The organism is uncultured Thomasclavelia sp., from assembly GCF_944324745.1.
In the GTDB taxonomy this organism is placed as follows: domain Bacteria; phylum Bacillota_I; class Bacilli_A; order Erysipelotrichales; family Coprobacillaceae; genus Thomasclavelia.
Genome location: NZ_CALUXO010000035.1, coordinates 1 through 48136, shown reverse-complemented (window position 1 = coordinate 48136; position 48136 = coordinate 1). Strand labels below are relative to the sequence as shown.

The 48136-nt window shown below is 31.4% G+C and carries 48 protein-coding genes and 1 other annotated feature; of the genes, 10 read left to right on the top strand and 38 right to left on the bottom strand.

The window, feature by feature from the left end; translation table 11 throughout:
- Nucleotides 1-197: 197 nt before the first annotated feature.
- Complete coding sequence (locus tag Q0K54_RS03745; RefSeq protein WP_294578519.1) at nt 198-524, bottom strand: hypothetical protein; 327 nt, start codon at nt 522-524, stop codon at nt 198-200.
- 330 nt (nt 525-854) lie between these two features.
- On the opposite strand from Q0K54_RS03745, the gene Q0K54_RS03740 reads away from it, so the two are divergent.
- Both Q0K54_RS03740 and Q0K54_RS03735 read left to right on the top strand, forming a co-directional pair.
- Nucleotides 855-1262, top strand: a complete 408-nt coding sequence (locus Q0K54_RS03740) for a MarR family winged helix-turn-helix transcriptional regulator (protein ID WP_294578518.1) — start codon at nt 855-857, stop codon at nt 1260-1262.
- Nucleotides 1250-2191 carry an AEC family transporter gene (locus Q0K54_RS03735; protein WP_294578517.1) on the top strand — a complete coding sequence of 314 codons (942 nt, stop codon included), beginning with the start codon at nt 1250-1252 and terminating at the stop codon, nt 2189-2191. Before Q0K54_RS03740 ends, Q0K54_RS03735 begins: the two co-directional genes overlap by 13 nt.
- Before the next feature lie 31 nt (nt 2192-2222).
- Here the strand turns inward: Q0K54_RS03735 and Q0K54_RS03730 are convergent, their stop codons facing one another.
- From Q0K54_RS03730 to gmk, 13 genes are all read right to left on the bottom strand, one after another.
- Nucleotides 2223-2810 carry a thiamine diphosphokinase gene (locus tag Q0K54_RS03730; RefSeq protein ID WP_294578516.1) on the bottom strand — a complete coding sequence of 196 codons (588 nt, stop codon included), beginning with the start codon at nt 2808-2810 and terminating at the stop codon, nt 2223-2225.
- Complete coding sequence (gene rpe / locus Q0K54_RS03725) at nt 2807-3448, bottom strand: ribulose-phosphate 3-epimerase (protein ID WP_294578515.1); 642 nt, start codon at nt 3446-3448, stop codon at nt 2807-2809. The genes Q0K54_RS03730 and rpe overlap by 4 nt, the downstream gene beginning before the upstream one ends.
- Entirely contained in the window at nt 3441-4313 is an 873-nt protein-coding gene (rsgA, locus tag Q0K54_RS03720) for a ribosome small subunit-dependent GTPase A (protein WP_294578514.1), read from the bottom strand. The genes rpe and rsgA overlap by 8 nt, the downstream gene beginning before the upstream one ends.
- 9 nt (nt 4314-4322) lie before the next feature.
- The gene (pknB, locus tag Q0K54_RS03715) at nt 4323-6296 is read right to left on the bottom strand and encodes a Stk1 family PASTA domain-containing Ser/Thr kinase (RefSeq protein WP_294578513.1); all 1974 of its coding nucleotides are present in this window, start codon (nt 6294-6296) and stop codon (nt 4323-4325) included.
- Nucleotide 6297: 1 nt separating this feature from the next.
- Nucleotides 6298-7035 carry a Stp1/IreP family PP2C-type Ser/Thr phosphatase gene (locus tag Q0K54_RS03710; RefSeq protein WP_294578512.1) on the bottom strand — a complete coding sequence of 246 codons (738 nt, stop codon included), beginning with the start codon at nt 7033-7035 and terminating at the stop codon, nt 6298-6300.
- Nucleotides 7035-8066, bottom strand: a complete 1032-nt coding sequence (rlmN, locus tag Q0K54_RS03705; RefSeq protein ID WP_294578511.1) for a 23S rRNA (adenine(2503)-C(2))-methyltransferase RlmN — start codon at nt 8064-8066, stop codon at nt 7035-7037. Before rlmN ends, Q0K54_RS03710 begins: the two co-directional genes overlap by 1 nt.
- A 1-nt stretch (nt 8067) precedes the next feature.
- Nucleotides 8068-9321: a 16S rRNA (cytosine(967)-C(5))-methyltransferase RsmB gene (gene rsmB / locus Q0K54_RS03700; RefSeq protein ID WP_294578510.1), complete on the bottom strand. Its 1254-nt coding sequence runs from the start codon at nt 9319-9321 to the stop codon at nt 8068-8070.
- 11 nt (nt 9322-9332) lie between these two features.
- Nucleotides 9333-11525, bottom strand: coding sequence for a primosomal protein N' (gene priA, locus Q0K54_RS03695; protein WP_294578509.1), 2193 nt, complete (start codon nt 11523-11525; stop codon nt 9333-9335).
- 76 nt (nt 11526-11601) lie between these two features.
- Nucleotides 11602-12117 carry a nitroreductase family protein gene (locus Q0K54_RS03690; RefSeq protein ID WP_294578508.1) on the bottom strand — a complete coding sequence of 172 codons (516 nt, stop codon included), beginning with the start codon at nt 12115-12117 and terminating at the stop codon, nt 11602-11604.
- Between the two features lie 55 nt (nt 12118-12172).
- Nucleotides 12173-12745, bottom strand: a complete 573-nt coding sequence (locus tag Q0K54_RS03685; protein WP_294578507.1) for a YdcF family protein — start codon at nt 12743-12745, stop codon at nt 12173-12175.
- Between the two features lie 126 nt (nt 12746-12871).
- Entirely contained in the window at nt 12872-13180 is a 309-nt protein-coding gene (locus tag Q0K54_RS03680) for a hypothetical protein (protein ID WP_294578506.1), read from the bottom strand.
- Nucleotides 13181-13256: 76 nt separating this feature from the next.
- Nucleotides 13257-14102, bottom strand: a complete 846-nt coding sequence (locus tag Q0K54_RS03675; RefSeq protein WP_294578505.1) for a patatin family protein — start codon at nt 14100-14102, stop codon at nt 13257-13259.
- Nucleotides 14103-14157: 55 nt separating this feature from the next.
- Nucleotides 14158-14730 carry a guanylate kinase gene (gene gmk, locus Q0K54_RS03670; protein ID WP_294578504.1) on the bottom strand — a complete coding sequence of 191 codons (573 nt, stop codon included), beginning with the start codon at nt 14728-14730 and terminating at the stop codon, nt 14158-14160.
- Nucleotides 14731-14847: 117 nt separating this feature from the next.
- On the opposite strand from gmk, the gene Q0K54_RS03665 reads away from it, so the two are divergent.
- Nucleotides 14848-16491 (top strand): NFACT family protein, encoded by a 1644-nt coding sequence (locus Q0K54_RS03665; RefSeq protein WP_294578503.1) that lies wholly within the window; start codon nt 14848-14850, stop codon nt 16489-16491.
- Between the two features lie 22 nt (nt 16492-16513).
- Here Q0K54_RS03665 and Q0K54_RS03660 read toward each other — a convergent pair whose 3' ends face one another.
- Nucleotides 16514-16813, bottom strand: a complete 300-nt coding sequence (locus Q0K54_RS03660; protein ID WP_294578502.1) for a hypothetical protein — start codon at nt 16811-16813, stop codon at nt 16514-16516.
- 76 nt (nt 16814-16889) lie between these two features.
- On the opposite strand from Q0K54_RS03660, the gene pgeF reads away from it, so the two are divergent.
- The 3 genes from pgeF (at nt 16890) to Q0K54_RS03645 (ending at nt 20023) form a co-directional block, all read left to right on the top strand.
- Nucleotides 16890-17648, top strand: a complete 759-nt coding sequence (gene pgeF / locus Q0K54_RS03655; protein WP_294578501.1) for a peptidoglycan editing factor PgeF — start codon at nt 16890-16892, stop codon at nt 17646-17648.
- A 496-nt stretch (nt 17649-18144) separates the two neighbouring features.
- Complete coding sequence (locus Q0K54_RS03650; RefSeq protein WP_294578500.1) at nt 18145-18441, top strand: phasin family protein; 297 nt, start codon at nt 18145-18147, stop codon at nt 18439-18441.
- Nucleotides 18428-20023 (top strand): AarF/ABC1/UbiB kinase family protein, encoded by a 1596-nt coding sequence (locus tag Q0K54_RS03645; protein WP_294578499.1) that lies wholly within the window; start codon nt 18428-18430, stop codon nt 20021-20023. Before Q0K54_RS03650 ends, Q0K54_RS03645 begins: the two co-directional genes overlap by 14 nt.
- 23 nt (nt 20024-20046) lie before the next feature.
- On the opposite strand, the gene Q0K54_RS03640 is transcribed toward Q0K54_RS03645, so the two are convergent.
- The 4 genes from Q0K54_RS03640 to Q0K54_RS03625 form a co-directional block, all read right to left on the bottom strand.
- On the bottom strand, nt 20047-21534 hold the full coding sequence (locus Q0K54_RS03640) for an NAD(P)H-hydrate dehydratase (RefSeq protein ID WP_294578498.1): 1488 nt from the start codon (nt 21532-21534) through the stop codon (nt 20047-20049).
- Between the two features lie 246 nt (nt 21535-21780).
- Nucleotides 21781-23247 carry a C40 family peptidase gene (locus tag Q0K54_RS03635; RefSeq protein ID WP_294578497.1) on the bottom strand — a complete coding sequence of 489 codons (1467 nt, stop codon included), beginning with the start codon at nt 23245-23247 and terminating at the stop codon, nt 21781-21783.
- A gap of 236 nt (nt 23248-23483) precedes the next feature.
- Nucleotides 23484-26714, bottom strand: a complete 3231-nt coding sequence (locus Q0K54_RS03630) for an FtsX-like permease family protein (RefSeq protein WP_294578496.1) — start codon at nt 26712-26714, stop codon at nt 23484-23486.
- A 1-nt stretch (nt 26715) separates the two neighbouring features.
- Nucleotides 26716-27420 carry an ABC transporter ATP-binding protein gene (locus Q0K54_RS03625; protein ID WP_294578495.1) on the bottom strand — a complete coding sequence of 235 codons (705 nt, stop codon included), beginning with the start codon at nt 27418-27420 and terminating at the stop codon, nt 26716-26718.
- 267 nt (nt 27421-27687) lie between these two features.
- On the opposite strand from Q0K54_RS03625, the gene Q0K54_RS03620 reads away from it, so the two are divergent.
- Nucleotides 27688-28242 (top strand): metallophosphoesterase, encoded by a 555-nt coding sequence (locus Q0K54_RS03620; RefSeq protein ID WP_294578494.1) that lies wholly within the window; start codon nt 27688-27690, stop codon nt 28240-28242.
- Here the strand turns inward: Q0K54_RS03620 and Q0K54_RS03615 are convergent.
- The 10 genes from Q0K54_RS03615 to Q0K54_RS03570 form a co-directional block, all read right to left on the bottom strand.
- Nucleotides 28235-29494, bottom strand: a complete 1260-nt coding sequence (locus Q0K54_RS03615) for an FtsX-like permease family protein (protein WP_294578493.1) — start codon at nt 29492-29494, stop codon at nt 28235-28237. The two genes, Q0K54_RS03620 and Q0K54_RS03615, sit on opposite strands and share 8 nt — an antisense overlap.
- Nucleotides 29494-30264: an ABC transporter ATP-binding protein gene (locus Q0K54_RS03610; protein ID WP_294578492.1), complete on the bottom strand. Its 771-nt coding sequence runs from the start codon at nt 30262-30264 to the stop codon at nt 29494-29496. Before Q0K54_RS03610 ends, Q0K54_RS03615 begins: the two co-directional genes overlap by 1 nt.
- Nucleotide 30265: 1 nt before the next feature.
- The gene (locus Q0K54_RS03605) at nt 30266-31564 is read right to left on the bottom strand and encodes an FtsX-like permease family protein (RefSeq protein WP_294578491.1); all 1299 of its coding nucleotides are present in this window, start codon (nt 31562-31564) and stop codon (nt 30266-30268) included.
- Nucleotides 31565-31656: 92 nt separating this feature from the next.
- Nucleotides 31657-32046, bottom strand: coding sequence for a hypothetical protein (locus tag Q0K54_RS03600; RefSeq protein WP_294578490.1), 390 nt, complete (start codon nt 32044-32046; stop codon nt 31657-31659).
- An 88-nt stretch (nt 32047-32134) separates the two neighbouring features.
- On the bottom strand, nt 32135-32494 hold the full coding sequence (gene rplT / locus Q0K54_RS03595) for a 50S ribosomal protein L20 (RefSeq protein ID WP_294578489.1): 360 nt from the start codon (nt 32492-32494) through the stop codon (nt 32135-32137).
- A gap of 21 nt (nt 32495-32515) precedes the next feature.
- Nucleotides 32516-32710, bottom strand: coding sequence for a 50S ribosomal protein L35 (rpmI, locus tag Q0K54_RS03590; protein WP_294578488.1), 195 nt, complete (start codon nt 32708-32710; stop codon nt 32516-32518).
- A gap of 18 nt (nt 32711-32728) precedes the next feature.
- Complete coding sequence (gene infC, locus Q0K54_RS03585; RefSeq protein ID WP_294578521.1) at nt 32729-33283, bottom strand: translation initiation factor IF-3; 555 nt, start codon at nt 33281-33283, stop codon at nt 32729-32731.
- 14 nt (nt 33284-33297) lie between these two features.
- Nucleotides 33298-33420, bottom strand: a sequence feature (ribosomal protein L20 leader region).
- Between the two features lie 362 nt (nt 33421-33782).
- Nucleotides 33783-35642: an ABC transporter ATP-binding protein gene (locus Q0K54_RS03580; RefSeq protein ID WP_294578487.1), complete on the bottom strand. Its 1860-nt coding sequence runs from the start codon at nt 35640-35642 to the stop codon at nt 33783-33785.
- On the bottom strand, nt 35642-37372 hold the full coding sequence (locus Q0K54_RS03575) for an ABC transporter ATP-binding protein (protein ID WP_294578486.1): 1731 nt from the start codon (nt 37370-37372) through the stop codon (nt 35642-35644). Before Q0K54_RS03575 ends, Q0K54_RS03580 begins: the two co-directional genes overlap by 1 nt.
- A gap of 36 nt (nt 37373-37408) precedes the next feature.
- Nucleotides 37409-37852: a MarR family winged helix-turn-helix transcriptional regulator gene (locus Q0K54_RS03570; protein WP_294578485.1), complete on the bottom strand. Its 444-nt coding sequence runs from the start codon at nt 37850-37852 to the stop codon at nt 37409-37411.
- 225 nt (nt 37853-38077) lie between these two features.
- On the opposite strand from Q0K54_RS03570, the gene Q0K54_RS03565 reads away from it, so the two are divergent.
- Nucleotides 38078-39241, top strand: coding sequence for an MFS transporter (locus Q0K54_RS03565; RefSeq protein ID WP_294578484.1), 1164 nt, complete (start codon nt 38078-38080; stop codon nt 39239-39241).
- Nucleotides 39242-39254: 13 nt separating this feature from the next.
- On the opposite strand, the gene Q0K54_RS03560 is transcribed toward Q0K54_RS03565, so the two are convergent.
- The 7 genes from Q0K54_RS03560 to Q0K54_RS03530 form a co-directional block, all read right to left on the bottom strand.
- The gene (locus tag Q0K54_RS03560) at nt 39255-39827 is read right to left on the bottom strand and encodes a sugar O-acetyltransferase (protein ID WP_294578483.1); all 573 of its coding nucleotides are present in this window, start codon (nt 39825-39827) and stop codon (nt 39255-39257) included.
- Between the two features lie 2 nt (nt 39828-39829).
- Complete coding sequence (locus tag Q0K54_RS03555) at nt 39830-40300, bottom strand: RbsD/FucU domain-containing protein (protein WP_294578482.1); 471 nt, start codon at nt 40298-40300, stop codon at nt 39830-39832.
- 80 nt (nt 40301-40380) lie between these two features.
- Entirely contained in the window at nt 40381-41373 is a 993-nt protein-coding gene (locus tag Q0K54_RS03550; protein ID WP_294578481.1) for an ROK family protein, read from the bottom strand.
- Between the two features lie 66 nt (nt 41374-41439).
- Complete coding sequence (locus Q0K54_RS03545; protein ID WP_294578480.1) at nt 41440-43077, bottom strand: Na/Pi cotransporter family protein; 1638 nt, start codon at nt 43075-43077, stop codon at nt 41440-41442.
- 119 nt (nt 43078-43196) lie between these two features.
- Nucleotides 43197-44387, bottom strand: a complete 1191-nt coding sequence (locus Q0K54_RS03540; protein ID WP_294578479.1) for an MFS transporter — start codon at nt 44385-44387, stop codon at nt 43197-43199.
- A 210-nt stretch (nt 44388-44597) separates the two neighbouring features.
- A complete protein-coding gene (locus tag Q0K54_RS03535) occupies nt 44598-44891 on the bottom strand; it encodes a PTS sugar transporter subunit IIB (RefSeq protein ID WP_294578478.1) in 294 nt (97 codons plus the stop codon).
- Between the two features lie 81 nt (nt 44892-44972).
- The gene (locus tag Q0K54_RS03530) at nt 44973-45797 is read right to left on the bottom strand and encodes an undecaprenyl-diphosphate phosphatase (protein ID WP_294578520.1); all 825 of its coding nucleotides are present in this window, start codon (nt 45795-45797) and stop codon (nt 44973-44975) included.
- 108 nt (nt 45798-45905) lie between these two features.
- Here Q0K54_RS03530 and Q0K54_RS03525 point away from each other — a divergent pair, with 108 nt between their 5' ends.
- Nucleotides 45906-46310, top strand: a complete 405-nt coding sequence (locus Q0K54_RS03525) for an NUDIX hydrolase (RefSeq protein ID WP_294578477.1) — start codon at nt 45906-45908, stop codon at nt 46308-46310.
- Nucleotides 46311-46375: 65 nt separating this feature from the next.
- On the opposite strand, the gene Q0K54_RS03520 is transcribed toward Q0K54_RS03525, so the two are convergent.
- On the bottom strand, nt 46376-47221 hold the full coding sequence (locus Q0K54_RS03520) for a YitT family protein (protein ID WP_294578476.1): 846 nt from the start codon (nt 47219-47221) through the stop codon (nt 46376-46378).
- A 114-nt stretch (nt 47222-47335) separates the two neighbouring features.
- Here Q0K54_RS03520 and Q0K54_RS03515 point away from each other — a divergent pair, with 114 nt between their 5' ends.
- Nucleotides 47336-47947: a Crp/Fnr family transcriptional regulator gene (locus Q0K54_RS03515; protein ID WP_294578475.1), complete on the top strand. Its 612-nt coding sequence runs from the start codon at nt 47336-47338 to the stop codon at nt 47945-47947.
- Here Q0K54_RS03515 and Q0K54_RS03510 read toward each other — a convergent pair.
- Nucleotides 47932-48136 (bottom strand): histidine phosphatase family protein (locus Q0K54_RS03510; protein ID WP_294578474.1); only part of this gene is annotated, 205 nt, incomplete at its 5' end. The two genes, Q0K54_RS03515 and Q0K54_RS03510, sit on opposite strands and share 16 nt — an antisense overlap.

The window sequence follows — 48136 nt, the reverse complement described above, 5'->3', positions numbered from 1 at the left end:
AGGATCACTAAACATGTTATCAAATACATCATCAAAAGTTGCAAATCCAGGTAGTAATTTCATATAAATCATCTCCTTTTAAATTTATCCATTGAAATTACTTCATGAATAATCATCTTTTTCTTTTTACAACTATTATTATAATCACTTTTTTAGCACTGTCAAGTCTAGAGTGCTAAAAAATTAAATTTTTTAGTTTATTTTTTTGCATCCACCATTAGATACTTTTGAATAAAAGGATAAACAGCAAAACACAACCTACATGAATCTGTTTCTATCCAGGCTGTCGCTTTCATTCTTTCTATTTGAGTCTTTTTACATTCTTCTTTATTAAATCGCTCTTCCCTTTTTCTTTCTGGGATCCCTAAAACTCCATTTAATGCTTTAGCCAGGCAAGCTCTAACATAGACAATACCTTTACCGCTAATAGTTGGATCGTCAAATTCCAATGAAGTATCAGTAAGAAGACTTAATAATCTAATAGCACTACCATATTTACGAGTTACTAATAAACTATTTTTCATCTTAATCCTGCATTAGTAGTTACTGTTTTATGAGTACACCAATTAGCATCAGCTTAACAGCTTTTGTCGTATTTGCTGGAACATGATAATCTTATTGGATTAAAAATTGAGCCCTTTGTTTCATTAAATCAAATAACTCTTGTTTTAATATTATTTATGACATCGATTAACTCTCCATCATTCCTATATTTTTCTATCATATTTAAATTTAATACTGTTGATAAATAAAAAAAGATTATAATTTGTTCTTTTTATAAAATTTTTTTATAGAAATTTTCTATTGACAGTTAGAATTCTAATTATTAAAATTCTAAACATTGGAGGTGTGAAATGACTTATCATCAGTTAATGCTTGAAAATCAAACACTTTTTACTAAAAAAATTTATGAACAATTACATGATTTATCTAGTGGTCAACCTAAAGTATTAGAATATTTATTAGACCATGAAGGTTGCATGCAAAAAGAAATTGCTCATTCTTGTTTAATTGAACCAGCATCAGTGACTTCATTATTAAACAAAATGGAAAAAGATCATTTAGTTACCAGGCAGATTCAAGATGGAAATCGCCGTAATCTACATGTATTTCTTACTAAGAAAGGTAAAGAAAAAGCAATTAGAGTAAAAGAAGTTTTTATCAAGATGGAAGATAAGACTTTGGAAGTTTTATCACCAGAAGAACTAGATCAATTATTAACATTATTGGGGAAGGTGAATAAAAATTTATGGAATATGTAAATCTAGTTATTAATCAAATAATTATTTTTATTATCTATGCTTTAATTGGAATTATTGCTATCAAAAAGAATATTTTAAGTGAACATGGTTTAACATATATATCTAATTTAGTAATCAAAATTACTTTACCAATCATGCTTTTTTATAATACTGTTAGTGGGGTTACTAAAGAAGATTTTTTTAATTCCTTATCAGTCTTATATCTTACAATTCTTTTTTATTTTCTGTTAATCCTTGTTAGTTTTATTTTAAAAAAGATTTTTAAATTAAAAAAAGATCAGGGAAATGTCTATATGGCCTCAACAATGTTTGGAAATGTTGGGTTTATTGGGATTCCAATCATTAGTACTTTATTTCCAGAAAAAGGAATGTTATATATTGCTTTATTTACGATTGTTGATCAGCTGTTATTATGGACATTAGGTGTTGAGTTAACAACTAAAACAGATTCAAATAACAAATTTGATTTAAAACGATTACTGAAAATGATCAATCCTTCTACGGTTGCCATTGTTTTAGCAGTAATCGTCGTAATGTTAGATATTCAATTACCAACAACACTAGCAACAGCTCTATCTAGAATTGGTAATGTTACCTCACCACTGGCAATGATTTATTTAGGCGGTGTCTTTTGCTTTATTGATGCTTTTTATTATTTTAAAAGAATTGAATTTTATGGCAGTGTCATCATAAAAATGTTAATCATGCCACTTATTTTCTTTTTTGCGATTACAAACTTAACATCTATTGATACTAATATCATTACTACTTTAACGATCTTGATGGCTATGCCAACAATGTCTTCGATTGCAATGTTGGCTAAATCTCAAGACTGTTATGGTGATTATAGTTTAGGGTGTGTTTTAGTGACAACAATTGCATGTATCATAACGATTCCATTAGTTTGTTTTTTAATCACCTTAATATAAAGAGGTCTAGAAATTTGTTTTCTAGACCTCTTTAATCTTTAGATTTAACTAAAATAATTTTATTTGATGTGGTTACTACGGCCTGATTATCTTTTACCTGATTAGAAACACATAAAGGATCATCGCGTTTAAGCAAATAGTGTTCTAATGGATAGTCAGCACCACTAATATCAATATAACTATGATCCAAAGCAAATAATGAAAAATATTTATAGTCATCTTGATTGATCAAATGCTCCCCTGGTAATAATAACTGGATGATATTATGATCATCAATGATTCGAATTTTAATATCTGAGTATTTTTCTAATAAACAAACAGCACTAAAGAAATGATCTAAACGACCACCAGTAACCCCATAAATATCAATTTCATCATAGCCATGGGCAATTGCATAATCAACAGCTGCATGAGTATCCGTTACATCTTTTCGAGTCGGTAATCTAGTAATTTTTAGATGACTTAATACTTCAGGATGATCAATTGAATCAAAATCTCCAATAGCATATATTGGTTTAATTTGGGCTTTTAATAAAACTTCCACCCCACGATCGACCCCAATATAATCAATTGAAGGGTCAATTTGATTAGCTAAAGCGCTACAAATTCCGATTTTCATTTTAAAGAATCAATCTTTTGTAAGTAATCATCACTACCAAAGATATAACTTCCAGCAACTAAAACATCAGCTCCGGCATCACGACATAATTTAGCAGTTTGTTTATTTATACCACCATCAACTTCAATTAAATAATGATAATCATTAGTTTCTTTTTGGCTAGCCAACCAGCTGATTTTTTCTAACGCAGAATCATTGAACTTTTGACCACCAAATCCTGGTTCCACTGACATAACTAGAATTAAATCTAATTTTGATAAATATGGTATTAAAACTTTGACATCAGTATCCGGTTTAATCGAAATACCCACGGCAACATTTTTACTTTTTAAATAATCGATTAAATCACCAATTTTATCTTCAGCCATAGCTTCAAAATGAAATGTAATTGAATCAGCATGACTATCAATAAAATTATCTACATATTTTAAAGGATCACTAATCATCAAATGAACATCTAAATATAAATCAGTTACCTTACTTACATCGTTTAAAATACTATAACCAAATGAAATATTAGGGACAAAATGTCCATCCATAACATCATAATGAACCCAATCAGCTTCTTTAATAGCATCTAATTCTTGTTTTAAATATGCAAAATTAGCTGATAATAATGAAGGGGCAATTTTAACCATACTTTCGTTCCTCTTTCTTTTTTACTTCTTGTAGATTTACTAAATAATGCTCGTAGCGTTCTTGAGTAATTAATCCATCAGCTACAGCTTGTTTAACAGCACAATGCGGTTCACTGTCATGAAGACAACCCCGGAACTTACACGATTGACTTAATTGTCTAAAATCATGATAAGCAACTGCTGCTTCTTGTGGTGTCATCGTTAATTCCAGTGATGAAAAGCCTGGTGTATCACCTAAATAACCACCATACATCTTAATTAATTCAACATGCCGTGTTGTATGTTTTCCACGACCTAATGATTTAGAAATAACATTAGTTTCCAAATTCAAATTAACATCTAAAGCATTCAATAAGCTGCTTTTACCGACACCACTTTGACCAGTAAAAACAGTTACTTTATCTTTAAAAATACTTTTTATTTCTTCAATTCCATAATTACTAGTTGAACTGGTTTTAAAAACTCGATAACCAGCTTTTTGATAATCATCATAATATTGACTAATCATTTTTTCATCTGCAAGATCGAACTTGGAAAAAATTATGATTGGCTCAATTTGATGATGTTCAATCACTAGTAAAAACTTATCTAACAGAACCGATGAAAAATCCGGTTCTTTACATGAACATACAATCAATGCCTGGTCAACATTGGCAATTGTCGGACGAACAAGCGCATTTTTCCGGGGCATAATCTTCATAATATATCCTTCTGATCCGGATATCTGATATTCTACAAAATCGCCAACTAGAGGCTTAATTTCGTCTTTACGAAATTTACCTCTAGCGCGACATTGAATTACATTTTGATTATCCTCTACATAATAATATCCTGATAAAGCTTTAATAATTCTTCCTTCTGGCATTATTACCTCCTAATCTTCTTCATGATCACCATTATCTGGAGCAACTGAATAATAATATAATGTTACAGTCGTACCTTTTTCTTTGACTGTTGTATCTGCTTCAGGACTTTGTCCTGCAACTGTATTAACTGATCTAAATGGATAAGCACTTAATAAACTTTGATCAGTTGACTTAGATAAATCAACTGGATTTACTTTAAACCCATTATTTTCTAAGATTGATGTTGCAGAAGAAATAGTTCGATCAAAGACATCACGAACCTGATAAGTCCGTCCTTGAGAAACCGTCAAAGTAATATTACGATCATTATCATCAGGATCAATTCGATATCCTTCTGATAAACTTTGTCGAATAACTGTTCCCTCAGCTTCATCGGAATCTTCTGTTTCAATCGTAACCTGGAAATTCAGTTTCTTTAAAGCTGCAGTAGCATCATTTTGACTCATACCAACATAATTATCAACTACTATATAATCACCTTTAGAAACTGTTAAAGTAATCGTTAGATTTTCACTATCATTTGGATCTAGCCTAGTTCCTTTTTCTTTATTTTGAGAAATTACCTCGCCACGAGGACTTGAAGAAACTTCTTCTTCAATTACTACTTCAATATCCACAGTATCACTCAATTTACTGATTGCTTCTTCCGCTTCACTTTGAGTCATGCCTACATAATTATCTAAGACAATATACTTGCCACTAGAAACCGTTAAGACAACAACATCACCTTCAGCAATCGAGCTTCCAGCTTTCGGATTTGTTTCAATAATTTGTCCTTCATCATATTCTTCCGATAACTGTTCAATAATATCATCACTAATAGTGACATTATATTCTTCTAATAAAGTCTGCGCCTCATCAACGGTCTTGCCTGCTAAATCTGGCATCAAATTAACTGATGAACCACTATTTAAATAAATAACAAAAGCAATGGCCAAAACGACTAATGCTGTTATTGCTCCAATCAATACTTTAGATCTGGTACTTAATCCTTTGATCTTTTTGACAAAACGTTTAAAAAAGCCATCATTGCTTTCTTCTTCAGTTTCTGATACTGTTTCTTTAATTTCATCAGTATCACTGGCAAAAAAGGGCGATTTGGAATCAACGACGATCGTCGGTTCTGCCTCTTGATCATCATGATTGAAAACTAATTTTTCTTGATCTGGATGTTCTAGACAAGTATTGATGTCATCAAGCATTTCAGCAGCGCTTTGATAACGATCATTTAAATTTTTTGCCGTTGCTTTAATTACAATATTTTCGACTGATTGTGGAATTGACGGATTGAAATCCAATAACGAAGGTAAATCTTCTTGCATATGTTTTAAAGCAATATTTACTGGTGATTCTCCATTAAAAGGTACTTCTCCCCGTAATAACTCATAAAAAACAATTCCTAAAGCATAAACATCACTTTGAGCCGTCGCTTTTTCACCACGAGCCAGCTCTGGAGCCAGGTAATGTAAAGAACCCATAATAACATCAGTTTGCGTTACTTGAGCTAAAGATTGCATTGAAGCAATTCCAAAATCGGCAATTTTGGCTACACCACTGTCAGTAACTAGAATATTTTGAGGTTTTATATCTCGATGAATAATTCCCAACTGATGAGCTTTGGCAATCCCACTGACAATCTGTTTCATCAGATCAATTGCTTCAATATAATGAACAGCACCTCGTTTTAAAATTAATTCTTTTAATGTTGTTCCTGGTACATATTCCATTACTATATAATATTTATCTTCATCTTCTCCCACATCATAGATTTCTACGATATTACGATGAGAAAGAGCTGCTGCAGCACTTGCTTCTCGTTGAAATCTAGTAACGTAGATTGGATCTTTTGCTAGAGAAGTTCTTAAAATTTTAATCGCAATCGTTCGATTTAAAATGATATCTTGCGCCAAATAAACATCAGCCATACCTCCCTGGCCGATTAATTCCAACAATTCATAACGTTCTGCAATTATTTTAGCCATTTTATCTTCCTCCCTGGTTATCGATGATAGCCACACCAATATTGTCACGACCACCATTTGCATTAGCCTGGTCAATTAATTCAATTACTTTTTCCGTTACTTTTGTATCTTTAAGCAATATTTCTTTAATCATTTCATTGTCTAAACAATTATATAGTCCATCACTGCAAAGTAATAAAAGACTATTCGTAAAATCTAATTCTAATAATGAGGGTTTTAACTCAGTTTGGGCTCCGATGGCCTGAGTTAAAACATTTTTTTGTAAATGATGTTGGGCCTCTTCTGAGGTAATTGCCCCACGATCAACCAATTCATTAACTAACGTATGATCCTTAGTTACTTGTTGCAATTGTCCATCTTTTAGAATATAAGCACGACTATCACCAACATGGGAAATATACAATTTATCATCCATAAAAATAGCTACAACGATTGTCGTTCCCATTCCTTGATGTTCAATATTTTGCATTGCCATCTTTTTAACGATTTCATCACATTCAACAATTGTTTCCTGTAACCACTTTTTTAATTCATCAGAGTTATCAAATGGGGGAATAATGTCAAAACAGCTCATAATATGATCCATCACGACCCGTGAAGCTATTTCACCGGAACGATGACCACCCATTCCATCACAAACAACGGCAATTACCTGTTCTTTGGTATTAGCATTAACAGCTGCCTGATCTTGATTTTTACTTCTTACTTTTCCGATATCTGTTTTTGCATAATAATTCATTATTTCACCCTACCTCTTTTGGCCCGTAGCTGACCACAGGCCCCGTCGATGTCGCGACCGTGTTCTTTTCGCAAAGTTACATTGATATGTAGTCGTAATAACTCACTTTTGAATTTTTCAATTGTCGCTTGATCACTTGGCTGATACTGATCGTATTCATCAACTTGATTATATGGTATCAAATTGACATAAGCATTAAGCCCTCTTAAATAATGAGCTAGTTGTCTGGCACAGACTAAACTATCATTGACATCTTTTAATAGAATATATTCAAAAGTAACCCGACGGTTAGTTTTTTGAATATATTCACTAATTGCCTGTCGCAAATCATCCATAGAATAACGGCGATTAATCGGCATCAGCTGATTACGGATTTCATCATTAGGAGCATGTAATGAAATTGCTAAATTAGTTTGAATTCCTTCTTCACTATAGCGTTGAATTCCAGGAATCAAACCACAAGTCGAAACTGTAATATGTCTGGCACCAATTGCCAATCCAAATGGATTATTAATAATTCGAATACAATTCATGACATTATCATAATTATCAAATGGTTCACCAGTTCCCATCACAACAACATGACTAATTCTAATTCCTGTGTCATGCTGAACTTTCATGATTTGAGCAACGATTTCACCAGGTGTCAAGTCACGTTGTTTACGAAGCAGACCACTGGCACAAAAGCTACATTTCATATTGCAGCCAACCTGACTAGTTACACATAAAGAACGACCATAATCATGAATCATTAAAACTGTTTCAATCAAGCTGCCATCCAATAATTCAAATAAATATTTGATTGTTCCATCTTGTGATACTTGTTTTTCAGCAATTTTTAAAATATCTAATGTAAAATGTTCCTTTAATTGAGCCTGTAAATCTTTAGCGATATTCGACATTTCGTCGAAAGATCGAGCTTCTTTTTGATAAAGCCAGCCAAATACTTGTTTAGCCCGAAACACCTTTTGATTGATTGAAGCAAAATACTCTGTCAATTGTTCTAAAGAATAATCATAAATATTTTCCATATTAAATCCCTTTTTCTAACTTGCACATATAAAATCCATCACTATCATATTCAAATGGTAAAATTGTTCTTTCCTCAATGATTTTCATATCTGGATATTTAGAAATGAATTTTTGTATCATCAATTCATTTTCTTTTTTATTTATAGTACATGTGCTATAAACCATTTTACCATTTTTCTTCAATAAATAGTAGGCATTGTCCAATAATTTTGATTGAATCACCATAATTGAATCTAACAATTTAGAATCATGATAACGAATTTCTGGTTTTCTTTTAATAACTCCTAAACCACTACAAGGCCCATCAAGCAAGATTTTATCAAATGTCTCTGGTGAATATTGTTCTTTTAACGCCATAGAATCACCTTCATGTAATTCAACATTACTAACTCCTAAGCGTTTAAAATTAGCTTTTACTAATTCGATTTTATGTTCAAACAGATCATATGCCACTATTTTCCCACGATTATGCATCAAAGCCGCCATATGGGCTGTTTTCCCTCCAGGAGCACAACACATATCTAAAACCAAATCATCTTCTTGAGGATCCAATAACGGAGCTACCAGTTGACTTGATTCATCTTGAATTGCCAGTTGTCCTTCTTTAAAATAGCTGGTATCACCAATATTACCTGAACGATAAAGAACACTATCGTCAGCTAATTTACCACTAATAAAATTACTATCTTTTAATATTTCTTCCTTACTGGTTTTTAAAGTATTAACTCGTGCCATTCTTTTAGGTGGCGTATTATCATCAAAACATATTTGTTTAGCAATTTGATAGCCATATTGTTTATTTAACATCTTAACCAGCCATAAAGGGTGACTAGTTTCAATTGATAACTTTTCTAATGGATCCTGTTTGTCAATTTCTCTAATGCCACTTCTTACAAAATTTCTTAATATAGCATTGACAAATTTACCGGCAAAATTATCTTTTTGTTTAGCTAACTTGACAGCCTCATTAATAATTGCATATTGGGGTATTTTATCCAAAAAGATCAACTGATATAAAGACATTAATAAAATCAGTCTAATTTTCTTTTTAACCTTTTTTCCTTCAATAAAAGGAGCTAACTGATATTCAAGATAAATCTTGTTTTGAATTGTTCCATAAACAATTCTTGTTGTCAAGTCTTTATCACTTCTTGATAAAGTACTATTATCTAAATATTCATTTAATGTTAAATTCAAATAACTCTGTTCATCTGCATATTTCATTAATATTTTTAATGCTGTTTTTCTAGCCATCACACTCACTCCTAAATCTGATTATATGGATTAAAGTCACAAACTACATTAACTCTAGTTCCCTGTTGATTATAAAAATCGCTCATTCGCTGTAAAACAGGATATATTGCTTTACTATTAGTAAATTTAATTAAAATTCTTTTTCGATAAATATCTTGCATTCGATAAATAAGGCTATTAGCCGGTCCTAAAATTTCAATATTTTGCAATTGTTTTTGTAAATACTGCTTGATTTGATTAGCATTTTTATTAACTGCTGCCTCGTCTTTTCCTTGAATAATAATACTAAGCAAATGGACAAATGGTGGATATTTTCCTAAGCGCCTGATTTGCATTTCCTGATTAAAAAACTGAAGATAATCATGATTTTTAACACATTTTAAAACAAAATGATCGGGATTAAATGTTTGGATCATAACTGTTCCCTTTTTTTGCCCACGACCACTGCGACCAGAAACCTGTTCTAGTAACTGAAAGGTCCGTTCATTTGCCCGAAAATCCGGAATATTTAAACTAAGATCAGCGTCTAAGACCCCGACAAAAGTAACATTTTCAAAATCTAAACCTTTAGCAATCATTTGCGTTCCTAATAAAATATTAGCTTCCTGTTTTTCAAATCGTTCTAATAACTTTTGATGTCCATCTTTATTTTTAGTAGTATCAATATCATAACGGATTACTTTAGCACCTTCAAACATCATCTCAATCTGTTCTTCAACTTTTTGGGTTCCAGTTCCAAATAGCCGTAACTTTCCATGACAATCAGGACAATCATGGGGCATGGGAATTTGATATTCACAATAATGACATTTTAACTTATTTTCATATTTATGATAAGTTAAGGTTACGTCACAATGAGGACATTTAATTACTTCACCACAATCTAAACATCTTACATAAGAAGCATAGCCACGTTTATTTAATAATAAAATGACTTGTTCATGATTATCGATACATGATTGAATCTGATCTTTCATTGCTCTAGAAAACAATGAATAATTATTTTTTTTCATTTCCTTGGCCATATCGATCAATTCAATCTCCGGTAAAGGAAAATTATTAATTCGCTTTGGTAATTCATATAAATCATAAATTCCCTTTTTAGCACGACTATATGATTCTAACGAAGGAGTTGCACTGCCTAAAACAACTGGACAATGATGATATTGTCCCCGAATCCGTGCTATTTGGGCTGTTTGATAGCGCGGTTTACTTTCCTGTTTATAACTAGGATCATGTTCCTCATCTAAAATAATCAGCCCAATATTTTCTAATGGAGCAAAGATAGCACTTCTAGCACCTACAACAATTTTAACTTCATGATTTAAAATCCGACGATATTCATCATAACGCTCTCCAGATGATAATTTTGAATGAATAATAGCCACCTGACGACCAAATTTATGTTTAAAAGCATTGACCATCATTGGGGTTAAGGAAATTTCTGGTACTAGCATTAACACTGTTTTATTATTTTCAATTACATATTTCGACAGCTGTAAATAAACTTCGGTTTTCCCAGAACCAGTTACTCCATGGATCAAAGCTGTATGGAAAGTATCAATTTTACTGATGATGCCATTAACTACTTTTTGTTGGTCATTAGTCAGTACAAACTCTTGAGTCTGTTTATGATCATCTAAGAATGGATCACGATACTGTTCCACTTTTTTAATAACAACAGCTTTTTGCGCTACTAGTTTATCTAATAAAGCTTTACTATAAGGAAAATCCTTTAATAAAAGATTTTGATGTTTTTTTAAATACTCTAATGCTTCTTGCTGTCTAGGTGTTTTAACTGAAATATTATCATCAATTACTTCAATGACATTTTGATATTTGATACCAACACTTTTATTTGTGCTCGGTTTTAACTGTGGCGGCAACATTGCCTGTAAACAACAGATTCGCGGTGAAAGTGTTAATTTAGCTAAAGTAATTGATAAATCTTGCAATTCCTGATTCAACAACGGCTTTTTATCAATCACTTTAGTAATATAACGATACTTAAAACCGGCTTCCTGTTCTAATTCTTCTTTAGTTTTATCCGTAAATTTACATCCTGTAACATATCCAATTATATGCTGATACCCAAAAGTAATCGATACCCGAACTCCCGGCAATAATTCTTCTTTTGATAAATAATCAAAATTAGTATCCAATGCATGCGTTGGATGTTCTACTAAAACTTGTACAATATACACCTAGATCACTCCATTTTTTTAATATTCTACCACAAACAGCTAATAATGCCAAAAAAAGAAAACTGCTTAAAAGCAGTTATACTCGAATAATTCGATTTTCTTTTCTAGGCTTAGCTTCTGGTGTTTCCGTTGCATAACCTAAAATACAGTTTCCAATTCCCACATAATTTTCAGGAACATTCCATTTTTTCAATAATTCTTGACCTTCAGGACTATTGAAAACTTCTCTAGCCCGATGGATCCAACAAGAATCAACTCCAACAGCATGGGCTGCATTTAATAAATTACCCATTACTAAACTTCCATCTTCAACATAAGTTCCAACAGTGCTATCAGCTAAAACAACAATAACTGTTGGTGCTCCATAAAACGGATCACCATCATTTCCCATAACTCCAGCATTAAGTTTTGATAGCTGGTTGATTGTTTCTTGATCTTGAACTACAACCATAATCGTTGGTTGGCGTCCCATCCCAGAAGGTGCATATAAACCAGCCTCTAAAATTTGTTTTAATGCTGCTTCATCAACTTGTTTATTTTGAAAACTACGAACACTACGACGTGTAATTAAATTATTAATTGTTTCATTCATTGACCAATACCTCCTTAACTTATTTAATTATAACATAATTTTTTACTGGAATCAGTTAATATAATCCCTTAAATAAATTAATATACATATTTAAATTAGTATATATATGCAAACAAATAACCTTAATAAGTGAATAATCAGCTGGTTTTTTAGCTTTATACATTACATAGTGATATTTAAATTTACGAGCATAGTGATCGGCTTTTCGAAGATGCCAGCTGTTAGTAATTACTAAACAATCTTTAAATCCCATCTCAGCTACAATTTCTTTACAATACATTAAATTATGATAAGTACTTCGAGATTTAGCTTCAACAATCGTATCTTCTAATAAAACCCCTAAAGTAACCGCATATTCTTGCATCACTTTAGCTTCAACATATTGATTTTTTACAGCCCCACCTGATAAAATCAACTTTTTGATCTTTCCCTGTTGATATAAATAAACACCAGCTTCTACTCTTGAAGCCATAATTTTAGAAGGCGATCCATCATCATTAGCCGGATAACCACAAACAATCCCACAATCATAACTTTTATCAGCTATTTTTTGCTTAGGATTTTTAAAAAAGCTAAAAAAGATCACTAAATTAATTAGAATAAAAATTATAATGATTAAATAAAGCATTTTCCCTCCTGAATATCTACACTCATTAATAAATCCATTAAATATATTATAGCTTAATTAATCTCAAAACAAAGACAACCATCAAAAATTTCCAAAAAGCCACTAGAAAAATCTAGCAGTTACTATCTAATCCTGAGAATATTTTTTAAAAACAAAACTAGAAACAATAACCACAACAATCAAAAACAACCAATAACAATCGATACTTTGCTTAGTAATATAATCATAAATAAAAGAAATCCCATATAATATTATAACACTTACTGATCCAATAACGTACTTATCATCAAACTTTAGAATCAAACCATTAATTAGAACCATCCCCAACAAGTGCATACCAATAAAAAAATAATCCCATCCAAAAGAATAGATATGATAAATCATATACAAAACAATTAACACATCAAATAAAATAACATCCTTCTTTTTACTCATTTTCTAAGCTCCTCCCTTTACAATCATTTTTAAATGATTATCAACCAGTTACTATCAAAAACAAGTAAATATCATCTTAAGAATCCGTTAAATATTGTTTTAAATCATTAATAATTTTATTAGCATCGATAACTCCCAAATCATAAATTTCCTGTAATCGATCTGGATCTTTTTCTAATCGTTTAATTGGAACGGTTTTACTGGGACGGATGACAAAGATTTTATGTTCCTGTTCCAATTCAATAATTTTTTCTACTGTTTTATTATAATTTAAATATCGATTGTTGATGGTTTGAACGAAATTAGGATAACGATGGTAAAAAAGTTTGGGAATTAATTGATTACTTTTTTTCTTTCGATATTCTATTGGTCTCGTTAAAATAACAATGATTTTATCATAGCCTAGTTGTTTGGCTTTTTCAATGGGAATACTATCAGCAATACCACCATCTAGATATTCTTGATCATTGATAGTGACAATTTTAGAAACAAATGGCATCGCTGAAGTAGCTCGAAAAACTTCCATTTGCTTATAAGCATTAATAATTTTAATATATTCTGGCTGTCCGGTTTTTAAATTAGTAACAGTAGCTAAAAATTCAATATTTGATTTTGCAAACGTTTCTTGATCAAACGGATCTAACTTTAAAGGAACTTGATAATAAGCAAAATCTTTATTAACGATATTTCCAGTCGTTATTAGTGAATGTAAACCCATATAACGTTTATCACCAACATATTTTTTATTATATCTAAGCGTCCGTCCTTTTTGTTTAGAAACATAATTTACTCCAAACAAAGCGCCAGCGGAAACCCCAATAATTCCATCAATATTAATTTGTTGATCCAAAAAAACATCGAGTACCCCAGCTGTATATAACCCACGCATGGCTCCGCCTTCTAAAACTAATCCAACTTTCATCTCTAACCCTCCAAATCACTAATATTTTATATCTAAACTAAAAAATCAGGATTTTTTAATCCTGATTAGTTTGATGATTCTTTATTATTTGCGCAATCTTATCTTTAGCTTTAATGACATCATCATTTTCAACAACAAATTTATATTCATCCTTAGTAGCAATTTCTTTGCGCGCCTTAGATAAACGTTCTTGAACGATTGCTTCTTCTTCAGTTCGACGACCGCGAATTCTTCGTTCTAATTCTTCCATACTAGGTGGTACTAAAAATATAGTTGTGGCATCAGGACATTTCTCCATTACTTGCAAGGCCCCTTGTACCTCAATTTCTAAAACAACATTTTTACCTTGAGCTAATAATTTTTCAACATATTCTTTTGGTGTTCCATAATAATTACCGACAAACTTAGCCCATTCTAATAACTCTCCTTGCTTTACTTTTTCTTCAAATTCACTTTCTTCAACGAAAAAGTAATCAATCCCATCTCTTTCATTTGGTCGTGGTTTTCTAGTAGTCATCGAAATTGAATATGCTAGATTTAAACTATCATCTTTAAATAGTTCTTCTCTTACAGTACCTTTACCAACTCCACTAGGGCCACTTAAAATAATCAGCATTCCTTTTTGCACGTTCTACACCCCTTAGTCATTTTTTATTATATCAATCATACAAAATCAAAGAAACAATGTCAATTATTTTCATGTTATTTATTTGGCAACTATGATATACTAAATGCGGTGATGAAAATGTCTTATGATGGAATAATGATGCATCGAGTTATTGATGCTTTAAATGATACGATTAAAGGTGGTAGAATTAATAAAATCTACCAGATTTCTAAATATGAATTATTAATTAACATTCGTAGTCAACGAACTAACTTTAAGTTACTGTTATCTTGTCATCCCATGTATGCAAGAATTCAGTTAACTAATTTAAACTATCCGACTCCTGATAGTCCTAATCCCTTGACCATGCTATTTAGAAAACATTTAGATGGTGGTTATATTAAAGAGATTGAGCAAGTTGAATTAGATCGAATTTGCCATATGACCCTTGCTAGCTACAACGAATTTGGTGATTATGTTGAATATCATTGTTATATCGAAATTATGGGTAAACATTCAAATATTATTTTATGTAATCATGAAAACAAAATCATTGATTGTTTAAAACGCATTACTCCTAATATTAATAGCGAACGGTTTATTCAACCTGGGGCCATTTATCGATTACCGCCAATGAACCCTAATAAACTAAATCCGTTTGTTAGTGAGTTTATTGAAAACAATAATTTAACGAAAGTATATCAGGGAGTATCGCCAATTTTATCAAAAGAAATTATTTATCGTCATGATAATGGTGAAGATTTTAAGGCTATCATGAATCAACTGCAAACTAGTGACACTCTTTATTTATCTAAAGTTGATGATCGTGAATATTTTCATTTGATTCCTTTAACTCACTTAAATGTTAAACCTGAAAGTTATCCATTATTTGATGGTCTAGATTTACATTTTAATTTAATTGATCAAAAAGAACGAATCAAGCAACAGACTTCGAATTTAATGAAATTTATTCAAAACGAATATCAAAAAAATGTTAATAAATTAGCAAAATTAGAAGCAACCTTGGATGATTCTAAAAATAGTGATGAATATCGAATTATTGGCGACTTATTATATTCTAATCTCCATTTAATAAAAAAAGGAATGCGCCATATAGAATTAGACAATTATTATGATGGAACAAAGATCATGGTTGATCTAGACGAGAAACTTGACCCTAAAGCTAATGCCCAAAAATATTATAATAAATATCAAAAAGCCAAAAATTCTATCAATGTCTTAAATGAACAAATTGATCTAACCAAAAAAGAAATCAATTACTTTGACAGCCTAATTACTTTAATGAATAATGCGTCATATTATGATGCTTTAGAAATTAAAGATGAATTAGAACAACAAGGTTATCTAAGAAAGAAAAAGAAAAATAACACTATTAGAAAACAAAAACATCCAGCTTTTGAAACCTACTTTACTAAAGATGGAATTGAAATTTGGGTTGGTAAAAATAATCTTCAAAATGATTATTTAACATTTAAACACGCCCATCGCTATGATACCTGGTTTCATGTTAAAGATATGCCTGGAAGCCATGTAATTGTCAAAGGTAATAATTTAGATGAATATACGATTCGTCTTGCCAGCAATATGGCCGCTTGTTTATCAAAAGGTAAAAACAGCAGTAGTGTTCCGGTAAACTATACATTAGTCAAAACTTTAAAAAAACCTCATGGTGGCAAACCCGGACAAGTTTTATTAGATAGTTATAAAACAATTTATATCGATCCTGACATGGCCTGTTTCGAGGAATTAGAAAAAAAATAGATGCTTAACGCATCTATCTTTTCTAATTACCACAGCCACAGCTTCCGTTGGTTACGTTAGTATTATAACCACTGTTGTTTCCATTAAATCCTGCATTAGTAAATGGATTACCATTACTTTGTGTGAAATAAGTTTGTTCATAACGAGGATAATACCGTGGATAATAAACTACGTTACAAACATGTCGGCATTCGATTGGGCAAATAATTGGTTGTTCAACATATTGATTAGTACATTTAGTACATACTTTTCTAGGAGCTACGATTGGTGTTGCCCGGCAATTATTTTGACAACCACAGCAACATGAATTATTGCAAAACATCATTTCCACCTCCTTTAATATACTATATGTTTTGATTTAATTGAAACTTAGACAAATTACACAGAAAGGAAAAAATATGAAATTAATACCATGGAATATTGCTTCAAATATTGAAGCCTATACTGTTACCAAAGAACTTGGTGATATGTCGTTTAATAACCCTGATAAACAATTAATTTTAAACAATCGCCAACAATTAGCCAAACTATTAAAAACCGATTTTGATCATATGGTTGCTCCACGGCAAGTCCATTCAGCTAATTTTAAAGAAGTAAGTTTAAAAGATGGGGGTAAAGGCATCTACGATCACGAATCAGCTTTCCAAGAAACTGATGCCTTATATACTAAAGATAGTGATTTATTTTTATTATCATTTCATGCTGACTGCACGCCAGTATTATTATATTGTCAAGATACTGAGATAATTGCTGCTATTCATTCAGGCTGGCTAGGAACAACTAAGCAAATTGTTTCTAAAGTAACTAGTCATTTAATCAATCATGAACACTGTGACCCTAAACAAATCAAAGCTTATATTGGTCCTTGCATTTGTCAAGATTGCTTAGAAGTTATGGATAATGTCATCGATTTAGTTAAACAGATGGATTTTGACACTAGCCCATTTTATTATCAAACTGACGAATTACATTATCAATTAGATAACAAAGGCTTAAATAAACAGATGCTATTAAATTTAGGCGTTCTTGAAAAAAATATCACCGTTTCTCCATATTGTACGGTTGAAAATGATGATTTGTTTTTTAGTTATCGTAAAAATAAAGATAATGGTCGGAATATTACTATCATTAAACGAAAAGCGACTATGACTAAATAATCTACTAAACAGCCCAGATATTTGGGTTGTTTTTTATCAGATATTTTTAAACATTTACTTTAAAAATAGCGATAAGACACGAGCTTATGTTTATTTTATCTTGTTTCTAAAACTACACATTTATATAAATTCGTTGTAAAATAAGAATATAAATAATCATAGAAACTGGGTAATAAAGATGCTATTGCTTAATGATCTAAATAATCTTTATAAATTAATGTTATAGTCATAATTTAATAGATAAATTTTTCTTTTTAGATGTTGTCAGTACTGTTATTTTTAGAAAATTTGTTATTGATTTCATGGTGAAAATATTCTTAATATTATCAAGGCAAAAAGCTCATGTTATTAATATTGAAATCACAAAAATAATTAAAAAAACCAATTTTATAAGCTATAAAACCATAGCTAAAACGGTAGAGAAATCAACAGTGACGACAATTGATTACCAGATACAAGTTTCTATGAGATTAAATTACAAAAAGGAGGAGACATTATGAATAATTTTAGTGAAGATCTAAGAAAGTTATTATTAGCAGGAATTGGTGCTGTTGCCATAACAGCTGAAAAGTCCAAAGAAGTAGTTGAAGATTTAGTTAAAAAAGGTGAGTTAACAGTTGAACAGGGAAAGGTTTTAAACGAAGAACTTAAACATAATGTTGCCGAAAAACTTAGAAAACCTGTAAGTGTTGAAACAGTTGAACAAGATTTGCAAAAAATGGACGTAGATGACTTAGAAAAATTAAAACAAAAGATTGAGGAATTACAAAAATTAAAGAATGAATCAAAATAATAGTTTATCTACCAAACGGCGTCTGGCACAAATTCTGGCAATCCTGAGAAAACATCATATAACAAAAGGAATTGATCCAGTAAAGTTTAGAATGATTTTAGAGGATCTAGGACCAACATTTGTTAAGATCGGTCAAATAATGGCTTCACGACAAGATATGTTTTCTCAGCGTTATTGTCGAGAATTAGTGAAGTTAAGAGATAATGTTGCGGCTATGAACTTAGATGTAGTAAAAAAAGTTATCGAAAATGAATATCAAGAAGATTTAAACCAAGTATTTATTAATTTTGATGTTACTCCCTTAGGAAGTGCTTCTATTGCTCAAGTTCATAAAGCAACATTAAAAGATGGACGTCAAATTGTTGTAAAAGTTCAACGTCCGGGTATTTATGATATGATGGAAAGAGATATTTCTTTGATCCGTCGGGCCGTAAAAATTTTAAAGTTAAATGATGTTTTAGGAAGTGTTGTTGATTTAAATATCGTTTTAGATGAATTTTGGCATACTGCTAAAGAAGAAATGGATTTTCTAAACGAAGCTAATTTTGCTAAAAGATTCGCTCATTTTCACCAAGATATTAATTTCATCGCAGCTCCTAAGATTATTGATGAATATAGTACCAGCAAAGTGCTGGTAATGGAGTATATTGAAGGTTATGAAATTGATGATCGTATCACACTAAAAGCATCCGGCTATGATTTAAAAGAAATTGCTGCAAAGTTAGCCGAAAACTATATTAAACAAATTGTTGATGATGGGTTTTTTCATGCCGATCCCCATCCGGGTAATTTAAGAATCAGAGATGGAAAAATTGTCTGGATTGATTTTGGAATGATGGGAATTTTAAATCGTTTTGATAAAGATTTGTTGAAAGATGCCGTTTTAGCCATTGGACAAAATGATACTCAAAAACTGGTTGATGTAATTTTAACTCTAGGCCAACATGATAATCGAATTGACTATGCTTTATTTTATGATGATATTGAAACCTTTATGAAACGCTATGTGACAATGGATTTAACTGATATTAACCTGGGTGATGTAGTCCAAGAAATTTTTATGATTGCTCATAAACATCGAATCTCCATGCCTAAAGGAGTAAGCATGTTGGCACGGGGATTAGTAACGATTGAAAGTACGGTAATGTTAATAGATCCTCATATTAGTATCATTGAAATTGCCGCCAACCATGTTGCTAGTCATCTGTCAAAAGAATTTGATATAAAAAAAGAATTAACAAATTCTGCAAAAAAGCTATATGATGCTAGTCAAAACATCCTCAATCTTCCAATACAACTTTCCGAAGTCTTTAAAATGATCATGAAGGGAAGATTAAAGGTAAACTTAGATATTATGGAATCTAGCGTACCAATGAAAGCAATAAATCATATGGTTAATAAATTGATTGTTGGAATTGTCAGTGCCGGATTATTGATGGCCAGTAGTTTGCTTTGTACAACACAGATGACACCTAAAGTTTTTGGTATTCCTGCTTTAGGTTTTATTGGTTTTATGACCGCAGTCGGATTAGGAATTTGGTTGTTATTGACTGTTTTAAAGGAAAGAAAGAAAAATAAATAATATAATGAAAACAGCTCAGTTAATTATTTTGAGCTGTTTTCATTTAAAATCACTTGCATCGCCTCTGGAATTAATTTAATTAACTCACTAGGAATTACAGTATAATTATGGTCTTCAAGTTCATCTCCACAAGTCCCGTGAAGATAAACACCTAATATCGCACTATCAATAGCTTGATATCCTTGTCCTAGAAAACTAGAAATAATTCCTGCTAAAACATCACCCATACCAGCCGTAGCCATTGCTTTATTTCCAGTAATATTTCGATAAACATGAATTCCGTCACTAATTAGAGTATTTGGTCCTTTTAAAACCATAATAACCTGATACTCTAAAGCAAACTGTGTTGCTTTTTCTACCATATCTAATTCATCGCTAACTGGACATAACCGTTTAAATTCACCAACATGTGGTGTTAAAATGACCGGTACTGTCACACTCTTTAATAAATCTAAATGTTTTGCCAATAAAGTTAAACCATCGCCATCAATGACGATTGGACATTTAGCATTAGTTAAAACGTCGATTAAATACTGTTCACTCTGACTATTTAGTCCCAAGCCAGAACCAATCAAAATAGCATTATAATTATCAAATATTTCTATTGTTAATCTTTCTGGTCTGATCATTGAAGTACACTCTGGTGTCATCACTGTCAAAGCATCGATCACTTTATCAGTTGAACAAACACAAACTATCCCACTACCAGTATAAACAGCCGCCTTGCTGGCTAGCAAAGCCGCTCCTCGATAGTGATTGCATCCAGTTAAATGCAATATTTTTCCATAAGTCCCCTTATAGCCATAGTAATCACGTTGCTTCAAGTGATTTTTAACCCATAATGGACTAACTAATTTAGCCAATTTTAATTCTTGTCGTAAATCTTTAGCCTGTAATAATTCAACTGCTATTTCACCTGTATATTGATGACATTCATCATTTAAAAACCCTTGTTTAATCGACGTTAGCGTAACTGTTTTGTGGGCTTTGATTACACTCCCTAATGGAACTCCTTTATCAGGGCTTAAACCTGTAGGAATATCAATCGCTATTACTTCAGCATTATTTTGTTCATTTATCAAATCAACCAGTGTCTTGGCCATTCCTCTAACAGGACTATTTAAGCCAAAACCAAACATCGCATCAACAATTAAATCAGCCCAGCGGATATCACTTTCAAAAGCTTTAAGATCTTCTAAAGCCATGATAGTAATCGGAACCTCCATTTCTTGAGCTTGCTGCAAATAAAAATTATTAGCTTTTGAAAACTTTTCAGGATTTCCAAAGCAATAAACTTTAACTGCACGAGAGCGAATATGTAATTTAATTGCTAATGATATTCCATCTGCCCCATTATTACCCGGACCACAAACAACTACGATTCGATTATAATTTAAACAATGTGGCAGTATTTTATCACTGGCTTTGTCTACCAGTTCTTCAATCTGATATCCTTCGTTTAATAAAGCCTGATCATATGCTTTCATCTGTTTACTTGTTGCTACAAACATAAATTCACCTAACCTTTTTCTATTCTTTTAAATCAACTGATTATTATCAATAATTATATTATAACACTAATCTTAAAACAGCTGCCTTTACTATTTAATTATATACTGATTATTAAAAAAACACAAAAGATTATGGAACATCAACATTTACCAATAAAACTTCTTTTTTCGATTTGATATCAAAGTCTGACCATTAATTTAAAACAAAAAAAAGACTCACTGATATATCAGTAAGTCTTAATTTTACTATTTTACTCTAATAGCACATACAAATCCAGAACTTGATACCGATGAAATTTTAACTACATCACCAGTTTGAGGTGCGTGGATGTATTGTCCATTTCCAATATAAATTCCAACGTGTCCAGATTTCCATAAGATATCCCCAGGTTGTGCATTAGAAATACTAATTTGAGTTCCAGCACTCTTTAAAGCTGAAGATGAATGTGGTAAAGATACTCCTACTTGAGCATAACACCATTTAACAAAACCAGAACAGTCAAAGGCATTAGGCCCTTCAGCACCCCATTTATATGGGCATCCTAAACGAGAATAAGCAGCAGACAAGACACTATTACCATAATTGTTGCTTGGAGCAGATCCACTGTATTTATTGCCTGAAGAAGAAACCTTCTTGTTAACTTTAACAGTTAAACTTGCAGTACCAGTGTTTCCAGCAGCATCGGTAACTGAATATGTAGCTGTCTTAGTCCCAGAACTAGATGTACTTGGAGCCGCAATCTGTACATTTCCACGAACATCACCATCTTTATTGTCGATTGCAGAACTAATATAAGAACTGAAATCAACAGAATCACCAGCGTTAACTGTAATTTCACTTTGACTTAATGAAATAACTGGAGCAGAAAGATCTTTTACAACTACATTTAATGTAGCTTCAGAAACATTTCCAGAACTATCAGTAACACTTAATTTTAATGGTTGTGTTTCATCTAATTTTAATGTATCAACCCCACCTTCAACGTTAGGTGTCATTACACCATCAACGTTGTCAGTAACATTAACATACGCATTTAAATCAAAAGCACTTCCATAATCAACTGTAACAGTATCACCTTGTGTTAAATTGATAACTGGTGCTTCTAAGTCACTTACAACAAATGTAAATGTTTCTTCTGTTTCATTTCCAGAAGCATCATCAACTGTTAAAGTAATATCTTGTTGTCCCTTAACAGCTGTATTTAATGGTTCGCTAGCTTTAATGAATGGTGTAACCTCACCATCAACATTATCAGTAGCTTTTACATAACTTGCAAAATCAGTACTTCCATTAATTGGTACTTCAATAACATACCCTTGGCTAGAACCTAGAGCTTCAATTTTTGGAGCCTCAATGTCAACAACATTAACAGTTACTGTTTTAGTTGCTTCATTTGAAGCAGCATCAGTTGCACTTACTTTCACATCATAGCTTCCTAATTGGTCTACGTCTAATGAGGCAGTATCAACTGAAACTAAAATATCGTCACGACTATCTTTATTGTCGCTAATATCAATACTATTAACATCAAATTCTTCACCATAAACTAAATCAATCTGATTAGATATAATTTCTGGTTTTTCTTTATCTGCAGCGGCATAACCAACTAACATGAAACTAGCTACGGCTGCAATTGGAATGAACATAGCTTTTCTATTAGTGATGTACTCATCCACCACCTTTTTTATGCCCTCTTTTATATCTCTTTCCATTCGTTACCTCCTTTCAATAACATATCCAAGGCTTATTATAATATTTTTTGAATTAAAAATCCACCCCTGAAACCATCTTACATTGTATACAATCCGCCAAAGCTCCCACTATCATTGCATTTTAGCAAATTGAATTTTTTTAATTTTTTTTAAGAAAAACTTAAGATTTTCTTTAGTCCTAAATAATAATTTGCATATTCATAAAACAAATTCTTCCAAATATCCATTTTTTAGCATTATTCAATACTTTTTAGAGATTCAACCATATCAATCTTATTCAATACTCTGCGCATTCCAAAGTCAATTAAATACGTAAAAGCAATAGTGAAAATAATTGCTAAAACGAAGCTCATTAAATTAACTGTTCGAATAAACATCGCCAATTCAACTTCAACTGTATAAATAATAAACATATGCAATACTTTCCCTAATCCTAAACCTAGGATTGAACCAATAACTGATAAAATGATATTCTCTCTAAAAACATAATCATAAACTTCTTTAGGATAGAAACCTAAGACCTTGATAGTAGCAATTTCACTCTTTCTTTCTTGAATATTAATATTAGTCAGGTTATATAAAACAATAAATGCCAAAGCCCCGGCACAAACAATTAAGATAATAACTACACTATCGATACTAATCATTTGATCTCTAAAATTTTGAGATATTCCAGCAGTATAATTCACCGAACTAATATTATCATTATTATTACAATATTCAGTGATTTTATCTTCACTTTCCTGTCTATCTAAAGAAAAATAAGCATAGTTTTCTTCAACCGTATTACCTGTTAGATCTTCATAAAAATCTTTAGTCATATAAAGCTGATGTTGGAAATAGAGAGTCATCAATCCTGTAACTTTTACTTCATATTCATGATCATCGATCGTTATTTTAATCTTATCACTTGGTTCTACTCCTAATAATTCAGATAATTTAGCTGAAATAACAACACCTTGATTATCTAAAGTTATTTTTTGATGATCATGATAATCAACTAAATTAATAAATTGACTGAGCTGTTTGTCATTTTCAAAGACTTCTAATGTACCATAATAATCTTTATCACCATGAACTGTGGCACTTTCACGCTGGAAAGTACTAACGTTTTCAATTGACTTTTGGTCTTTAAAATCAGCTACTGCTGAGGCTAAAGCTTGATCACCCATGCCACTATTAAATACCACTAAACCATCATAAGTAAAAATTTCGCCGTATTGTTTATCCGCTAAGGTAGATACTGAATTACGGATCCCAAAACCGGTAACGATCAAAGCAGTACATCCGGCAATTCCAATGATTGACATAAAGAATCGCTTTTTATAGCGGAAAATATTGCGCATTGTTACTTTCTGATTAAAAGAAAGACGTTGCCAAATAAAAGTTATACGCTCTAAAACAATTCGCTTACCCATCTTAGGAGCCTTTGGTCTTAATAAACTAGCTGGCATTTCACTAACTTCACGATGAGCAACTAAATAAGTTACTAATAAAATAATCGCTACTGAAACAGCAAAAGTTTGTATGCAGATAATCAGATCAAAGACAATTTTAATTGGTGCTCCCACATTAAATAACATCCGCTGATACAAACCATAAATAATGGTAGGGAAAAAATATACTCCAGCAATAATTCCGATGATACTGGCAATAAATGTTGCTAAAAAAGCATAAATTATATATTGATTAGTTATATCTTTTCGATGATAACCTAATGCTCTAAAAGTACCACTTTGAACTCGTTGTTCTTCTACCATTCTAGTCATCGTCGTCATACTGACTAACGCCGCAACTAAAAAGAAAATCAACGGGAAAATTGCAGCAATAGCATCGATAGAATCACTAGCTGAAGAAAAACTTAATACTCCGACATTTTCTTCTCTAGTTAAAGTTACTAACTCACCAGTTGGAATATCATCAAGTGCTTCTTTACCATCTTCCAATTCAACTAAAGCATTATCTAATTCTACCGCAGCATTGTCTAAATCAACCTTGGTTTCATCTAACAAACTTTTAGTTTCATCAAGTGTTATTTTACTTTGATCTAGCTGTTTTTTAGAATCAGCTAAAGTAGTACCGGTTTCATCTAAAGTCGCTTTTGAAGCATCTAACGTTGCCTTAGTATTTTCCAAAGTAACTCGAGCACTTTCTAATTCGGTAAATGAAGCATCCAAAGTAGCTTTGGCTGCTGGTAAATTAGCTTCATACTGACTTACAGCGTATGCCAACTGCTCAATTTGAGTAATTTGTTCCTTTAATGCTACTAATTCTGGTGTGGTCTCCGGTATTCCGGCATCAATCATCGATTGATACTTAGCTACTAACTGATCATATAATCCTGAAACCTGATCGTATTGTACTTTATATGTTTCATATTCACTTACCTGCTGATTATAACTAGCTAATCCAGCATCATATTGAGCTTTTCCTGATAAGTATTCATTATAACCATCTTCATATTGGCTATATCCAGCATTATAAGCCTTTAGACCATCTTGATATTGACGATAACCGTCATTATAAGCATTAAGGCCGTCTTGATATTGTTTCAAGCCATCCTCATATTGGGCTACACCATCATTATAAGCATTTAAACCATCCTGATATTGCTTTAATCCATCCTGATATTCTTGATAACCTTGATTATAAGCTTCATTAGCATCATCTACTAATTGTTTATTAACATCTTCTACTCGCTGATCTAAAATTTTTTCAATTTTTTGATTAACATTTTGAACATAATCTAAATAATCATCACTAAAATACTGATAATTATTTTCATTTTTTAATGTGATCCTAATTTCATTAAAAACTGTTGTTTCTCTTAGATCATATAAATCCTGCGGTAAAGCCAGATTTTCATTGCCACTGGTCAAAATTTGAATAAAACCTTCATTGGTCCCATCCCCAAGTGAATTAGTTCCTCGTTCAACTGAACTTAAAAAACGGGGATCATTAATCAAACCAATAACTATAAACTCTTTAGTTCCATTATCATTGGATACAATGATCGTATCGCCTGTTTTGATATCAGCTTGAGTTGCATAATTATAATCAACTAAACACTCATTATCTTGATTGGGATATTTTCCAGTAACCAGTTCAACTTGATTGACCTGATTTTCAAAATCTAAATTAGTATATACGCTAACCCCATTGACCTGATCATTAAAAGAAACTAATGCATCAAAACGATTACCGTATTCAACCACTTTAACTTCATCAACATCACTAATTGCAGCAACATCATCTAAAGTAAAACCCAAAGTTGCCACATAATTCAAATCATTAAATTGATGATCAGCAAGATATTGATTGATCGACTCTTCCATAATCAAAGGCGTATGCCGTAATCCAGCAAAAAAAGCTGCTCCTAGAAAAACAATGCAAAAGATTGACAAAAAACGCGCTTTAGTATTGAAAATAGTGCGAATTTGATTTTTTACATAAGCCTGTTTTTTCATACTACCACTCTATTTCAGCAATTGGTTTTGGAGCTTCATTCAAATGCATTGAATCAACTCGGCCATTTTTCAATCGAATTACGCGATCGGCCATTGGTGCTAAAGCACTATTGTGAGTAATAACAATAACCGTCATCGAATATTTGTCGCACATTTCTCTAAGTAACGCTAAAATAGCTTTTCCTGTTTGATAATCCAAGGCCCCAGTTGGTTCGTCACATAACAGCAATTTAGGATTTTTGGCAATAGCTCTTGCAATTGCTACCCGCTGTTGTTCTCCTCCTGATAACTGCGCTGGAAAGTTGTTCATCCGATCAGTCAAACCAACCCGATCCAGGACCATCTTAACATCCAGTGGATTTTTGGATATTTGGGAAGCTAACTCAACATTTTCTAATGCCGTTAGATTTTGGACTAAGTTATAAAACTGAAAGACAAATCCGATATCATCGCGGCGATACTGTGTTAACTTCTTTTCACTATATTTAGCCACATCTTGACCATCGACGATGATTTTCCCGCTTGTCGCCTTATCCATACCACCTAATAGATTTAAAATTGTCGTTTTACCAGCGCCAGAAGGTCCAACAATTACCACAAACTCGCCTTTTTTTACCGTAAAATCAACACCATTAGATGCTGGAATCTCTACATCACCAACTTTATATATTTTTTTGACATCTTTAAAAGTGATAAAATTCTCCATCACCTCACAACCTTTCTTGCATTTAGCTATATAATTATTATATCACGAAACATATTTCAATCCAAACCTTCTCCCTTGATTTTCCTGAAGATTCTTAACCAAATTTAACCAAAATTTTATTTATTTTTCTCAAATTACTTTGATTAATAAATGACTTTTTGATCAATGATTTTTATCATCTTTTTCAAATAAAATTAAAATAATTTATTTAATTCAAAGATTTTTACAACTAAAAATGCTAAAATTATCCTATTAGGAGGGACAAAAATGAAAGTAATGATTTTATCCGATTCCCATGCAATGTCCAAAACGAGATTGATGGATTTACTACATAACAATCATGTTGATTATTATATTCATTGCGGTGATATCTATATGAGTTATGATGGCATGCCCTTAAATAACTTTTATCTAGTGCGTGGAAATAATGATTATGGAAATAATATTCCAAATACTCGAGTTATCACTTTAGACCATTTAACATTTTTTATTACCCACGGTCACCTTTATGATGTCGGTTATAATCTTGAAAAACTCTATCGAGCTGGTAAAGAAAAAAAAGCTGATATTATTTGTTTTGGTCACACTCATCAACCTTATCTCGATGAAATCGATAATACCCTTATTATCAACCCTGGCAGTGTTTCTTATCCCCGTGGACAATACCGGAATCCAACTTATTGTATCTTAGATACTAAAACTAAAGAAGTCATCTTCTATGATGTCAAAACTTTAGAACCCTGTGATCCATTTAATATCCAGCGCCCTAAAAAATCCAAGAAAAACAAAAAAGAACCATTCTTTAAAAAATGGTTCAAATAGCCTTGGGTAAAATCCGATAATACATAACAGTGGTAATAATCAAACATAAAAGCATTGGGATTATTTCAATCAAGGCCATAACAATGATTAGATATGGAGTAATTAGCCCTAAAAAATAAAGACGACTAACCATGATAATTTGATAAACCATGGGAATTATCATGATCATGCCATAAAAGATAATCATTTCATAATTGATTATCTTTTTTAATTCATTAATACGATAACCTAAATAAAACAAATTCGTAAAAGCTTTCTGTCGATTTTTAAGTTCCATTCCCATTTTAAAAATCGTAGTAACCGATAATAATACCATAACACTAAAATACGACAATAAGACAATCATACTAACTAACGGTGTCATGATAGTATAAAGAGTACTGCACATTAAAATAATCGAAGCCATCATCACTAAAATCACGATCATCCGGATTTTTTGAAAATCATACTTAACATTACCAAAAGTAATTAATAAATACCGATTTTCAATTCCTCGATCTTTTTGCAGTCGTGATAAAACTTCAGGTACAATATGTTTAATAACACCATATAATCCAAAAACCCCAACCAGCGATAACAGTAAATAGTCTTCAACACTACTTAAAAATGGAAATACAAAAATAGGAATAATAAACGCCAATAAATAAACAATATTTGATGGTTTCTTAATTTCAAAACCAAAATTTTCCATTTTAATACTATCAGTTATCATGGTATTGACATTAGTTCGATAACAATATCCCATATTTAAATAAGTACACCAGCCAATTTCACAAAATAAAATGATTGCCGTAGCTAAAAAACTATTTTGACTAATATAATTAATATTTCCTTGATAATCAAATGCCAAATAACAAATGTGATTAACTACCGGCACTAAAAAATAAGCTAATAACAGCCCAACAGGAATTGCCACGACCATAATAGCTAAACTTTGCAATAATAGATAAGCTCCTACTTTATAAACCGATGCTCCTGACATTAAAACGATTGAAATGTCTTTACTTTTAGCGTGAACATAAAAATCATTAGCCATAAATACGCATAACATGGCAATAAAAATAACAAATACAGCAATGGGCGTAACGATCGTTTCATCACGACCACCGAGATTGATTCCTGTATGAGGATTTAAAGTCAAATTAAAGAATAAAAAGATAAAGATCGTTGTTAAAACAAATGATAAAAAGTAAAATAGACTTTTTAATTTATCACTTTTTAATGATTGAAAAGCTAATCTAACAACGCCCATTAGTCAAATAACGCCTGCGATTCTGTCGAATTGATATCTACTATTTGATAAAAATATTCTTTTTGACTCAAATTACCTCGTTCAATCGTCTCATCAATAACTCCATCTTTGATATATAGAAGCTTTGAAGAATAAGATGCAATCTTAGAATCATGGGTAACCATTAGGATAGATACACCATCAACTTGATTCAGCTTTCTAAATAGTGAAAGTAATTCATGAGAATTTTTACTATCTAGATTTCCAGTTGGCTCATCAGCAATGATTAATTTTGGATTTGTAACTAATGCTCGACAAATCGCAGCTCGCTGCCTTTGGCCACCGGAACATTCACTTGGATATTTATTTAAGATCATCGCAACATCTAACTTTTCGGCTATTTTATTTACTGATTCAGTAATTTCGTCTTTTTTCTTTCCAGCCAGAGTTAAAGGAACGGCAATATTTTCAAAAATCGTCAATGAATCTAATAAGTTAAATTCTTGAAAAATAAAGCCTAAATTTTCATAACGAAATTTTCCAATTTCTCTCTCTGACATCTGTCTAATCTCTGTACCATTAATATAAACTAGACCTTTTGTCGGAATATCAATAGTTGATAAATTATTGATAAATGTCGATTTCCCAGCACCCGAAGGTCCCATTACACAAACAAACTCCCCTTCATACATCTCTAATGAAACATCTTTTAAAGCTGTATAAGGATTTTTAGTTCCAACTCCATAAATCTTAGTTACATTTTTAGCTTTCAAAATCACCTTTTTTTCCACCCTATTTTCCTCCTTTAAAACGTACCATAACTAATTTTTGATAATTATAGCTAGTTAACAATCCTGAAATTATAATCGCAATTAAATAAATCAAGCAAATAACTAGCGCTAATGAAATACTTAACTGCTGATAATAAACAAATCTCCCAGCTATAAAAAGAACATATATCAGCGGAATTAATAACAATAACAAATAAAAATAAAATACTTCACGTTTAATGACCTTCTTGACTTCATTTCGAGTATAACCAATTTTCCATAAATTCAAAAACAACACCGTTCGCGTTTGAGCCTCCATACAATATTTATAAATTAAACTAATAACCAATAAAATTGTAAGTACGATGTATCCAATAAACGCAGTAATAAATTCCCGAGGCGAACTATAATAAGTTGCCATAATAACGATCATTCCAGTAACCATGGCCATTAATAAAGCAATCAATAGAAGGGCCCGCCGAATTGAATAAGCTAAGTTAGACACATAAATCAAAGCATAACGTTTTTCCAATAAATACTTCTTTTTGAACCATTTAACAAACTCTGGTAGAAAATACTTAATTACCCCAATCATGGCCACAATTCCTACTGCAGTAGGCATAATATAGTTGTTAGCGCTGTGTTTGGCCATAAACATCATTACAATCCCAATAAAATATAAACTAATGAATAAAATCGGCTTGATTTTACCTTCATTATTAGGATTAATATCCATAGCTTTTTCTTGGTGCAATAAAAAAGAAATATCATTGCGATAAATATAGCCACTGGCAAACACCGATAAAGTAGCTAAAATAATAATAATGACGATCAAAGTTTCTAGATAGGTATTTATCGATATTTGATAAATTGATGCATGGACATTTAAATATTGATACATCATATAGTTGATCAGTGGGGTAATTAAACGCCCAATTCCAATCCCAAACGGCGTCGCTATCAATAATAATGTAAATGTCTGATAAATCAAATATAAAGTAGATCTAACCGTACTATTTCCAGAAAGAGTCATAATTGCTATTTCACTAGTTTTTCTGGAAATAAAAAAATCATTAGCAAAGAAAATCATAAAACAACAAAAAATGATAATTAAAAAAGACAAAGATGTCGAAAAAGGCACTTGTACCTGTTTCCAGGTCGCTCCACCAGATACAATTCCCTGATTTTTTAAATAATCATTATTAATTATGTTAAAGAAAATAAAAGTAACAGCGATAGTAAAAACTAATGTTATTCCATAAAAAAAGCTCTTTTTAGATCCTTTGACTAACATTGATAATGCAAACTTAAAATTACCCATCACATCCTCCTTCAAAACCTAATATTATGATTATAATAGCGCTTTCAACAATAGTCAATTACAACAAAATAAAAAACCAAGGTTATCCTTGGCTATTCCCCTAATTTCTTTTTTAGATCCTCAATATAGCGCTGTTCAAAACGATCAACTCGAACAAACTTGCCTAAAATTGAATTAGGTTCAAAATAAAACAATAAAAACAAACGACAGCCATTATCAGGCAGACTGGCAAACTGCCCGCTCCAATGTCCTTTGTAATTATTAGTCTGAACTTCATATTCAAATTGAGTGTTTTGGCGACAATCAGTTACTAAAATCTTAGTAGCCTGATTTTTACGATTATATTCAATAAATTTATTATCATCAATTTTTTCAACTTTAGCTAAATCACTGCGCCATGAACAATCCATTAAATCAGTAACCGTTTGAAAAACTTTTTCAATACTACTAGAAAAATCAACTTGCATTTCTACTCTTTTCATACCCATCATCTCCTACAACGATTATAGCATAATTGAGTAAATAAATAAAAAGTCTAAGAGCAATTCTCTTAGACCAGTAAACCATTTTTTATTTTGCTAATGCTTTTTTAGCTGTATCTACAATTGCAGTAAATCCTTTTGGATCACTAATTGCAATTTCAGATAACATTTTACGGTTAATTTCAACGTTAGCTAATTTTAATCCGTGCATTAAACGAGAATAAGAAATATCATTTAATCTAGCAGCTGCGTTAATACGAGCAATCCATAATTTTCTCATATCTCTTTTAACTTGTCTTCTATCACGATATGAATAAGCCAATGAATGCATTACTTGTTCATTTGCAGTTTTATATAATCTATGTTTAGAACCATAATATCCTTTGGCTAACTTTAATATTTTCTTTCTTCTATGTCTAGTAGTATATCCACCTTTAACTCTTGCCATATTTCATTCCTCCTACATTAATTATTTTGATAATCTTGATTTAATTCTCTTGTAATCTGAAGCACTAACTAATCCTGATTTAGCCAAATGTTTCTTTTGTTTATGAGTTTTATTATGTGATAAATGTGAAGTGTATGCATGGCTACGTTTCAATTTACCGCTACCTGTTCTTTTTAAACGTTTTTTTAGACCACTATGTGATTTCATTTTTGGCATAATATATTCCCTCCTGAATTATTTTTTCTTTGGTGCAATTATCGCAGTCAGAGTTCTACCTTCAAGCTTGGCTGGTTTTTCAATTTGCCCAACTTCCGCACATTCAGCTACAAAGTCATCAATAACTTTTTTACCAAGTTCTGTATGAGCTAATTGACGTCCTCTAAATCTAATTGCAATCTTAACTTTATTTCCTTCTTCTAACCATTTTAATGTTCTTTTTAATTTAACATTTTTATCATGTGTATCAATTGTCACTGACAATTGAGTTTCTTTTAAAGAAACAACTTTAGAATTACGTTTCATTTCTTTAGCTTTCTTTTGTTGCTCGAAACGATATTTCCCAAAATCCATTATACGACATACTGGTGGTTTAGCATTTGGTGCTACGCACACTAAATCAAGCCCTTCGTTATAAGCCATATCAATTGCCTGATTGCGGTTTTTAACTCCTAAACGATTACCATTTTGATCAATTACTAGTACTTCTTTAAAACGGATTTTTTCATTAACTAACTCATCAGGTTGTTTTGGTTTTCTGTTATCAAATCTGCTAATAATAGACACCTCCAATTTGTGCAGTTTGTAGTTTAAATAAAAAGTGAGCACACTAAGTGCCCACAAATTGACAATAAGATAATATAATCTTAGTGACATTAGCCCATCGACATCATCAATCGGGCGAGAAGTAGGCACTTCTTCTTTCCACTACTTTTTATTTGCTTTCATATATTAGCATTTTATTTATCTAATGTCAATAACTTTTCTTATTTAATTTAACCAAGCTGTAAATATTTTTTCATTATTCTTTTTTACCCCAGATACTACTAGCAATCGCTCCAAAAAAATCACCTAAAATTGATAATAATGTTGCTATCATTAAGATCACCTATCCTTATATATAAATATTTACAGCCTGATATTTGTTTATATCAATATTATATGTTTTCAAAAAACTTTTAGTACAGTTTAATTTTTAACCATCTTTCTACTTATATTATACAATAACTTAAGATCATTACTATATTTTTATCATAAAGCTAAAAGAAAAACATCATGTTTAAACATGATGTTAATCTAAATCAATAGCACCAGTATATAACTGATAATATTTACCTTTTTGTTTAATTAATTCTTCATGGTTACCACGTTCGATAATACGACCAGCTTCAAGTACCATGATACAATCACTATTTTTAATTGTTGATAAACGATGGGCAATTACTAACGTAGTTCTACCTTTCATTAATCCATCCATACCAGCTTGAACTAATGTTTCAGTTCGAGTATCGATTGAAGAAGTAGCTTCATCAAGGATTAAAGCTGGTGGATCAGCAACTGCTGCTCTGGCAATAGCAATCAGCTGTCTTTGACCTTGAGAAAGATTTGCTCCATCTCCTGTCAACATTGTATTATAACCATCTGGTAAATGTTTGATAAATTGATCAGCACTAGTTAATTTAGCAGCAGCGATACATTCTTCATCGGTAGCAGTTAACTTACCATAACGAATATTATCCATAACTGTTCCTGTAAATAAGTGCGTATCTTGTAAAACGACTCCTAATGATCTTCTTAAATCAGCTTTTTTAATCAAGCTAATATTAATACCATCATAAGTAATTGTTCCTTTTTGAATCTCATAGAAACGGTTGATCAAGTTAGTGATGGTCGTTTTCCCAGCACCAGTAGCCCCAACAAAGGCAATCTTTTCACCTGGATTGGCATAAACATTAATATCATGTAAAACCATGCGATCATCATTATAACCAAAGTCAACATCTTCTAACTTCAAGTCACCTTTCATCTCAACTAATTCAATACTTCCATCTGGACGAGGATGACGCCAAGCCCAATGACCAGTATATTCTTTAGTTTCTTCCATTTCACCTTTATCATTATATTTAACACGACATAAAGTGACAACACCTTCATCAATTTCACTTTCTTGATCAAGCAATTCAAAGATACGACCAGCACCAGCTTGAGCCATAGCAATTGAGTTAATTTGCATTGATACTTGGCCGATTGGGTTATTGAAACTACGATTTAATGTCATGAAAGTAACTAAGGTACCAATTGTAAGTGAACTATCGAAACCTGACAATGCTAAAATGGCCCCAACGATAGCACAGATAATATAAGACATATTACCTACCTGAATTGTTACTGGCATTAAGACATTGGCAAATTTATTGGCATTATATGAACTTACTCTTAAATCTTCATTAATTTTTCTGAATCCTTCAATTGCTTCTTCTTCATGGTTGAAAACCTTAACAACTTTTTGACCAGAAATCATTTCTTCAATATAACCATTAACATCACCTAATGTCTCTTGTTGTTTTACGAAATAGCGGCTTGATAAACGTCCGACACTTCGAGAAATAAATAGAATGATACATACCATGATGACACTGATTCCTGTAAGTGTTAAGTTCAATGATAACATTGAAAAGAACACTGTTAAGATAGTAATACAGCTTGATGTCAATTGTGGTATTGATTGACTGATTAATTGTCTTAAAGTATCAATATCATTTGTATAAATTGACATGATGTCGCCATGAGTATTTTGGTCAAAATAACGAATTGGTAAAGTTTCCATATGTTCAAACATTTCGATACGTAAATTACGTAAGAAACCTTGAGTTACGTTAACCATAATTCTACTATGACCATAAGCGCAGATTACCCCAACAACAAAGATGCAAGCTAATCTAATTATTGCATTAAGTAAATTACTAAAATCCGGAGTAGCCTGTGACATTAATGGAACAATATAATCATCGATCAATGTCTGCATAAACATTGTTCCCTGTACCGTACAGATTGCCTGAACTATGATACAGATCAAGACAATGACAATATGGGCACCATATTGTTTAAATAATTTCTTTAAAAGACGAAACATGACACCTTTTGTTTTCATTATGCTTCCTCCTTCCCTTTAGTTTGAAGTTCGTAAATAGTACGATAAATTTCATTAGTTTCTAATAATTCATCATGACTGCCAAATGCGTCGACAACACCATCGTTCAACACAATGATACGGTCAGCACTTTGAACACTAGAAACACGTTGTGAAATAATAATCTTAGTAGTATCTGGAATTCTTTCTTCAAATGAACATTGAATGCTGGCATCTGTAGCTGTATCAACCGCACTAGTTGAATCATCAAGAATCAAGATCTTAGGTTTTTTAAGTAGTGCTCTGGCAATACATAAACGTTGTTTTTGACCACCTGATACGTTAGTACCACCTTGTTCAAGATAAGTATTATATTTATCAGGGAATTTTTGAATAAATTCATCAGCACAAGCTAAACGACATGCTTCTTCACATTCTTCCAAAGTAGCATTTTCATTACCCCAACGAAGATTTTGTAAAATCGTTCCAGAGAATAATACGTTATTTTGTAATACTACTGATACTTCATTTCTTAATACTTCCAAATCATATTTTCTAACGTCTTCACCACCGACATAGACACTACCACGATCGACATCATAAAGACGACTAATTAAGTTAACCAAACTACTTTTAGCACTACCAGTACCACCGATAATACCAATTGTTTCACCAGATTTGATATGCAAATCAATATCTCGTAAAACTGGTTCACCACTACCATGTTTATATGAGAAAGTAACATGATTAAAGTCTACAGAACCATTTGCAACTGTAGTTAAAGCTCCATCAGGAGATACTAAATCAGATTTTTCATTAATTACTTCTGCAATACGACGTCCTGAAGCAATTGACATTGTAATCATTACAAAGGCCATTGATAACATCATTAAAGACATTAAAATATTCATAATGTAGCTAAATAAAGTTGTCAATTCCCCAGTAGTTAAGCTACCACCAACAATTGATTGAGCCCCTAACCATGATAATAGTAAAAGACATCCATATACAGCAAACATCATTGCCGGGTTGTTGAAAGCTAATACTGATTCAGCTTTAACAAATAATTTATAAATATTTTGTGCTGCTTTTTTAAATTTTTGATCTTCATAATCTTCACGAACAAAAGATTTTACCGCTCTAATAGCGACAACATTTTCTTGAACACTTTCATTTAAATTATCATATTTTGGGAATACTTGATTAAAGTAACGAGTTGCCAAAACCATGATAGTTCCTAAAACAACGATCAAGAAAACCATTGCTCCAACAAAAATAAGGCTCAATTTCGCATGAATCATAAATGCCATTGTCAAAGCACAGATTAAATTCATAGGTGAACGAATACACATACGAATTATCATTTGATAAGCCATCTGAACGTTAGTAACATCTGTTGTCAAACGAGTTACCAATCCAGCTGTACTATATTTATCGATATTTGAAAATGAGAATGTTTGAATGTTGGTATACATTGCATCTCTTAGGTTGGCTGCAAAACCTGTTGAAGCTTTAGCAGCATATTTACCAGCTAAAAAACCGGTTGATAATGTTCCAATCGCAATAATAAACATTATTAATCCATAACGATAAACAGCATTAATATCTCCATTATTAATTCCATCGTCAATGATCTTAGCCATGAATAATGGAATTAATATTTCCAGGATAACTTCAACTATTACAAAGAAAATAGTCAGCAAAGAATCCTTTTTATACTGTTTAATTTGCTTAAATAGTGTTTTTACCATCTCTTATCCCCTTTCATCAATTTTAAACTTGATAAATCACAAGCTCTCATTTAAATTTTCAATTAACTTATCGCAAAGTTTTAAAAACATTGCAACTTCTTCTTCTGATAAATCCTTAACTAACATTTTATCAAGTTCATTCATTTTGCATCGCAACTCCTGATTAAACTTCCGACTTTGATCTGTTAAAACAATTTTTTTAAGCCGTGCATCATAATCAACTGGGATTCTTTGAATCATCCCATTTTTGCACATTAACTTGAGCATTTCTGAAGTAGTTGAACGATTAATCGAAAACTCAGCTTCTATATCTTTTTGAAATACATCAATTCCTTCATCTTCACGATCCTGCAAAAATCCGATGATCCAAGTATGCATTAAAGTTGCCCGATCAGGCCGCTGACCAAAAAACTTATCCATCGACCTTTTCATTAAATTATTAATAATTTTTATCCTACGGCCAACAGGATCACTATACATTGATCACCCTCCTTTTATTTCGGTTACGAACTTTATAGTTCGGATACGAACAGTATAATAGCACACATTTTAATTAATGTAAAGATGTAATATCATAATATTATTTTTTTTCAAAATATGTAAAATGCTTGCTAATATTAGTAGAAAAAATGTTAATATGTTTATGCAAAAAAATAAAAAAATTTTATTTAAAATTATATTGCTACTAACAGAAAGGATAACAACATGCAACTTAAAACTAGATATAATCTTTTACACTTATTTTATTGGTTGGCTTATTGCTGCATCAATGGTTTTATCGCAATATTTTTACAATATCGCGGTCTATCAAATACTGAAATTGGAATTGTAACTGGGGTCTCATGTGTTGGCACCATTTTTATTTCGCCATTTATCTCATCTTTATTAGATCGATTTACTAATTTAACTATTAAAAATCTCGTTGCTTATATTAGCATTGGAATTGGCATCATGTATATTATTTTGAGTTTTATTCAAATGCCAGCAATCATTTTAATGATTATTTATATTTTGATGTATGCTTTGCTTTTATCAACCGTTCCTTTATTAACGATGATTGCCATGAATTATATTAATGATGGTCTTTATGTTAATTTTGGTTTAGCTAGAGGAATTGGTTCAGCTTCATGGGCAGCTAGTGCTTTTATTTTTGGACAAGTCATTACTTTTATCGATCCCTGGATTTTATCTATGGGCTATCTTTTCTTTATCATTATTACTTTAATTTTATTGTATACTATGCCAGAGCAAAAAAACGTTAAACACGAACAGAAAAAGCAGGGAACTGTTTTATATGTTATCAAAAATTATAAAGTTTTATTTTTCTTGTTACTAGGTTTTTGTTTTATGTTTGCTGGAGCCACCACTATTAGTACTTATTTAATTAATATCGTCAATACTTTAGGTGGTAATACTCAACTATATGGTGTCTGTATGTTTTTTATGGCTTTTAGTGAATTACCGATTATTACTATGGCACCACGATTAATGAAAAAATTTAATAGTTTGACTTTAATTCTGGTAGCTTCAATTTTTTACATTTTAAGAAACTTTACGATCTGTCTGGCGCCTAATTTGATTATTTTAATTATCGGAATGATGTTTCAGGGAATGTCCTATGGATTATTCACTGGCGTAATTACTTATTATGTCACTTATAATTTACAGCCAGATGACCAATTATCTGGACAAAATTTAATTAGTATCATGACTTCTGGAATTGGTTCAACATTAGGAAATGTTCTAGGAGGAATTTTACAAGACAATCTTGGCTTAAATTATATGTTTATGTTTATCTATCTAGTTACTTTAATTGGAGCAATTATAATTTTTACAACGAGAAAAATCAACGTCAAAACGAGCCATTAAACGGCTCGTTTTTTTAAATTCGTTTAGTTTGATCGATTGTTTTGATTACTTTAGCTGGTACTCCAGCAATCAGTGAATTATCAGGAATATCATGACTAACAACACTGCCAGCACCAATTACACACCCATTACCGATCGTTACTCCTGGTAAGACCGTCACATTAGCCCCAAACCAGCAATTATCACCAATAGTAATTGGTAAAGCTTTTTCATAGCCCTGATTACGACTAAAAAAATCAAGAGCATGATTGGCTGTATAAAAACCACATGATGGTCCAATAAAAACATTATCCCCGATCGTAATTTTGCCACCATCCATAAAATAACAATTAATATTGATAAAAACATTTTTCCCTAAAACAATATTTTTACCATAATCACAAGTAAATGGGCTCAATAATTCCAAGCCCTCTGGAAAGTAACCTAATAATTCTTTTATTTTGGCCTGGCGTTTTTCAACTGCCAGTGGTCTAATTTGGTTTAATTGAAAACATAGATCCATAGCTACCAGTCTTTCTTGAATTAGTTGTGGATCATTATTAGGATCATACCAGACCTGCATTGCCATCTTTTCTTTTTCTGTCATTATTACTCTTTTCCTTCCTTTAAACCTTCTTGTAACCATTGCATGGGAATATCGGCACTAGGATACCCAGCAATCAAAATTGCCTGGCTATGAATACCATAATCACCAGTTTGAATAACTGCTTTACAGCGATCACGCATTTGATAGTATTCAGGAATATAATGCATAACATGAATATTTTCTTTTCCTAAGCTATCTTCAACAACTTGATAAGCTGCCTGATTTTCTGCAAGCATATTTTCAGTTACAATTGCCCCTTCAAAATCACCACATTCAATCAATGTTGTAAAAACATCTTTAAAACTTGGTGAGCCAGTTACAACTCCTAAATCTAAATACTCAACACTTGGATCCAATGGATATAAGGCTTTTTCACTTGTTCCACTACCTGCATCGGCAATAAATAACATTTCTCCATGACGAATAGTAGCTACTATTGCTGCTAACCGTTCATTTAAAATTCTTTTTTTCATTAATCGCACCCCTTTATTAAAAGACTTTTAATTAATATAACCAATTAATCTGTAGATGTCAATTATTTATTAAAAGAGTTTTAATAAATAGAAAAATATTTTTCATTAATAAACTTCAAAATCCCATTAAAAAAATCATCAAGATAAGTATCACGATAAACTAATTCAGCCATAAACTGCTCAGGAATATACTTTAAACAAATATCTTTGACCAATTCTATATCAATAGTAGTCAGCGACTCACCTGTAATAACTAAATAAGCTGGATTAATAATTGAAGCTAAACAAGATAATGCTAATGCAATTTTATTTTCATCGTAACTTATATTTTTAGGATCATGATGCTGTAAATATTCAAAAAAGGGCAAGTAAATAATTTCACCGGCAATATTATTATGCCCTTCTAATATTTTACCATTGATCACACTGCCACATCCGGGCCCACTTTGATTAGGAAAAGTTACATAACAAACATCTTTATAATCACCTGATTGCCAATAAAAACCATATGCGCAATAATTCATTTCATTTTTTACATACGTAGGAATATTAACTTTGTCTTCAATTAACTGCTTTAAATTCAATCCTTTTAATTCAGGAATATCTGATTCAATAATTTCATCATTATAAATAACTGAAGGAACTCCTAAACCAATAACTTTAATTAAAGGATCTTGATCAACCAGCTTCGCAACTTTCGTTAATAAGTGATCGATTTTTGATAAATCCAGTTTTTCCTGTTTTGATTCTAACACTCGTAAAAGAGCATCACTTCTTCGAAAGCATAAAAAGACCTGCTTATTAATAACTGTAATGATCAAACTTAATCCATGAAAATAATCAGGATTTAACGTATAAGTAATTGTTGGTCGACCTTTTTTTGATAATAAGCTCTCTTTAAAGACAACAATATTCCTGGTAACAAAATCATTTAAAATATTACCAATCGTTGCAAATGTTAATCCGGTTGCATTGGCCAATTCACGTTTAGTTACCGCTTTACCACCAGCTAAATAAGCAAAGACTTGTTTATCATTTTGTTCCCGTAATTTTCCAGTTCCAATTCTTTTCATAAGCCACCTCTTTTAAAATATAACATTTATCTTTTATTTTTTAAACAAAAAATAGGTTCCTAGAACCTATCCTTTCGCAATTTGATTGAAGGCTTCAATAATATTAACACTATGTTCACCTACCCGTTTAAAATCGATTAATGTCTCAGTAAATAAAGCGCTATTTTGCGGTGTACATTTTTTCTCTTGTAAACGAGATAATTGATGATAGGCAAATTCTTTGGCCTTTGCTTCAATTTTATCAACCATTTGATTTATTATTTCTAATAAATTTGTACTTTTTTCCAGCGATGAAAGATTTAGGTTTTCTAAAACCTGATTGGTCATTTGTTTCATCGTAGTAATTTCATCAATAGCCTCATCAGAAAAACTTTCATGATTATCAAATAATTTCTTAGCTCTTTTACTAATATCAATCGCATGATCACCAATCCGTTCAATATCACTGGCTGTTTTAATAAACATACCGATTGCCTGAGAATTTTCTAAAGGCATGGTAGAAGAAATAGCCATTGTAGTATATTCAATAATTGTTTTATTTAAATAATCAAGATAATCTTCCTGATTTAAAATTTCATTAAATTGTTCTTCATCAAATTTAAACAATAACTCAAAAGCACGATTTAAATTACCCTTAGCCACCATTAACATATTTTCTATTTCATCAAATAATTGCTGATAGACAATCGTGCTGGTACCTAAATGAATATCATTGTCAAAGATACTTTTATCCAAATACTTTTCAGTTAAAGCAGCAGTGTCCTCTGGTTTTTCTGGCAAGATCAAATAAGATAACTTGACCAAATAAGAACCAAATGGTAGTAGCAATAATGTCGTTACAATATTAAAAATCGTATGGACATTGGCAATTTGGGCTGGAACATTACCAGGTGTCAAAAAAGCAACAAAAGAAGCAAACGGTAATAATAAACTAATAATCACAAAAATAATTGTTCCGATAATATTAAATGATAAATGAATGATCGTCGTTCTTTTGGCATTACGATTAGCTCCAATACTAGCTAAAACAGCTGTAATACAAGTACCAATATTTTGCCCAAATAAAACATAAATTGCCTGTGGCAAGGTAATGACACCACTTTTAGCTAAAGCAATCAAAATTCCTACTGATGCCGAAGAACTTTGAATAATAGCTGTAAAAATAGCGCCGACCAAAATTCCAATGATTGGATTTTGAAAAGTAGCCACAATTTCTACAAATTCCTTTGAATCTCTTAAAGGCATCATCGCATTAGACATCATTTCCATTCCCATAAACAAAATTCCCAGTCCAGCAATGATCATTCCAATCATATCTAATTTTTTACTTTTAAAAAAAGCTACTAAAGCGACCCCGATAAATGCAATTAATGGCGCAATCGCACTAATATCAACAACTACCAGCTGTCCAGTAATCGTAGTTCCAATATTAGCTCCCATAATGATCCAGACAGCATTTTGCAGTTGCATAACTCCTGCATTGACAAACCCAACTGTCATTACTGTTGTGGCTGAAGATGATTGAATCACCGCAGTAATCAATGCACCAACAATTACTCCTAAAAAACGATTAGTTGTCAATTTTTCTAAAATGGTTTTCATTTTATTTCCAGCAGCTTGTTCCAAACCATCAGACATCATCGACATTCCATATAAAAATAACGCTAATCCGCCAAGTAAACTAAAAATCCCTGTAATATCCATATTGTTCTCCTTTTTTATTCAATCTATAATTTAACATAAAATTAAGATAACACAAGTATTCTTTATATATTATTAACATTTTCAATCATAAAAAAAGTGAGAACTGATTAAATTCTCACTCAAGCGTTATTTTTAATTCTTAAAGTCATTGAAGATGGATGATTTCTACCAATTAATAAATAGACAATTACTGAAAGAATATTAGCTATTGATAAAATAATAAACATATAGTGATATCCGGCCATATCAATGAAGACGCCGGCAATACCGCCACCTAAACCAATACCGATATCATAAGCGCATAAAAAGGTTGAATTGGCTGCTCCCCGACTAGAAGGTGGGGCAATACTTACTGCCATTGCCTGAAGTGCTGGTTCTAAACCACCAAAGGCATAACCTGAAAGGGCTGCAGAAATAATAAAACTGATATTATTGGGGATAAATGCCAGCAATAAAAAGGCAATAAACATCGTAATATTACATGTATAAACAAAAATAGCTTCCCCTTTTTTATCAGCAACCTTACCAACAGTAATTCTAGTAAGTAACAACATTACGGCCATGATCGTAAAGTATAACCCACCAGATAATGTAATCGTATCAGCTACAGAAACAAATTTTAAAATATAATTTTCTAATGCTCCATAAGTTAATAAAAAGATCAAAACCGTAATCGAAGCCGGTAAAGCATCTTTAATAATCAATCCTTTAATACTTAAAGACTTTTTCGGTACATCAATTTTTGGTGTTTTCAACATTGCAAACAATACTAATGAAATAATCATGATTATTGTAGCTGTTAAAAATAAAATTGAAAAACCATAGCCCATCAACATTTCACCAATTGTTGGAGCACAAGCTGTTGCTAGTGCTGTAGCCATCCCAAACATTCCCATTCCCTCAGAAAAACGTGATTTAGGAATAATATCAGTGGCAATCGTTGAAGTTGAAGTATTAGAACAAGCTAAAGCACATCCATGGGCCATTCTAAAGATTACTGCCAATACAATCGAAGCAACTGCTGTATAAATCAGTAAATAACCCATTGGAATTAAAGCCATACCACATAAACCAATCAATAAAATCGTCTTTCTCTTTCCATTATCTAACATCCAGCCAATAAATGGACGACAGATAACCGCAATTAACGAAAAGATAGTCGCACAAGCCCCTGAGACACTATCCGAATATCCTAAATAAGATATAAAAAATGGAAAAGTTGATAAAACCATCAAATGATTTAAGAAGACAAAGAAATTAATCACGATAATGAAAATAAAGTTCTTTGTCCAAAGCTTTTCTTTTTTCATGTTAATTCCTCCCAATACGCAAAAAATGTGCAGTTCAAAACAATTGGCTTTACGTTTTGAACTACACATTGTTATAGCGCTTTATAAATTTTACCACTACATTTTAATCATTTTTTCCAATTAGTCAAGCAGGATTTTGGAAGTTTTTACGGAAAAATCAGCCAAGGAAAAAGCTAACAATAAGATATTATGTTGTTAGCTTTGAACTTATTATTTAGCTAAAACTTCATCTAATACTTTTTTAGCATTGAATGTTTTAAAATCTTCTTCACTAATTAAAGTAACTGGAACTCCTGGATTAGCTAAATCTTTAAATTTCTTGATTGATCCAGCTAACTGTGGCGTAACTAAAATCACATCAGCTTGTTCAATAGAGTATTCAACGGTTACTTCTGCTGCTGCCCAAACAATTACTTCAAGGCCGCGTTTGTCAGCCTCATCTTTTAAAGCTGCAGCAAACATATTAGATGTAACACCTGCGGTACAGCATAATAAAATTTTCATACAAAAACCTCCTTAACTTAATTGTATCCTATAAATTAATTTTACCATATATACAAAAAAAATCTAGAATTAATCTAGATTTTAAAAGACCATGAAATATAATAAAACGATAATTCCTAAAATGATTCGATACCAGCCAAAGACTTTGAAATCATGCTTTTTAATATAACTCATTAAAAACTTGATCGTTATCATACTTACTACAAACGCAACAGCCATACCAAAAATCAATAAAACAGCTTCAGTTGCAGTAAAAGCAAAACCAAATTTAACAATTTTCAATAAACTAGCCCCAAGCATTACCGGTACTGCCAAAAAGAATGTGAATTCAGTAGCTACTGTTCGACTTACCCCTATTAACAAAGCACCAACAATTGTCGCTCCTGAACGTGAAGTACCTGGAAAAACAGCAGCAATCAATTGGAATATCCCAATAATCAAGGCTGTATTATAAGTAATTTCGCTAATTGAATTAATTTTAGCTCTATGTCCTTTATTATAATTTTCAATAAAGATAAATAAAACCCCAAATACGATCAAGGCAATGGCAACAGTAATTGGATTATAAAATAATTCATTTAATATATCATCAAACAATAAACCGATTATTGCTGCTGGCAGACAGGCTACAATGATTTTAAACCACATTGAAAAAGTATCTTTACGCACTTTCCAACCATGGTGATAATCAAATGGCATCAGCTTATCAAAATATAAGACAATGACCGCTAAAATAGCTCCTAGCTGAATTACAACCAAAAACATTTCCAAAAAATCAGCCGAAACATTCAACTTAATAAATTCGTCAACCAGGATCATATGCCCGGTACTACTAATTGGTAACCACTCTGTGATCCCTTCAACTACTCCTAGGATAAATACTTTTATTAATTCTATAATCATAATCTCCTCCACAATGTACTTTTGCATTATAGCACTTATAAACTAAAAAAACAGTATTTATATTCTTAAATTTTTATAAACATGATAAAATCTAGATGAGGTAATGTTAAAATGAGAAGAAAAGTAAATATTATTGTGATTTTTAATCACAATAAATCAAAATTATTAATGTGTAAACGAAGAAAAGATCCTTATCAAGGCAAGTATAATTTTGTCGGTGGTAAGATCAAACCCGATGAAAATCATCTTGAAGCAGCTTATCGTGAGCTAAAAGAAGAAACTGGTATTACTAAACAAGATGTTTCATTAACTCATTTCATGGATTTTACTTATTATCTTGATGATACGCTATTAGAGACTTATGTTGGTATCATCAATGAAGATATTGAAGTCTATGGCGATGAAAATGAATTAGTTTGGATCGATCTTGATGAAGATTTTAAAGATGATAACCGTTTTGCCGGTGATGGTAATATTTACCATATTTTAAAAGTTTTAGCATTAAGTAATTATTAAAAAGGCTGCAGTTATTTACGACTTTAACTATTTTAGTTAAAGGTAATCAACTGCAACCTTTTATTTTAATTTCGTGCTATGGTATAACCCCGTCCACTGACCTCGTCAACTGTAGCTACTACCATAAAAGCTACCGGATCAATTGCTTTGATCTTAGCTTTTAATTTATTAAGCTTATAAGGGGGAATAATGGTCATTAAAACTTTAGTATCATTACCAGTATGTCCTTTTTGGCTATAAAACGCAGTAACTCCAGTATCGCCTTCAACGGTAATAACTTTTTTCAATTCTTCGTGATAATCAGAAATCACTAATAATTGAACCATCTTAGAACCTTTAGTTAAAGTTTTATTTAACATAAATGAAGTAATAAAAACTAAAGCGATACTATAAATGATCTTAGTCGTATCACTAAAAGTTGCCTGCAGACATAAAATTGAAAAATCAAAGAAATTAACCATGATAAAAACCGGTATTCCTAATTTTTTATTTAAGATAATGGCAATTATGTCCATTCCTCCAGATGATGCATCATTTCTAATCATCAATCCTGTTCCAATTCCTAGTAAACATCCGGCTAAAACAACACCTAATAAAGTGTCGTTACAGTAATTATGAAAAAAACTATGGGTATTAAAAAACTCTAATAATACTGGAAAAGCAAAGGTAGAAATTAATGTTGATAAAGCAAATTTCTTTCCTAAAAAAACAAGTCCCAACAAAAATAATACAATGTTTATTGCCCCAACAACTAATGAAATATTAGCTCCCAAATAATGATTGGCAGCAATTCCTAAACCAGTAACACCACCAGAAATCAATTCGTTTTCTAATACTAAAGTACTAATTCCAAAGGCTACTAATACATTACCAAAAATAATTAAACCAATTTTTATCAATCTTTCTTTCATCTTCCTCACCTCGAAAAATAAGATATCATAATTACTATCTAAAAAATGTAATCTATGCTACAATTAGATAAAATTATTAAATATTTTTATAACTAAAATACAACGGAGGAATCAATGAAAATAGCTCAAAATCTTTTTAAATATTTTATTGAAACCGGAACTTCTATCAAATATTATCCTGGTGATATTATTTATATGGAAGAAGATAATAGCAATAACCTTTATTTAATTTTAAAAGGTCGCGTCCGCGTCTTTCTTGTTTCTAAAGATGGTCAAGAAATTACCCTGGATATTATAAGCAAAGGCGGTATTTTTGGTGAATCTTCTTTTTTACAAAATACCAATCGTCCTGTTTGTGTTGCTGCTATTGAAGAAGTCGAACTAGTATCCTGTCAATTGGAAACAATGTATCCTAAAATTCTTGAATCAAAAGAATTGACACTGGCAATCATGCAACTTTTATCATCAACCAATGATTATTTGACCAATCAAGTTAAAAAAGCATATTTTTATAATCGTCATGAAAAAATAGCCGCCTTTTTATTAGAACAAAATAAAAAAACTATCTCTTACACTCATGAAGAAATAGCTTCTCTAACCGGATTAAACCGAGTTACCGTTACTAAGATCTTAAATGATTTTAGTAATCAAGGCTGGATTCAACGGCAATATAAAAAAATAATCATTACCAATCGCCCAGCTTTAAAACATTATCTTGATAAATAATCATATTTTAACAGCTGACAATTATCAGTTGAATAATGAAAGATCTCATCATTAGTCATATCATTAAAATAAGTATTAATAGCTCGGCAAACGGCACCATGACACACTAACAAGACATCACTTTCGATGGCTTGTTTTTTGATTTCATCTAAAAAAGAATAAACACGAACACATAATTCAACAAACGAC

Coding starts and splice junctions, on each gene's coding strand:
- pgeF (WP_294578501.1), top strand. CDS start 16,890: ATGAAATTAATACCATGGAATATTGCTTCAAATATTGAAGCCTATACT.
- Q0K54_RS03665 (WP_294578503.1), top strand. CDS start 14,848: ATGTCTTATGATGGAATAATGATGCATCGAGTTATTGATGCTTTAAAT.
- Q0K54_RS03580 (WP_294578487.1), bottom strand. CDS start 35,642: ATGAAAACAAAAGGTGTCATGTTTCGTCTTTTAAAGAAATTATTTAAA.
- Q0K54_RS03520 (WP_294578476.1), bottom strand. CDS start 47,221: ATGAAAGAAAGATTGATAAAAATTGGTTTAATTATTTTTGGTAATGTA.
- rlmN (WP_294578511.1), bottom strand. CDS start 8,066: ATGGAAAATATTTATGATTATTCTTTAGAACAATTGACAGAGTATTTT.
- Q0K54_RS03515 (WP_294578475.1), top strand. CDS start 47,336: ATGAAAATAGCTCAAAATCTTTTTAAATATTTTATTGAAACCGGAACT.
- Q0K54_RS03730 (WP_294578516.1), bottom strand. CDS start 2,810: ATGAAAATCGGAATTTGTAGCGCTTTAGCTAATCAAATTGACCCTTCA.
- Q0K54_RS03710 (WP_294578512.1), bottom strand. CDS start 7,035: ATGAATTATTATGCAAAAACAGATATCGGAAAAGTAAGAAGTAAAAAT.
- Q0K54_RS03600 (WP_294578490.1), bottom strand. CDS start 32,046: ATGAAAAGAGTAGAAATGCAAGTTGATTTTTCTAGTAGTATTGAAAAA.
- rplT (WP_294578489.1), bottom strand. CDS start 32,494: ATGGCAAGAGTTAAAGGTGGATATACTACTAGACATAGAAGAAAGAAA.
- Q0K54_RS03525 (WP_294578477.1), top strand. CDS start 45,906: ATGAGAAGAAAAGTAAATATTATTGTGATTTTTAATCACAATAAATCA.
- Q0K54_RS03545 (WP_294578480.1), bottom strand. CDS start 43,077: ATGGATATTACAGGGATTTTTAGTTTACTTGGCGGATTAGCGTTATTT.
- Q0K54_RS03650 (WP_294578500.1), top strand. CDS start 18,145: ATGAATAATTTTAGTGAAGATCTAAGAAAGTTATTATTAGCAGGAATT.
- Q0K54_RS03735 (WP_294578517.1), top strand. CDS start 1,250: ATGGAATATGTAAATCTAGTTATTAATCAAATAATTATTTTTATTATC.
- Q0K54_RS03620 (WP_294578494.1), top strand. CDS start 27,688: ATGAAAGTAATGATTTTATCCGATTCCCATGCAATGTCCAAAACGAGA.
- rsgA (WP_294578514.1), bottom strand. CDS start 4,313: ATGCCAGAAGGAAGAATTATTAAAGCTTTATCAGGATATTATTATGTA.
- Q0K54_RS03690 (WP_294578508.1), bottom strand. CDS start 12,117: ATGAATGAAACAATTAATAATTTAATTACACGTCGTAGTGTTCGTAGT.
- Q0K54_RS03745 (WP_294578519.1), bottom strand. CDS start 524: ATGAAAAATAGTTTATTAGTAACTCGTAAATATGGTAGTGCTATTAGA.
- pknB (WP_294578513.1), bottom strand. CDS start 6,296: ATGGCTAAAATAATTGCAGAACGTTATGAATTGTTGGAATTAATCGGC.
- rpmI (WP_294578488.1), bottom strand. CDS start 32,710: ATGCCAAAAATGAAATCACATAGTGGTCTAAAAAAACGTTTAAAAAGA.
- rpe (WP_294578515.1), bottom strand. CDS start 3,448: ATGGTTAAAATTGCCCCTTCATTATTATCAGCTAATTTTGCATATTTA.
- Q0K54_RS03625 (WP_294578495.1), bottom strand. CDS start 27,420: ATGGAGAATTTTATCACTTTTAAAGATGTCAAAAAAATATATAAAGTT.
- Q0K54_RS03680 (WP_294578506.1), bottom strand. CDS start 13,180: ATGAGTAAAAAGAAGGATGTTATTTTATTTGATGTGTTAATTGTTTTG.
- Q0K54_RS03555 (WP_294578482.1), bottom strand. CDS start 40,300: ATGAAAAAAAGAATTTTAAATGAACGGTTAGCAGCAATAGTAGCTACT.
- Q0K54_RS03570 (WP_294578485.1), bottom strand. CDS start 37,852: ATGTATAGTGATCCTGTTGGCCGTAGGATAAAAATTATTAATAATTTA.
- Q0K54_RS03740 (WP_294578518.1), top strand. CDS start 855: ATGACTTATCATCAGTTAATGCTTGAAAATCAAACACTTTTTACTAAA.
- Q0K54_RS03535 (WP_294578478.1), bottom strand. CDS start 44,891: ATGAAAATTTTATTATGCTGTACCGCAGGTGTTACATCTAATATGTTT.
- Q0K54_RS03575 (WP_294578486.1), bottom strand. CDS start 37,372: ATGGTAAAAACACTATTTAAGCAAATTAAACAGTATAAAAAGGATTCT.
- Q0K54_RS03565 (WP_294578484.1), top strand. CDS start 38,078: ATGCAACTTAAAACTAGATATAATCTTTTACACTTATTTTATTGGTTG.
- Q0K54_RS03660 (WP_294578502.1), bottom strand. CDS start 16,813: ATGTTTTGCAATAATTCATGTTGCTGTGGTTGTCAAAATAATTGCCGG.
- Q0K54_RS03630 (WP_294578496.1), bottom strand. CDS start 26,714: ATGAAAAAACAGGCTTATGTAAAAAATCAAATTCGCACTATTTTCAAT.
- Q0K54_RS03645 (WP_294578499.1), top strand. CDS start 18,428: ATGAATCAAAATAATAGTTTATCTACCAAACGGCGTCTGGCACAAATT.
- Q0K54_RS03550 (WP_294578481.1), bottom strand. CDS start 41,373: ATGAAAAGAATTGGAACTGGAAAATTACGGGAACAAAATGATAAACAA.
- rsmB (WP_294578510.1), bottom strand. CDS start 9,321: ATGGCTAGAAAAACAGCATTAAAAATATTAATGAAATATGCAGATGAA.
- Q0K54_RS03635 (WP_294578497.1), bottom strand. CDS start 23,247: ATGGAAAGAGATATAAAAGAGGGCATAAAAAAGGTGGTGGATGAGTAC.
- Q0K54_RS03675 (WP_294578505.1), bottom strand. CDS start 14,102: ATGAAAGTTGGATTAGTTTTAGAAGGCGGAGCCATGCGTGGGTTATAT.
- Q0K54_RS03640 (WP_294578498.1), bottom strand. CDS start 21,534: ATGTTTGTAGCAACAAGTAAACAGATGAAAGCATATGATCAGGCTTTA.
- Q0K54_RS03685 (WP_294578507.1), bottom strand. CDS start 12,745: ATGCTTTATTTAATCATTATAATTTTTATTCTAATTAATTTAGTGATC.
- Q0K54_RS03605 (WP_294578491.1), bottom strand. CDS start 31,564: ATGGGTAATTTTAAGTTTGCATTATCAATGTTAGTCAAAGGATCTAAA.
- Q0K54_RS03560 (WP_294578483.1), bottom strand. CDS start 39,827: ATGACAGAAAAAGAAAAGATGGCAATGCAGGTCTGGTATGATCCTAAT.
- Q0K54_RS03540 (WP_294578479.1), bottom strand. CDS start 44,387: ATGAAAAAAGAAAAGCTTTGGACAAAGAACTTTATTTTCATTATCGTG.
- Q0K54_RS03615 (WP_294578493.1), bottom strand. CDS start 29,494: ATGGGCGTTGTTAGATTAGCTTTTCAATCATTAAAAAGTGATAAATTA.